This is a genomic window from Prochlorococcus sp. G5PB11, from assembly GCF_059772425.1.
On record NZ_CM186287.1, the window covers coordinates 343542 to 399236 of the forward strand.

69 protein-coding genes and 1 tRNA gene are annotated in these 55695 nt (G+C 31.4%); 37 read left to right on the forward strand and 33 right to left on the reverse strand.

What is annotated here, in order from left to right:
- Nucleotides 1–729: 729 nt before the first annotated feature.
- Nucleotides 730–900: a hypothetical protein gene (locus AC6EI0_RS01785; protein WP_498522802.1), complete on the reverse strand. Its 171-nt coding sequence runs from the start codon at nucleotides 898–900 to the stop codon at nucleotides 730–732.
- A 466-nt stretch (nucleotides 901–1366) separates the two neighbouring features.
- Entirely contained in the window at nucleotides 1367–1522 is a 156-nt protein-coding gene (locus AC6EI0_RS01790; protein ID WP_498522803.1) for a hypothetical protein, read from the reverse strand.
- Between the two features lie 136 nt (nucleotides 1523–1658).
- Between AC6EI0_RS01790 and AC6EI0_RS01795 the strand changes: the two genes are divergently transcribed.
- From AC6EI0_RS01795 to AC6EI0_RS01810, 4 genes are all read left to right on the forward strand, one after another.
- A complete protein-coding gene (locus AC6EI0_RS01795) occupies nucleotides 1659–1865 on the forward strand; it encodes a hypothetical protein (protein WP_498522804.1) in 207 nt (68 codons plus the stop codon).
- A gap of 15 nt (nucleotides 1866–1880) precedes the next feature.
- On the forward strand, nucleotides 1881–2021 hold the full coding sequence (locus AC6EI0_RS01800) for a hypothetical protein (RefSeq protein ID WP_498462725.1): 141 nt from the start codon (nucleotides 1881–1883) through the stop codon (nucleotides 2019–2021).
- A gap of 114 nt (nucleotides 2022–2135) precedes the next feature.
- Complete coding sequence (locus AC6EI0_RS01805; protein ID WP_498522805.1) at nucleotides 2136–2696, forward strand: pyridoxamine 5'-phosphate oxidase family protein; 561 nt, start codon at nucleotides 2136–2138, stop codon at nucleotides 2694–2696.
- Nucleotides 2697–3377: 681 nt separating this feature from the next.
- Nucleotides 3378–3451, forward strand: a tRNA-Met gene (locus AC6EI0_RS01810).
- A gap of 118 nt (nucleotides 3452–3569) precedes the next feature.
- On the opposite strand, the gene AC6EI0_RS01815 is transcribed toward AC6EI0_RS01810, so the two are convergent.
- Nucleotides 3570–3983 carry a hypothetical protein gene (locus AC6EI0_RS01815; RefSeq protein WP_498522806.1) on the reverse strand — a complete coding sequence of 138 codons (414 nt, stop codon included), beginning with the start codon at nucleotides 3981–3983 and terminating at the stop codon, nucleotides 3570–3572.
- Between the two features lie 124 nt (nucleotides 3984–4107).
- On the opposite strand from AC6EI0_RS01815, the gene AC6EI0_RS01820 reads away from it, so the two are divergent.
- Nucleotides 4108–4704 carry a peroxiredoxin gene (locus AC6EI0_RS01820; RefSeq protein WP_498522807.1) on the forward strand — a complete coding sequence of 199 codons (597 nt, stop codon included), beginning with the start codon at nucleotides 4108–4110 and terminating at the stop codon, nucleotides 4702–4704.
- Nucleotides 4705–4724: 20 nt separating this feature from the next.
- Here the strand turns inward: AC6EI0_RS01820 and ftsH are convergent, their stop codons facing one another.
- Complete coding sequence (gene ftsH, locus AC6EI0_RS01825; protein ID WP_498522808.1) at nucleotides 4725–6452, reverse strand: ATP-dependent zinc metalloprotease FtsH; 1728 nt, start codon at nucleotides 6450–6452, stop codon at nucleotides 4725–4727.
- 171 nt (nucleotides 6453–6623) lie between these two features.
- Between ftsH and rpmF the strand changes: the two genes are divergently transcribed.
- Nucleotides 6624–6803, forward strand: coding sequence for a 50S ribosomal protein L32 (rpmF, locus tag AC6EI0_RS01830; protein ID WP_498522809.1), 180 nt, complete (start codon nucleotides 6624–6626; stop codon nucleotides 6801–6803).
- Nucleotides 6804–6808: 5 nt separating this feature from the next.
- Here the strand turns inward: rpmF and AC6EI0_RS01835 are convergent, their stop codons facing one another.
- Together AC6EI0_RS01835 and AC6EI0_RS01840 are read right to left on the reverse strand one after the other, a co-directional pair.
- The gene (locus AC6EI0_RS01835; protein ID WP_498522810.1) at nucleotides 6809–7138 is read right to left on the reverse strand and encodes a DUF565 domain-containing protein; all 330 of its coding nucleotides are present in this window, start codon (nucleotides 7136–7138) and stop codon (nucleotides 6809–6811) included.
- Nucleotides 7125–7886 carry an HAD-IA family hydrolase gene (locus tag AC6EI0_RS01840; protein ID WP_498522811.1) on the reverse strand — a complete coding sequence of 254 codons (762 nt, stop codon included), beginning with the start codon at nucleotides 7884–7886 and terminating at the stop codon, nucleotides 7125–7127. Before AC6EI0_RS01840 ends, AC6EI0_RS01835 begins: the two co-directional genes overlap by 14 nt.
- 61 nt (nucleotides 7887–7947) lie before the next feature.
- Between AC6EI0_RS01840 and recJ the strand changes: the two genes are divergently transcribed.
- A complete protein-coding gene (recJ, locus tag AC6EI0_RS01845) occupies nucleotides 7948–9837 on the forward strand; it encodes a single-stranded-DNA-specific exonuclease RecJ (protein ID WP_498522812.1) in 1890 nt (629 codons plus the stop codon).
- 4 nt (nucleotides 9838–9841) lie between these two features.
- On the opposite strand, the gene psb30 is transcribed toward recJ, so the two are convergent.
- A complete protein-coding gene (psb30, locus tag AC6EI0_RS01850) occupies nucleotides 9842–9925 on the reverse strand; it encodes a photosystem II reaction center protein Ycf12/Psb30 (protein ID WP_071813363.1) in 84 nt (27 codons plus the stop codon).
- Between the two features lie 307 nt (nucleotides 9926–10232).
- Here psb30 and AC6EI0_RS01855 point away from each other — a divergent pair, with 307 nt between their 5' ends.
- From AC6EI0_RS01855 to fmt, 9 genes are all read left to right on the forward strand, one after another.
- Complete coding sequence (locus AC6EI0_RS01855; RefSeq protein WP_498522813.1) at nucleotides 10233–10574, forward strand: TMEM165/GDT1 family protein; 342 nt, start codon at nucleotides 10233–10235, stop codon at nucleotides 10572–10574.
- Nucleotides 10575–10591: 17 nt separating this feature from the next.
- A complete protein-coding gene (locus AC6EI0_RS01860) occupies nucleotides 10592–10885 on the forward strand; it encodes a TMEM165/GDT1 family protein (RefSeq protein ID WP_498522814.1) in 294 nt (97 codons plus the stop codon).
- 80 nt (nucleotides 10886–10965) lie between these two features.
- On the forward strand, nucleotides 10966–13263 hold the full coding sequence (locus AC6EI0_RS01865; RefSeq protein WP_498522815.1) for an RNB domain-containing ribonuclease: 2298 nt from the start codon (nucleotides 10966–10968) through the stop codon (nucleotides 13261–13263).
- Between the two features lie 5 nt (nucleotides 13264–13268).
- A complete protein-coding gene (locus tag AC6EI0_RS01870; protein WP_498522816.1) occupies nucleotides 13269–13877 on the forward strand; it encodes a flavin prenyltransferase UbiX in 609 nt (202 codons plus the stop codon).
- A complete protein-coding gene (locus AC6EI0_RS01875; protein ID WP_498522817.1) occupies nucleotides 13874–14416 on the forward strand; it encodes a hypothetical protein in 543 nt (180 codons plus the stop codon). The genes AC6EI0_RS01870 and AC6EI0_RS01875 overlap by 4 nt, the downstream gene beginning before the upstream one ends.
- Before the next feature lie 70 nt (nucleotides 14417–14486).
- Nucleotides 14487–14966 carry a DUF2996 domain-containing protein gene (locus tag AC6EI0_RS01880; protein ID WP_498522818.1) on the forward strand — a complete coding sequence of 160 codons (480 nt, stop codon included), beginning with the start codon at nucleotides 14487–14489 and terminating at the stop codon, nucleotides 14964–14966.
- A gap of 167 nt (nucleotides 14967–15133) precedes the next feature.
- Complete coding sequence (locus AC6EI0_RS01885; RefSeq protein WP_498523486.1) at nucleotides 15134–16543, forward strand: TldD/PmbA family protein; 1410 nt, start codon at nucleotides 15134–15136, stop codon at nucleotides 16541–16543.
- A 1-nt stretch (nucleotide 16544) separates the two neighbouring features.
- Nucleotides 16545–17933, forward strand: a complete 1389-nt coding sequence (locus AC6EI0_RS01890) for a TldD/PmbA family protein (protein ID WP_498522819.1) — start codon at nucleotides 16545–16547, stop codon at nucleotides 17931–17933.
- Nucleotides 17930–18940, forward strand: coding sequence for a methionyl-tRNA formyltransferase (gene fmt, locus AC6EI0_RS01895; protein ID WP_498522820.1), 1011 nt, complete (start codon nucleotides 17930–17932; stop codon nucleotides 18938–18940). Before AC6EI0_RS01890 ends, fmt begins: the two co-directional genes overlap by 4 nt.
- Here the strand turns inward: fmt and AC6EI0_RS01900 are convergent.
- On the reverse strand, nucleotides 18937–19659 hold the full coding sequence (locus AC6EI0_RS01900; RefSeq protein WP_498522821.1) for a TerC family protein: 723 nt from the start codon (nucleotides 19657–19659) through the stop codon (nucleotides 18937–18939). The genes fmt and AC6EI0_RS01900 overlap by 4 nt on opposite strands.
- An 86-nt stretch (nucleotides 19660–19745) precedes the next feature.
- Here AC6EI0_RS01900 and AC6EI0_RS01905 point away from each other — a divergent pair, with 86 nt between their 5' ends.
- The 3 genes from AC6EI0_RS01905 to AC6EI0_RS01915 all read left to right on the forward strand — a co-directional run bounded on the left by AC6EI0_RS01905 (nucleotide 19746) and on the right by AC6EI0_RS01915 (nucleotide 24261).
- Nucleotides 19746–20414, forward strand: a complete 669-nt coding sequence (locus tag AC6EI0_RS01905; RefSeq protein ID WP_498522822.1) for a hypothetical protein — start codon at nucleotides 19746–19748, stop codon at nucleotides 20412–20414.
- A 62-nt stretch (nucleotides 20415–20476) separates the two neighbouring features.
- Nucleotides 20477–23980 carry a transcription-repair coupling factor gene (mfd, locus tag AC6EI0_RS01910; RefSeq protein WP_498522823.1) on the forward strand — a complete coding sequence of 1168 codons (3504 nt, stop codon included), beginning with the start codon at nucleotides 20477–20479 and terminating at the stop codon, nucleotides 23978–23980.
- A 113-nt stretch (nucleotides 23981–24093) separates the two neighbouring features.
- Complete coding sequence (locus AC6EI0_RS01915) at nucleotides 24094–24261, forward strand: hypothetical protein (RefSeq protein WP_498522824.1); 168 nt, start codon at nucleotides 24094–24096, stop codon at nucleotides 24259–24261.
- A 7-nt stretch (nucleotides 24262–24268) separates the two neighbouring features.
- Here the strand turns inward: AC6EI0_RS01915 and AC6EI0_RS01920 are convergent, their stop codons facing one another.
- The 4 genes from AC6EI0_RS01920 to AC6EI0_RS01935 all read right to left on the reverse strand — a co-directional run bounded on the left by AC6EI0_RS01920 (nucleotide 24269) and on the right by AC6EI0_RS01935 (nucleotide 26682).
- Nucleotides 24269–24577 carry a TlpA family protein disulfide reductase gene (locus tag AC6EI0_RS01920; protein ID WP_498520940.1) on the reverse strand — a complete coding sequence of 103 codons (309 nt, stop codon included), beginning with the start codon at nucleotides 24575–24577 and terminating at the stop codon, nucleotides 24269–24271.
- A 52-nt stretch (nucleotides 24578–24629) separates the two neighbouring features.
- Entirely contained in the window at nucleotides 24630–25280 is a 651-nt protein-coding gene (locus AC6EI0_RS01925; RefSeq protein WP_498522825.1) for an SAM-dependent methyltransferase, read from the reverse strand.
- Nucleotides 25281–25476: 196 nt separating this feature from the next.
- Nucleotides 25477–26085 carry a DUF4335 domain-containing protein gene (locus tag AC6EI0_RS01930; protein ID WP_498522826.1) on the reverse strand — a complete coding sequence of 203 codons (609 nt, stop codon included), beginning with the start codon at nucleotides 26083–26085 and terminating at the stop codon, nucleotides 25477–25479.
- A gap of 9 nt (nucleotides 26086–26094) precedes the next feature.
- Nucleotides 26095–26682: a DUF3038 domain-containing protein gene (locus AC6EI0_RS01935; protein WP_498522827.1), complete on the reverse strand. Its 588-nt coding sequence runs from the start codon at nucleotides 26680–26682 to the stop codon at nucleotides 26095–26097.
- Between the two features lie 81 nt (nucleotides 26683–26763).
- On the opposite strand from AC6EI0_RS01935, the gene AC6EI0_RS01940 reads away from it, so the two are divergent.
- On the forward strand, nucleotides 26764–27282 hold the full coding sequence (locus AC6EI0_RS01940; protein ID WP_498522828.1) for an adenine phosphoribosyltransferase: 519 nt from the start codon (nucleotides 26764–26766) through the stop codon (nucleotides 27280–27282).
- On the opposite strand, the gene AC6EI0_RS01945 is transcribed toward AC6EI0_RS01940, so the two are convergent.
- The 4 genes from AC6EI0_RS01945 to dapB are packed head-to-tail and all read right to left on the reverse strand — an operon-like array spanning nucleotide 27279 to nucleotide 30157.
- The gene (locus tag AC6EI0_RS01945) at nucleotides 27279–27488 is read right to left on the reverse strand and encodes a DUF2949 domain-containing protein (protein ID WP_498522829.1); all 210 of its coding nucleotides are present in this window, start codon (nucleotides 27486–27488) and stop codon (nucleotides 27279–27281) included. The genes AC6EI0_RS01940 and AC6EI0_RS01945 overlap by 4 nt on opposite strands.
- A gap of 14 nt (nucleotides 27489–27502) precedes the next feature.
- Nucleotides 27503–28615 carry an FAD-dependent monooxygenase gene (locus AC6EI0_RS01950; protein ID WP_498522830.1) on the reverse strand — a complete coding sequence of 371 codons (1113 nt, stop codon included), beginning with the start codon at nucleotides 28613–28615 and terminating at the stop codon, nucleotides 27503–27505.
- 33 nt (nucleotides 28616–28648) lie between these two features.
- Entirely contained in the window at nucleotides 28649–29296 is a 648-nt protein-coding gene (locus AC6EI0_RS01955; RefSeq protein ID WP_498522831.1) for a DUF8619 family protein, read from the reverse strand.
- A 12-nt stretch (nucleotides 29297–29308) separates the two neighbouring features.
- On the reverse strand, nucleotides 29309–30157 hold the full coding sequence (gene dapB, locus AC6EI0_RS01960) for a 4-hydroxy-tetrahydrodipicolinate reductase (protein WP_498522832.1): 849 nt from the start codon (nucleotides 30155–30157) through the stop codon (nucleotides 29309–29311).
- Nucleotides 30158–30268: 111 nt separating this feature from the next.
- On the opposite strand from dapB, the gene AC6EI0_RS01965 reads away from it, so the two are divergent.
- Nucleotides 30269–34282: a magnesium chelatase subunit H gene (locus AC6EI0_RS01965; RefSeq protein ID WP_498522833.1), complete on the forward strand. Its 4014-nt coding sequence runs from the start codon at nucleotides 30269–30271 to the stop codon at nucleotides 34280–34282.
- 7 nt (nucleotides 34283–34289) lie between these two features.
- Here the strand turns inward: AC6EI0_RS01965 and folP are convergent, their stop codons facing one another.
- The 3 genes from folP to AC6EI0_RS01980 are packed head-to-tail and all read right to left on the reverse strand — an operon-like array spanning nucleotide 34290 to nucleotide 36081.
- Entirely contained in the window at nucleotides 34290–35069 is a 780-nt protein-coding gene (gene folP / locus AC6EI0_RS01970; protein WP_498522834.1) for a dihydropteroate synthase, read from the reverse strand.
- Nucleotides 35070–35109: 40 nt separating this feature from the next.
- Complete coding sequence (gene tpiA / locus AC6EI0_RS01975; protein ID WP_498522835.1) at nucleotides 35110–35850, reverse strand: triose-phosphate isomerase; 741 nt, start codon at nucleotides 35848–35850, stop codon at nucleotides 35110–35112.
- Between the two features lie 12 nt (nucleotides 35851–35862).
- Nucleotides 35863–36081, reverse strand: a complete 219-nt coding sequence (locus AC6EI0_RS01980) for an RNA-binding S4 domain-containing protein (RefSeq protein WP_498507303.1) — start codon at nucleotides 36079–36081, stop codon at nucleotides 35863–35865.
- 38 nt (nucleotides 36082–36119) lie between these two features.
- Between AC6EI0_RS01980 and AC6EI0_RS01985 the strand changes: the two genes are divergently transcribed.
- From AC6EI0_RS01985 to AC6EI0_RS02010, 6 genes are all read left to right on the forward strand, one after another.
- The gene (locus tag AC6EI0_RS01985; RefSeq protein ID WP_498522836.1) at nucleotides 36120–37856 is read left to right on the forward strand and encodes an ABC transporter ATP-binding protein; all 1737 of its coding nucleotides are present in this window, start codon (nucleotides 36120–36122) and stop codon (nucleotides 37854–37856) included.
- A gap of 43 nt (nucleotides 37857–37899) precedes the next feature.
- A complete protein-coding gene (locus AC6EI0_RS01990) occupies nucleotides 37900–38127 on the forward strand; it encodes a DUF6447 family protein (protein ID WP_498522837.1) in 228 nt (75 codons plus the stop codon).
- Between the two features lie 191 nt (nucleotides 38128–38318).
- Nucleotides 38319–38609, forward strand: coding sequence for a DUF1330 domain-containing protein (locus AC6EI0_RS01995; protein WP_498507306.1), 291 nt, complete (start codon nucleotides 38319–38321; stop codon nucleotides 38607–38609).
- Nucleotides 38610–38650: 41 nt separating this feature from the next.
- Nucleotides 38651–38878 carry a DUF2862 domain-containing protein gene (locus AC6EI0_RS02000; protein WP_498522838.1) on the forward strand — a complete coding sequence of 76 codons (228 nt, stop codon included), beginning with the start codon at nucleotides 38651–38653 and terminating at the stop codon, nucleotides 38876–38878.
- A 99-nt stretch (nucleotides 38879–38977) separates the two neighbouring features.
- On the forward strand, nucleotides 38978–39118 hold the full coding sequence (locus AC6EI0_RS02005) for a hypothetical protein (RefSeq protein ID WP_498522839.1): 141 nt from the start codon (nucleotides 38978–38980) through the stop codon (nucleotides 39116–39118).
- A 60-nt stretch (nucleotides 39119–39178) separates the two neighbouring features.
- Nucleotides 39179–39793, forward strand: coding sequence for a uridine kinase family protein (locus AC6EI0_RS02010; protein WP_498522840.1), 615 nt, complete (start codon nucleotides 39179–39181; stop codon nucleotides 39791–39793).
- 66 nt (nucleotides 39794–39859) lie between these two features.
- On the opposite strand, the gene AC6EI0_RS02015 is transcribed toward AC6EI0_RS02010, so the two are convergent.
- Both AC6EI0_RS02015 and AC6EI0_RS02020 read right to left on the reverse strand, forming a co-directional pair.
- Nucleotides 39860–40054, reverse strand: a complete 195-nt coding sequence (locus AC6EI0_RS02015; protein WP_498522841.1) for a hypothetical protein — start codon at nucleotides 40052–40054, stop codon at nucleotides 39860–39862.
- A gap of 247 nt (nucleotides 40055–40301) precedes the next feature.
- Nucleotides 40302–40523 carry a hypothetical protein gene (locus AC6EI0_RS02020; RefSeq protein WP_498520956.1) on the reverse strand — a complete coding sequence of 74 codons (222 nt, stop codon included), beginning with the start codon at nucleotides 40521–40523 and terminating at the stop codon, nucleotides 40302–40304.
- Between the two features lie 230 nt (nucleotides 40524–40753).
- On the opposite strand from AC6EI0_RS02020, the gene AC6EI0_RS02025 reads away from it, so the two are divergent.
- Nucleotides 40754–41155, forward strand: coding sequence for a hypothetical protein (locus AC6EI0_RS02025; RefSeq protein ID WP_498522842.1), 402 nt, complete (start codon nucleotides 40754–40756; stop codon nucleotides 41153–41155).
- Nucleotides 41156–41185: 30 nt separating this feature from the next.
- On the opposite strand, the gene AC6EI0_RS02030 is transcribed toward AC6EI0_RS02025, so the two are convergent.
- On the reverse strand, nucleotides 41186–41386 hold the full coding sequence (locus AC6EI0_RS02030) for a hypothetical protein (protein WP_498520958.1): 201 nt from the start codon (nucleotides 41384–41386) through the stop codon (nucleotides 41186–41188).
- A 225-nt stretch (nucleotides 41387–41611) separates the two neighbouring features.
- On the opposite strand from AC6EI0_RS02030, the gene AC6EI0_RS02035 reads away from it, so the two are divergent.
- Nucleotides 41612–42649 carry an NmrA/HSCARG family protein gene (locus AC6EI0_RS02035; protein ID WP_498522843.1) on the forward strand — a complete coding sequence of 346 codons (1038 nt, stop codon included), beginning with the start codon at nucleotides 41612–41614 and terminating at the stop codon, nucleotides 42647–42649.
- 29 nt (nucleotides 42650–42678) lie between these two features.
- Here AC6EI0_RS02035 and AC6EI0_RS02040 read toward each other — a convergent pair whose 3' ends face one another.
- The gene (locus tag AC6EI0_RS02040) at nucleotides 42679–42849 is read right to left on the reverse strand and encodes a hypothetical protein (RefSeq protein ID WP_498522844.1); all 171 of its coding nucleotides are present in this window, start codon (nucleotides 42847–42849) and stop codon (nucleotides 42679–42681) included.
- 812 nt (nucleotides 42850–43661) lie between these two features.
- Here AC6EI0_RS02040 and AC6EI0_RS02045 point away from each other — a divergent pair.
- Entirely contained in the window at nucleotides 43662–43820 is a 159-nt protein-coding gene (locus AC6EI0_RS02045; protein ID WP_498462769.1) for a hypothetical protein, read from the forward strand.
- 142 nt (nucleotides 43821–43962) lie between these two features.
- Nucleotides 43963–44214 carry a hypothetical protein gene (locus AC6EI0_RS02050; RefSeq protein ID WP_498522845.1) on the forward strand — a complete coding sequence of 84 codons (252 nt, stop codon included), beginning with the start codon at nucleotides 43963–43965 and terminating at the stop codon, nucleotides 44212–44214.
- 26 nt (nucleotides 44215–44240) lie between these two features.
- Here AC6EI0_RS02050 and AC6EI0_RS02055 read toward each other — a convergent pair whose 3' ends face one another.
- The 4 genes from AC6EI0_RS02055 to AC6EI0_RS02070 form a co-directional block, all read right to left on the reverse strand.
- Nucleotides 44241–44423, reverse strand: a complete 183-nt coding sequence (locus AC6EI0_RS02055) for a Nif11 family protein (RefSeq protein WP_498522846.1) — start codon at nucleotides 44421–44423, stop codon at nucleotides 44241–44243.
- A 102-nt stretch (nucleotides 44424–44525) separates the two neighbouring features.
- Nucleotides 44526–45716: a fatty acid desaturase gene (locus AC6EI0_RS02060; RefSeq protein WP_498522847.1), complete on the reverse strand. Its 1191-nt coding sequence runs from the start codon at nucleotides 45714–45716 to the stop codon at nucleotides 44526–44528.
- Nucleotides 45717–46227: 511 nt separating this feature from the next.
- Nucleotides 46228–46920: a Type 1 glutamine amidotransferase-like domain-containing protein gene (locus AC6EI0_RS02065; RefSeq protein WP_498522848.1), complete on the reverse strand. Its 693-nt coding sequence runs from the start codon at nucleotides 46918–46920 to the stop codon at nucleotides 46228–46230.
- 103 nt (nucleotides 46921–47023) lie between these two features.
- A complete protein-coding gene (locus tag AC6EI0_RS02070) occupies nucleotides 47024–47746 on the reverse strand; it encodes an SDR family NAD(P)-dependent oxidoreductase (RefSeq protein ID WP_498522849.1) in 723 nt (240 codons plus the stop codon).
- Nucleotides 47747–48049: 303 nt separating this feature from the next.
- Here AC6EI0_RS02070 and AC6EI0_RS02075 point away from each other — a divergent pair, with 303 nt between their 5' ends.
- Complete coding sequence (locus tag AC6EI0_RS02075) at nucleotides 48050–48793, forward strand: MBL fold metallo-hydrolase (RefSeq protein ID WP_498522850.1); 744 nt, start codon at nucleotides 48050–48052, stop codon at nucleotides 48791–48793.
- 256 nt (nucleotides 48794–49049) lie between these two features.
- Here AC6EI0_RS02075 and AC6EI0_RS02080 read toward each other — a convergent pair whose 3' ends face one another.
- The 3 genes from AC6EI0_RS02080 to AC6EI0_RS02090 form a co-directional block, all read right to left on the reverse strand.
- Nucleotides 49050–49382 (reverse strand): hypothetical protein, encoded by a 333-nt coding sequence (locus AC6EI0_RS02080; protein ID WP_498522851.1) that lies wholly within the window; start codon nucleotides 49380–49382, stop codon nucleotides 49050–49052.
- A 314-nt stretch (nucleotides 49383–49696) separates the two neighbouring features.
- Nucleotides 49697–49912, reverse strand: a complete 216-nt coding sequence (locus AC6EI0_RS02085; RefSeq protein ID WP_498462777.1) for a Nif11-like leader peptide family natural product precursor — start codon at nucleotides 49910–49912, stop codon at nucleotides 49697–49699.
- Nucleotides 49913–50158: 246 nt separating this feature from the next.
- Nucleotides 50159–50353: a hypothetical protein gene (locus AC6EI0_RS02090; RefSeq protein ID WP_498522852.1), complete on the reverse strand. Its 195-nt coding sequence runs from the start codon at nucleotides 50351–50353 to the stop codon at nucleotides 50159–50161.
- A gap of 95 nt (nucleotides 50354–50448) precedes the next feature.
- On the opposite strand from AC6EI0_RS02090, the gene AC6EI0_RS02095 reads away from it, so the two are divergent.
- Nucleotides 50449–50616 carry a translation initiation factor IF-2 N-terminal domain-containing protein gene (locus AC6EI0_RS02095; RefSeq protein WP_498522853.1) on the forward strand — a complete coding sequence of 56 codons (168 nt, stop codon included), beginning with the start codon at nucleotides 50449–50451 and terminating at the stop codon, nucleotides 50614–50616.
- Between the two features lie 131 nt (nucleotides 50617–50747).
- Here the strand turns inward: AC6EI0_RS02095 and AC6EI0_RS02100 are convergent, their stop codons facing one another.
- Nucleotides 50748–50969, reverse strand: coding sequence for a hypothetical protein (locus AC6EI0_RS02100; protein ID WP_498522854.1), 222 nt, complete (start codon nucleotides 50967–50969; stop codon nucleotides 50748–50750).
- 196 nt (nucleotides 50970–51165) lie between these two features.
- On the opposite strand from AC6EI0_RS02100, the gene AC6EI0_RS02105 reads away from it, so the two are divergent.
- The 4 genes from AC6EI0_RS02105 to AC6EI0_RS02120 all read left to right on the forward strand — a co-directional run bounded on the left by AC6EI0_RS02105 (nucleotide 51166) and on the right by AC6EI0_RS02120 (nucleotide 53652).
- Nucleotides 51166–52167 (forward strand): potassium channel family protein, encoded by a 1002-nt coding sequence (locus AC6EI0_RS02105; protein ID WP_498522855.1) that lies wholly within the window; start codon nucleotides 51166–51168, stop codon nucleotides 52165–52167.
- Between the two features lie 100 nt (nucleotides 52168–52267).
- Nucleotides 52268–52519 carry a hypothetical protein gene (locus AC6EI0_RS02110; protein ID WP_498522856.1) on the forward strand — a complete coding sequence of 84 codons (252 nt, stop codon included), beginning with the start codon at nucleotides 52268–52270 and terminating at the stop codon, nucleotides 52517–52519.
- A gap of 257 nt (nucleotides 52520–52776) precedes the next feature.
- Nucleotides 52777–53034 carry a DUF8620 family protein gene (locus tag AC6EI0_RS02115; RefSeq protein WP_498522857.1) on the forward strand — a complete coding sequence of 86 codons (258 nt, stop codon included), beginning with the start codon at nucleotides 52777–52779 and terminating at the stop codon, nucleotides 53032–53034.
- A gap of 258 nt (nucleotides 53035–53292) precedes the next feature.
- The gene (locus AC6EI0_RS02120) at nucleotides 53293–53652 is read left to right on the forward strand and encodes a DUF7326 family protein (RefSeq protein ID WP_498522858.1); all 360 of its coding nucleotides are present in this window, start codon (nucleotides 53293–53295) and stop codon (nucleotides 53650–53652) included.
- A gap of 54 nt (nucleotides 53653–53706) precedes the next feature.
- On the opposite strand, the gene AC6EI0_RS02125 is transcribed toward AC6EI0_RS02120, so the two are convergent.
- Together AC6EI0_RS02125 and AC6EI0_RS02130 are read right to left on the reverse strand one after the other, a co-directional pair.
- The gene (locus AC6EI0_RS02125) at nucleotides 53707–54249 is read right to left on the reverse strand and encodes a GIY-YIG nuclease family protein (protein ID WP_498522859.1); all 543 of its coding nucleotides are present in this window, start codon (nucleotides 54247–54249) and stop codon (nucleotides 53707–53709) included.
- A 39-nt stretch (nucleotides 54250–54288) separates the two neighbouring features.
- Entirely contained in the window at nucleotides 54289–55581 is a 1293-nt protein-coding gene (locus tag AC6EI0_RS02130) for a DUF2130 domain-containing protein (protein ID WP_498522860.1), read from the reverse strand.
- Between the last annotated feature and the right edge of the window lie 114 nt (nucleotides 55582–55695).

Genomic DNA, 55695 nt, shown 5'->3' on the forward strand with positions numbered 1-55695 from the left:
ATCGATCACCATTTAATAGACAACATTAATATTTATTAAGTTGAGCTTCTATGAATAATTAAATTTATATCTTATTACCCAACGTTTGTTATTAATTTAATATGAAACCTCAATAAAACTTTGCATAGATTTTAATAATGAATTATAGTATATATAAACAATTGATTAAAATATGAAGCTAATAGGGTTGATACTAAAAAATATTAAAAATCTCTTACCATATTTTTTATTAATTGTATTGTATTTCTTTTTTATAAATCTTGAAGAATTAGAAGAACAAAAAAATAAATCTATTAAGAAATCTGATATTCAGTTTAATGAGGAAAAAACAATGATAGACGATAAAAAACAAATAAGAATATCCATACCAGTATTTCCATATAAGGAATAAATATCTATTTAATATTTAATTTAGAACTCCTTTCTTTAAATAAAAATTCTTGCCTTTTTTCTGCTCTCATAATCTGTTTTCTAATTTCGACGCAGTGCTGACAGTTACAAATCATTATTGTAGAATTTTTTAAGGAAAAGTCTAGAATTTAGAAGAAAAGCTGTTTTATTCAAATATTTTTTAAAAAATATTTAAGTGTTTGTATTAATTTAACTAAATTTAGTTAAATTTCAAGGTGTTATTGATTTTCGGTTTAGTCTCGGTTTAGTTACTAATCGGTAAAATTTTATAATTTATTGATGTTTGATGTTTGATGTTTGATGTTTGATGTTTGATGATTAAAGTTTGATGTTTGAAGTTTGATTAGTCTTTTCTTTAACTTTTTGGCATTCAGCTAATGAGAGGTTCGCTTCTATTTGGGCTAAAACCTGTTGGAGTTCAGCTGTTTTATTCAATGACTTCTCAGCCATGGTTCTAAGTTTTTGAAGTTCTATAGATGCAGTTTTCATAGACAATGTGAGAATATGAATTTTTCCTAATAAGCATTAGATAAGCAACTAATGAACTAATAGGAAGAATACAAGAACAAATTTGCCAAACATTTTCTAGATGTCAATAGAAAGAATCATGATCTGTTGATTAATCATTAGTTTACTATAACTATTAATTGATATGTGTGAATTAATATATCCTTAGATTTCATACTCAAATAATATATAAGTTTTGATATTAATATTTATTGTTACATAAAAAAAAGAACATAGGGATATTTTCATTCCTATGTTCTTTCATTAACAAAATTAAGTAAACAGATTCAATAAAGTCTAACTGTCCTTTCCTTTCTTTTCAGAATCAACTGGTCTAACAGGCTTAGGCAATAGCATGATAAAAATCTAATGTCTATTTTATTTATAGGTGTTTTTCAAAATTCGTAAATAAGAATTATAAGTTTGAAACTTCTTGACACAAGGGGAACTATCTTTTTTGGGATTTTTCTGTGACCTTTTGATTTTCTTCTCTAGAGAGGTTCGCCTCTAGTTGAGCTAACGCTTGTTGGACTTGAGCAGTATTAGTAAATGCTACGTCATCATTTGAACGAAGCTTATTAATTTGACTTGATTTGTTTTTCATATGGCTCAAAAGCTAACAGTTGAGCTTGGGCCTTGGATGTAAATGTAGAAACCAAGACATTTACACGCTTTTATAAAGCTAAAATTTTATTGGTGATGAGATATTTTATTATCAATATTTGACGGGGAGTTGATCTATGACAGATGATTGGAAGCCAGAAGATTCTCAAATTCTTGTTGATGCATGGGAAGATATCAAAGACTGTGCTGAAGCTATCCAAAAAGATCTAGCTTGTCCAGATGTAACTATTTCAAAAATGTTGAGGTCTGTAGCTGAAACCTTTGATAATACTGTTGAAGATTTTCTCGATAAGGCAGAAGAAGATTGGGAAGAAGAGAAATAGTTGTATTATTGAGTTATGATTCCAGATTTCTTTCAATCTCCTGATCCAGTAAGTCATACTGTTTTATGGAAATCGATTATTGGCTTATTCATAGTTCTATTTGCAACTTTTGTTGGTGTGGAAGTTAGGGTTGGAAATGAAGATGAAGAATCCTAATAAATTATTTATAAAAAAATATGTAATTAAGACTTGTATTATTATTTAAGGCAACTAAATAGTATCAATTAAAAAATTAATCTGAACATATAATTTTAATATTATATATCTATAATGTCTACCTTATCTATTATGCCTCCATGGTTATCATTTGTTAGCTCTGCTCAGAGGAAAGAATCAAAATTTGATTCCTCAAATTGGATTCAATTAGCCACAATAGGAACAGATAATACACCAAGAGTTAGAACAGTAGTTTTTAGAGGATGGAGTAAATCCTTCGAAATGCTGATATATAGTGACAATAGAAGTCAGAAATTTGATGAATTAGCATTGAATAATAACGTTGAAATATGTTGGCTTTTTTTTAACTCAAAATGCCAATTTAGGTTTCGAGGAAAATCATCAATTGAATTGAGCACTGAAAATCGGCGTCATTGGGATCAACTAAGTGATAAATCGAAGGCTATGTGGAACTGGCCAAGTCCTGGGGATCAATTTGTCTTTGGCCAATTAAATGACATATCATTTAAAGCCAATAAAGAAATATCAAATAATTTTTCTATTTTGAAAATCGAAATAATTCAAGTTGATCAATTGGTTCTTCATAAACCAGTTCATATAAGGCGAAGATGGATAAGAAAAAATGAATGGATAGAGGAGCGTATAAACCCATAAATAGTTGAGGATGACGAAGCTTGCTGTTGGGGAAGCTTCTTTATATTCCGATCACCCTCAATATACATATTGCAATTTCCTTTAGTAATTGCAATATTTAGTAGATCACTAAAAACATAAAAAATGCATAGTAATAGTAAGAAATAATGTTTCGGTTTTTAACATTATATAAATTAATTGTTCTGGTTGATTATATAAAGTACTCTTAAGAAGTTCAGGTTTTTATTTTCTTTCTAATAATGTGTTTTGTTAGACTTACGCAGTAATCGAAGAATAAACTTTTTAATATCTATTGTCTCTTTCCTTTAAAAACTTAGGAGTAATAGGAACTATTTTTCCTAATTCATATTTTATGATATTGTTTATTCATATATAACTATTTTATATATAATTTTTTTGTAGTTTTAATTAGTGCTTTTTTCTCTTTTTAATCAACTCTCCTCGGAAAAGGTTAAGGGATTCATGATTTTCAATAAATTCAATAACGTCAGCTTCAAAAGTTTTTTTATTCCTAGAGATCAAAAAAAATTTTGATCTAAAGATTTCTTCCGTAGATGACCATCCTGAATTATTATACTGAATGATACCTTATCATTTCAGATTTGATTACTCTGGTTCAAGGAACTTTTTTCTTTCTAAAAGCTAGGGTAAATCTCATATTTGTTATGGGTGTATCCCCTAGTCAGTGTAGCTCAGCCGGTTAGAGCACAGCATTCATAACGCTGAGGTCGAGAGTTCAAGTCTCTCCACTGACATCTGATTATTGGATTAAAGCAATATCAAACAATGATTTTGCCTAATTTTTCACTAGCATTTTTATTTCTAGTTGTATTATTAAGATTGGTTTTACTATGAGTTATTAAAAATTAGTTACTATTTCATGTCTATCTGATTAAGACGTTCTTTGAAGGATATAGATGAAGAGCCGTCATTTGAATTTGATTTATCACTTGAGAAACTATCGCTTTGTCGAATCATTGTATTATCATTAGTTTGGTTATATATAGAAAAATTCTTTGAATTATTAAAACTAACATTAGAGTTGTTGGTATTGTTATCAATGTTTTTATTGGAGTAGTTTGCTATTGATGTATTTTGGTGGTGCTCATAATTTGTTTTATTTTTGAGATCTTGAATACTCGTCCTAGTTTGATCTGCTTTTAAATTCTTTTTATTATTTAAGGGATACTTTTTAACTTCACTTCTTAATTGATTTAACAACTTAAAATGATTTGATGAACTGTATTTTTTAACAAGGGATGGGTCCCAACTTATTTGTTCATTCATTTTTATAGAATATTCTCCTTTAGTTAGAGAGACAAAGTTTCTTTGGTCTTAACATGATAAATTATAAAAAGGAAAAGGGGAAGTTCTTTACCCTCCAAACCAATCAAAATACGCAACAAGTTCCATGACGACAAATGAGTGCCTAAGGGTAGGTATGCAAGCACCAGATTTTGCTGCTACTGCAGTCGTTGATCAAGAATTTAAGGACATTACCCTTTCTCAGTACAGAGGAAAGTATGTGGTTTTATTTTTCTACCCTTTAGATTTTACTTTCGTCTGTCCCACTGAAATTACAGCATTTAGCGACAGATATAGCGACTTCAGTAGTAAAAACACTGAAGTTTTAGGTGTATCTGTTGATAGTAAATTTTCACACCTAGCTTGGATCCAAACACCTCGAAATGAAGGAGGTATTGGCGATATTAACTATCCTCTCGTATCAGACTTAAAGCGTGAAATTTCCCAATCGTATAATGTATTAAACGAGGATGGAGAAGCTGACAGGGGTTTATTTATAATTAACCCAAAGGGAGTCATCATGCACTCAACCATTAACAAGGCACCTGTTGGTAGAAATATTGATGAAACTCTAAGAATTTTACAAGCTTACCAATATGTTGAATCTCATCCAGACGAGGTTTGTCCTGCAGGCTGGACGCCTGGTGACAAGACTATGAAAGAAGACCCTAAAGGAAGCAAAGAATACTTTTCTGCACTCTAAAATAAATATTTTCTAATTGGTTATTTTGCAGAAAGATAGGAGTTAAGTGAGTTAATAATATATTCAGATTCAAGTGTTTCATTTTCTATTAGTTCATCAACTAGTGTATCCATTAAAGTAACTTTATCTGATAACAGATTAATAGCATGATTTAGAGCTTTTTTGGATATTGATATTATTTGCCTGTCAATAGCTTTACTTGTATGTTGAGAATATTCTTTTATATTTTTCATAATATCTTTTCCTAGAAATATTGAATCTTTTTCAGCATCATAAGCAATTGGACCAAGGTCTGAGAAACCAAATCTTGTAACCATTTGATTAGCCCAATAGTAAACATTCTCTAGATCCCTTTGAGAACCTTGCGTAACTTCTTTGGATCCAAAAACAACAATTTCGGCAGCTCTCGATCCGAGTAAAATTACAATCTTGTTATAAATGTAACGTCGTGTTAGGAGTCCACTATCAATAGTCTCCTCATCGGGCGTGAAATAAGTCAGTCCATACATATCACCAAGAGACTTGAATAATGATATTTTTTCTAATTTATCCTGAGATGGAATTAATAAAGCTACTAATGTTTTACCAATAATTTGATATGCAATCTGTCTTTTCTTCGCACTATTTGAAAGTGGTTTTGCTAATAAGCCGAAACGAGCTTTTTCAAGAGCTTGATCTATATCAATAGAACTTATTTTTAATTTATTGTTTCTGGCGGCATATATTGCTGCCTCATTTAAAAGATTTTGTAGGTCAGCTCCTGAAAAACCTGGAGTCCTAGTTGCCCATTCCATGAGATTAACAGAATCACATAGAGGTTTTGTTCTTGCATGGACAGACAAGATTTTATGCCTTGCTTTCCTATCAGGTAGTGAAATGTCGATACGTCGGTCAAATCTTCCAGGCCTTGTTAGGGCTTGATCAAGAATATCAGGCCTATTTGTCGCTGCAATGACAATAACACCATTATTAGTTTTGAAACCATCCAACTCTGTTAGTAATTGGTTAAGTGTTTGTTCTCTTTCATCATTCCCCCCTCCTATCCCAGCTCCTCTCTGACGACCAATTGAGTCAATTTCATCAATGAAAATTATGCATGGTGATTTTGATTTTGCACTTTTAAAAAGATCTCTGACTCTTCCAGCTCCAACACCAACAAACATTTCAACAAATTCTGATGCAGAAATGGAGAAGAATGGAACATTTGCTTCTCCTGCTATTGCACGAGCTAATAAAGTTTTACCATTTCCGGGCGGACCAACTAACAAGACTCCTTTGGGAGCTTTTGCGCCAAGTTCAATGAGCTTATCTGGATTTTTTAAAAATGTTACTATTTCTTTTAACTCATCAGATTCTTCATTTAACCCAGCTACATCATCAAATGTGATATTTCTAATATCATCTTCTTTAACCTGAGAGGATCGGCGAGAAAAACTCTGCATGTTATTTAACAACTTGGATGATCTTTTAATTAGAAATGAAAGCGATAAAATAAATATAAATGTTAGACCAAGGCCAGTAATGAAACTAGCTAAACGCTGTTCTGACCTAATATCTTTTACCGTAAGTGGAACACTATACTCCTCAGATAGTCGGAGAATTTTCTGATCATTGTAAAATATTGGAATTACTCTCTTCTCTGAATTTCTAAATTCAACTATAACCTCTCTTCTATTTGGGATTAGAAGAATAGATACTATCTCACCACTTTCAATATCCTTTAATAATTTACTATAACTATTATTCATTTGATTATTAAATTTATAGATTCAAAAGTATTTATATATAACTATAGTCAAATTCTAAACTATCCAGAGCTTTTAAAGAAAAAAAGAGTAGTCGATGGTTTTTGTTTAAAGGTATTTTGTTAAATTGGTGCTTGACGTTATAAGATATTGAATTGTTAATGTTGAGTTGAAATGGCGGTACCTAAGAAAAAAACCTCTAAAGGAAAGAGAAACCAAAGACATGCAACCTGGAAAGGCAAAGCTGCTGTGGCTGCAGAAAAGGCTTTATCTATAGGAAAATCAGTTCTTACTGGTAGAGCACAAGGCTTTGTTTATCCTATGGATGAGTCATCAGAGGAGGAATCTGATTGATTTAATTACGAACCAAGTTTAAAAGCTTCAAGAAGAAGGGCATAGGTTGAGCCAATTCTGAAATTATTAATTGAGATTATAATTACTGATAATTTACTATATTTTGACAATAGTGATGATCTTATAAATAACTCCATAAGTATTAATATTAGAATAGCAAGCAATATTGTATTAACAGATTTATCTAATAAATAAGAAAGTATACTGTTAGTAAAATAATAACCAAAGAGTAAAGATAGAAGAAGAACACTTCTCTTACTCCAAGAATCAGATATTAGAGGATTAATAAATGTAAAAATAAAATTAATCAGTTTTCTAAATTTAGTTTTCTGCATTTTTATTAATAATAGCGGTCAAATATTCATAATCTACATTATTACTAATTAATGGTTCTCCGTAAATTAATTTAGAAGGATTTTTTATATTTCCAAGGCTATTAACACAAGCATTAGCTTTATTAGATATGTTCTGTATAGAGCTTGTCCAAGGTGGCAGTGTCAATAGACAACTAAGATTTGCTGCCTTGGCAGCCTGAACACCAATTTTAGAATCTTCAATTACTAGGCTATTTACCTTAGATTTCTTGCTTAATCGAACTGCTAAATTATATGCATCTGGAAAGGGTTTGTGTTTACTTACATCTTCATAAGTAATTATTCCGGAAAAAAATTTTAATTGCGAACTCAACGAAGACTCTAAAAAAGGTTCCAAAGATTGTCTACCGCTGGTCGTAACAATGAATTGCCCTACATTAAAGTTGGCCAATTCATTAATTAGTCTTATTACGCCTTCTCTTACTTTAATCTCTCCCGATCTAATTAATTTCTCGTAATGTATGCGCTTTCTTGATTGAATTTTTGAACATTGGCTATCAGTCAGGTTGCTGTGTATTTTGTTTCGATAGTGGATTATTCTGTTTAAACCTCCTGATATTCTTAGAAGTTTCAAATATTCTTTTTCGTTCCAGTTCCAATCCAACTCATAATCTTTAAAGGCTAAATTAAATGCAACTCTATGCCCACACAACTCAGTATCGGCTATTGTTCCATCTACATCCCAAAAGACAGCTTTTAATTCTTTCATGTTATTTTTGCATAATTCAAATATAATTCTTACTAACAAAGAATCAAACTAGGTTAAGCTTTTGAAAACTGACCATAATCAAGTTAAAACATGGATATTACCAAAACCAGTAAAAGAAACAGAAAAAGATAATTGCTCTTTAAACTACATTTTGCAGAAAGTATTAATTAGACGAGGTTTTGATTTAAATAAGGAACTGGATGACTACATAACACCTAAAGAACTTCCTAATCCAGAAGTTCACTTCAATGAATTAAAAAAAGCAACAGAGAGAATAATTGATGCATGTTCTAGAAACGATAAAATCGCTATATGTGGAGACTATGATGCTGATGGTATGACAAGTACTGTCCTGTTAGTTGAATTATTATCTCTACATGGCGCAAAGGTAATCCCATATATACCTTCAAGACAGGAAGAAGGTTATGGCTTAAATGTGAATATGATCTCTGATATTAATAGTAAACAAATAAAATTGATTATTACAGTTGACAACGGAATTTCAGCCTTTGATGCAATTAAAAAGTCAAAAGAATTTGGTATAGATTTAATTATTACAGATCATCATAGAATTCCTGATCAAAAGTTAGATATTCACTCATTAATTCACCCAGAAAATACTCCTAATGGCTCTCCCTATAAATATCTTGCTGGTGTTGGGATTGCATACCTATTAGGTAAAAACATATGTAATAAGCTAAATTCTGATATCAATAACACAACCGCAAATGTTCTTTTTAGTATTGGAACTGTTGCTGATATGGCTCCCCTCAAAGGAGCCAATAGAAAATGGCTTAAAGAGTTTTTGCCCAAAATATCTAGCACAAATAATAAAGCAGTCAAATCTATTATAAAAAAACTATCAATTAATAAAAACGAAATAACATCAGAAGATATAGGTTATAAGATTGCTCCATTAATTAATTCCGTTGGTAGAATAAGTGATCCAAAGATAATAATAGATCTTCTTACAAATAAATCTAAAGAATCAATAGATAGAATTGCTAATAAGTGTTTTGATATTAATAAAGAAAGAAAAAGACTTACTGACCTAATAGAAGAAGAGGCGCTTGAAATTGCAAAGACTCAATATTTCAATGGTACCAAGTTTCTTGTAATCACTAAAAGAGAATGGCACCCAGGTATTATTGGAATCGTTGCTGCTCGAATTGTTGATAAGTTTAATTTACCTACTGCAATACTCGCGTTAGCAAGTGATGGAAAATATAGAGGATCTATAAGATCTAATTCCCGATTAAAAGTTAATCTAGCTTTAAAAGAATGTAGTGATCTTCTAATAGCTCATGGTGGACATTCTGATGCCGCAGGATTTTCAATAAAAGAAGAAAATATAGTTAAATTGATGGCAAGGCTCGACAATATAGCTAAAAATGAATTTAAAAATATAGATTTAAATAAGACTATAAAGCCAGACGCTTACATACGTTTTGTTGATATAAACCATGATTTTTATAGACAATTATTACTGATGTCCCCCTTTGGAATTAGGAATCCTGCCCCAATTTTTTGGACAAGGAAATGTAAAATCACAAATATCTCCCTACTTAATGGTGGACATCTAAAGATGACTTTAAATGATGGTACTAGCTCAATTACTGCAATAAAATGGAATCAAACTACTAAACTAAAAAAAAATGATTTAATTGATATTGCTTTTTATATTGAGTTAAACAAATGGAAACAAACTAACAATCTACAATTAAATATTATTGATATAAAAACTTATACTAATGTTATAGATTTAAAAATACATAAAAGAATTTATAAATGTCAATTAGACGATAATAGCGAAGTCTTAGTAACTAATACCAAAGGCGAATGCATCAGTTCAGACTTTTCTATGAACTCTAAGAATATTAATAAAAATCAATTAGCGTTTGCTAAAAAGATTCTTGCTTTTGCTGAAATTGCACTTGGCAAAGCTTCCTAGTGCTTTATACACCTCTTCTGTAGAAGATCAATGCGATGATGGCTGGTCCTGCAAGAAATACTGCTACAAGAGGCAAGAGGTTTCCCATGATGATTTTAAAACTGAAAATATTTTACTAAACAATCAGACTTTACTTCACAATAATTAAAAAATATTGATCTTAACTCATATCAGGTTGTATTTTTCTGATATTGAGAATCTTCCCCGACTACAATAAGCACAGGCACTAAGAACATTGATAGTGATTTTTTCATAAATTTAGTAAAGTAATCTATGACCCTGAAAAAAAACATTAATCATAGTTAGATTATTAATAGCTTGATCATTTTCAGTATCTATCTAATATAGAATTAATGATACGCATTAAAAAAAATAACATCACTTAATTGGAAGTAATGGGTAATTCAAATTCTCAACTCGAAAAGGCAGACACAAATGATTCAACTTCCTTTTTAAGTATATTAATAACCACATTTAGTACAATATTTCTGGCTGAGTTAGCAGATAAAACACAACTTGCCACATTAATGTTATCTGCTCAGTCTGGCAGACCATTAATAATTTTCATAGGTGCAGCACTTGCACTTATCACAACAAGTCTTCTTGGAGTTCTTATCGGTAGATGGATCGCAAATAAGCTTCCCAGGCAAAGGTTTACGGTTCTTTCAGGGGTAATTATGTTAAGTTTGGGTATATACCTGGTAACACAAGGTTTTATTGACTTTATGCAAAAATAGTATTTGTTCAAAATTTTATGATTCTAACGCTTCTTTTTACAACTTTTGTTACTGTATTTTTAGCTGAGATGGGTGACAAAACACAATTAACAACAATAACTTTAAGTAGTACGACCAATAAGCCATTAGCAGTATTTATAGGATCCTCATTAGCCCTCATATTGGCTACTCTTTTAGGAGCCTTGGCAGGAGGCTCTATTGCAAACCTTGTTCCTGCATTCATACTCAAACTGCTATCTGGAATAGTATTCTTAATTATAGGTATTAAGCTTTTAGCAAAAAGCAAAAATGAGTTTACTTGTGATAGCTAGTAAACCAATTCTTTTCAATAAGCAAGTCTTTTACTTTAAAGACTTAAATAAAATTAAATTTATTAATTAGCCATCCTATTATGACATCAGTTTTACAAATATTAGAAAGTCTTGATAGAGAAGGTGGATTAGAAGTATCTAAGTTAGAAAAGTCATTAAAGCTTACCAAGAAACTTGATAGAGATAAATTACACATAGCAATCAAGGCTCTTTCAAAGTTAGGTATAGTCCAATTTATTAGTGATGATAAACTAACGGTTAATAGTGATATTGGCTTGATAAAAGGGAGAGTCCGCTGTAGCAGTAAGGGCTATTGTTTTGTTGTTAGAGAAGATCAAGGTGAAGATATCTACATCAGAGAAGCTAACTTGAATAATGCCTGGCATGGTGATTCTGTTATTGTATCAATTACAAAACCAGGTGTAAAAAGAAGAGCACCTGAAGGTTCTATTCAATGTATATTAAATAGATATAATGATACTTTGCTTGCAAAGATAGAATTAGATAAATCTACTGGGGACTTAAGGGCATTCCCTTTAGACGATAGGATTCCAGTTATTATTGAGTTAGAAAATGAAAAAGAAAAAAGGGAGCCAAGTAAAGATTATATTTATGAAATAAATATAATTAAATATCCAATTGCTCAATTTAATGCAAAAGGATCAATAATTAGAGAATTACCTATAAATGCCGGTGTAGAAGGTGACATAGAATTATTACTTTCAAAAAACAACATATCTAGAAAAATAAGTCCACCAAAAGTTGCTCCCAAGAAAATTCCCATAAAAGGAAGAGAAGACCTAACTACTCAACCTTCATTATTATTTGAAAGTTGGGAATCTGAGAACTCTCCATCATTACCAGCTATATTTGCGCAGCCAAATGAAGGGGGTAATAGAATTTGGATTCATTCTCCTACAGTTTCTGAAAGGATTAATTTAGGTGGAAAACTAGATCAATTTCTTAAAGAAAAAGGGGAAATTATTTGCTTAGGAAATAATTGGCTTGATTTTCTAAATGAGTCTTTAAGATCAGCCTCAAAATTCAAACTTAATGAGGTAAATGAAGCCATCTCGTTAATGGTTGATATTAATAGTGATGGGCATGTAATTGATTGGAAATTTAGCAAGAGTATTATTAAGCCAATAAAAATTATTACTACAACACACCTAAAAACTATTGTTAATAGAAAAGCGACATCAAAGTCAATTCCAATTGCACTTAAAAACATTAAAGACAATCTAGAGGTTATCTATACAATTTTACACACATCAAAACAAATTAATTCAAATAACAAATCATCCATCAAATTAGACGAAAATATTCCTAATTTAGAAAGACTAAATGAATTACATAAAGCATTTCCTGGAAGAGACTTTCACGGATGGTCTAGAACATATAATTGCACTGACCCTCAATCAATTATTGATATATATATTAGGCTCTCTAACAATATTTTGGCCAAGCATCTATTAGGATATAAATTACCATTTATTTATAAAGAGCATGAGGAAATTGATGCATCCGCTATTAATGAACTAACTAAATCTGCAATAGCTTTAGATAATAATATTAATGTTAATATTGATGGTTCAGTTACAACATCAGAATTAATTAAATCCTTCGAAACTAGTTCTGAGAAAAAGATCCTTCATAAACTTCTTAAACATATAATTCCAGGAATTCATTTAAAACTTTTCAAACCTAATTCTCATATAGAAACAAGTGATTTAGATTCTGAGATAACAACAATTAATATTGAATCACCCTGGTGCTGCCCGACCTTAAATTATTGGAATATATTTAATCAATTTATATTAACTACACTTTTAAATGATGGTAAAAATAAAGCATCAAGTAGAAGTAAGGATATCATTGAGTTAGGGAAAAAAGATAGTTGGAAAGATTTAAATTGGGATGTCTTTTCATCTAAAATTAATGAAAATATTAATAATTATTCTGATTTACGTTTAATTCATAATTTAAATGAAACCAGAAAAAAATCTAAAACATTTAGAAATAATCTTATTTCAATTGCCCAAGGTAGAGAAGCCCAAAGAATTATCGGTAATGATGTAGAAGCTATAATAACCGGAGTACAAAGTTATGGTTTTTTTGCTGAAATAGAAGATTTAACAGCAGAAGGTTTAGTTCACGTTAGTACTCTTGGTGATGATTGGTATGAATATAGATCTAGACAAAACCTTTTAATAGGAAGGAAGAGTAAAAAGACATATCAACTTGGCCAAAAAGTAAATATTAGGGTTTTAAAAGTAGATATACTAAAAAATCAAATTGACTTAGAGCTTGTTAAGGCCAAAGATATCGAGTCAATTAATAAAAATGAAATCAGTGTTGATTCTGACTCTCAAAATTAAAATTAATGAATAGTATTGTAATTGCAATCACAGGAGCTTCTGCTATGCAAATAGGGGAACGCTCAATTCAATTATTGTTAGAAAATAATCGCTCTGTAGATTTAATACTCAGTAAAGGCGCATATGAAGTTGCTAAAAGTGAACGTAATATTAATATCCCAGTTGAACCAAAAGCTCAATCTGATTATTGGAGGAATCTATTTAGAGTTAAATCAGGAAAGTTGAGATGTCATAGATGGAATGATCATTCAGCCTCAATTGCAAGCGGAAGCCACAAAACAAAGGGGATGGTAATCGTTCCATGTTCAATGGGCACATTGGGTAGAATTGCTTCTGGTTTTTCTTTAGATTTAATTGAGAGATGTGCCGATGTTCATTTAAAGGAAAACAGACCTTTAATTATTTCTCCAAGAGAATCTCCATTAAGTTTGATTCATATTGAAAACATAAAACGTTTAGCTACTGCAGGTGCATTAATTGTGCCACCAATTCCAGCATGGTATACAAATCCACAAACTATTGATGATTTAATAGATTTTATTGTGGTTAGATTGTTTGATTCCCTTGGTGAGGACTTAAATTATATAAAAAGATGGAATGGTCCAAATAAATGAAATTAAAATTATTAACTAAAACTATACCATTTATATCAACCTTAGTATTAATATTTTTTTTATATAATAGTAATCAGAAAGAAACCACTAAATTAAGAATATTTATTTGGAATACTCCGTCATACTCATTAGGAACATATCTTGCAGCCTCGACAGGAATTGGATTTATATTATCATATTTATTAACAACTAGTCTAGCGAATATAGATAAATCTTTTAAGAATAAATCATTAGGGTATAAGTATAAAAATTATACTGATGATAGAAGGCAATATAATGATTCATATTTCAAAGAATCTGATGAAAAAACCTTAATTGAAAGAGATATGAATGATCCGTCACCTACCGTTAATGCACAATTTAGAGTGATTGGTAAAATAGAAAGATATAATACTGCTGATAAAGATAATCGAGCTAAATATGATACTGGTAATGACTATGAAGAATCAAACTTTGATCGGGATGAGAAAAGTGAATCTTTTAATCAAGATACGAATAACTTGTCTGACTGGAATGATAATTCATTTTCAAGCTGGTAGCTAAAACACAAATATTTTTAAACAATAATAACTCAACAATCAACTTAAGATTTTTGCTAATATAATCTTTATGGAAAACAAGGAACAAGTCAAAAAAATTGAATCCATAAAACAAGTAACTAATGCGGCATCTGCATCAGCATCGAATGTAGAAGCTTCATCAATTCCGAAAAAACCAGTTAAACCTCCTAAGCTTGAGGATAAACCCTTTGATGAGTTTATAAATAATCATTTAATTCCTGGTTTAAAGTCATCTATTGAAAATAAAGGTGTTTCAGTAATTGATATAAAACTAATACAAGGTAGTCGACCAGTCGTTGGAGGTAATTGTTGGATGGTTTTTTGTGAAATATCGGAACAAAGAAGATTCTGGCTTTGTTTTAATAAAGAAATATTAACTTCAGATAAGACTATATTATTATCAGAATCAAATTCAGATCCAAGCGTTGTTGAATCCTTTCTGATTGATGAAAAGAAGACTACTTTACCATTATTAATTTCTAGAGTACTTCAAAGATTAAATGGTCAAAAATGGATTGGAGCGAACTGATACTTTGCTTGTTAATATCATTTACTCTTAATTTATTTTATAGCTTCGATCAATAAATAAAAAAAAATATTTCTAAGTAATCTTCAAATACACAGTTAAGCCAATCAAATGCCATAATAAGAAAAAAAAAATTGACTAACTCATTACTAACTAAGCAAGATGCAAATTTGTTATTTCATACATTTGACGCAACATTAAAACCACAAATAGAAGATTTATTATCTCTAGGAAAATCAGCCGGAGCTGACCTGGTAGAAGTATTTCTTGAAAAATCAGACAATCTTTCGCTCCTAGCCGAACAAGATGAGATTTCTAATGTAAGCCCATCATTCGGAATTGGAGCTGGTATTAGGGTCTTTCTAGGAAAAAAAGATGGTTTTGTGAGTACTAATGACTTATCCAAAGCTGGGCTTCTCTTTGCTTTAAATCAAGCTTTAGGGATGCTAGGCCTAGTCTCTGGATCAATTACTAAACGTAGTTTTGATGGTTTATCAGATTTTAAGGATTTTGGTGCAAAAAAGAATGATTGGTTAACTCATTCACCTGGGCTAAAGGAATCAACACACAAACTTTTGGATGCTACTAAATTACTTTCTTATAAAAATAAAAATCTACAGGTAAGAAGAGCTAGTTATTCAAGAAATTGGCAAGAAGTTCTCGTTGCTGCCTCTGATGGTGTTTTTGCAAGGGATATTCGCCTTCATCAAACCGTTGGTATGAACGTAATTGCACAACAAGATAAAAATAGATCGACTTCTGCAAGAAGGTATGGAAGCTCTGGTAACCCTAATGATCTAAGAAACTGGAATATCGATCAAAGTGCCTGTGAACTAAACGAGAGTGCTCAGAAAATGCTCTATGCTGGATATGTTGAAGCAGGTCAAATGCCTGTTGTTCTTGCAAATAAATTTGGCGGTGTCATATTCCATGAAGCCTGTGGTCATCTTCTTGAAACGACTCAGCTTGAGAGAGGTACATCACCTTTTCATGACTCAATAAACAAACCTATTGCTCACGAGGCAGTAAGTGCTGTAGACGAAGGACTTTCAAATCATGCGTTTGGTTCAATATCTATGGATGATGAAGGCATGGAACCTCAAAATACATTATTAATTGAAAATGGAATATTAAAACAATTCCTTTCTGATAGAGCTGGTTCTCTAAGGACTGGACATCCTAGAACTGGTAGTGGCCGGAGACAAAATTTTTCGTTTGCTGCTGCAAGTCGTATGAGAAATACTTACATTAAAGAAGGCAATTATTCTCCTGAAGAACTAATTAATAGTGTTGATAATGGACTTTACTGTAAGTCTATGGGTGGAGGTAGTGTTGGTCCAACTGGTCAATTCAACTTCTCAGTTGAGGAAGGTTATTTAATAAAGGATGGAAAGCTTGACCAACCTGTTAAGGGCGCCACTTTAATTGGTGAGGCAAAAGAGATACTTCCAAGAATTTCAATGTGTGCTAATGATCTTGATCTTGCAGCAGGTTTTTGTGGATCTGTAAGCGGAAGTGTCAACGTCACTGTGGGCCAACCTCATATAAAAGTTGATTCAATAACAGTGGGAGGGCGCTAAAATGGCTGAATCCTTTACTAATCAACAAAGATCTGAATTAGACCCACAACTACTAAATAATATTTTAAAAGAATATATTCAACACTCAGTAATAGAAAAATGGGATTTGGGAGCATCATTGAGTAAAGATATTTCTGTGCAAGTTCAGCAAGGTAATGCAAAACAACTAAAAGGCTCTCAACGAAACTCAATGACATTGAGAGTATGGAATAAAAATAATCAGGTTGGCATTACAAGCACTTCTGACTTGACGAGTGAAGGCATAAAAAAAGCCATGAAAGTTGCCATTGAAGCTAGCCTTTTCGGTAACGAAAAAGAATCTCCAGAATTCTCTCCATTAGCAAAAACAGAATTAAATGAAATTGAACAAAAAGTATTTAAGTCTCATTCAATTGACCACTTACTTAATATCCTTAAAAATGCAGAAAAACAATTAATCGATACTCATAAATCAATAAATTCAGTTCCATATAACGGATTAAATGAAACTTATATGGAAAGAATATATATTAATAGTGAGGGTGCTAGTAGGCATATGAAATTAACACAATCTTCTATATATTTATATGCAAAGGCCGAGGAGGAAAACAAAAAGCCAAGAAGTGCGGGTGGTATTAGAATTAATTCTAATTTAGAAGAACTTGATATAGATTCTTGTATTGCTGAGACATCAGAAAAGTTAATTAGTCATTTGAAATATAAACCTATAGTGACAAATAAGTATTTAATTTGTTTCACTCCTGATGCCTTTCTTCAATTAATCAGTGCTTTTAGTTCAATGTTTAATGCAAGATCAATTATTGATGGACTTAGTTTAATGGGTGAAGATTCAATAGGTAATAAAATTTCAGTTTCTAATTTAAATATAAGCGACGAGGGTCTTCATCCTGAAAATGTAGGAGCATTCAGCTTTGATGGCGAAGGAACTCCCACACAAAACATTAACTTAGTAACTGATGGTGTACTAACTAATTTACTTCATTCAGAAGCAACAGCAAGAAAATTTGGTGTTAAACCCACAGGTCATGCCGGATTAGGAGCTAAGGTATCGGTTTCTCCAGATTGGTTAGTTGTAAGCAAAACTCAATATTCACTTGATAAAGATGAAAGTCTAAGTGTTAAAAAGACACTCAAAGAATATGTATTAATTGATGAACTATCGGCGATACATTCTGGAGTAAAAGCTAGTCAGGGTTCATTCTCTTTACCTTTTGATGGTTGGATTGTTAATGATGGTAAGAAGACATCCATTGAAGCTGCGACCATAGCAGGTGATATCTTAAAAGTTCTAAAGAGCATTGTAAAAATTGAAAATGAACAGATTGTTACCCATCAAGGGATCAGCCCCCATGTTTGGGTTGAAAACATGTCAATAACCGGCGAAGCGTGAAGATAGTTTTTTGGGGAACACCTAAATATGCTGCCGAAAATTTAATAAATATAGTAAATGCTGGATACGAAGTAATTGCTGTAGTTACACAACCAGATAGAAAGCGTGGACGCGGAAAAAAATTAATACCTTCTCCAGTCAAGCAAACAGCTATAGATTTAGGTATACGTGTCCTGTCAACACCATCCATAAAAAAAGATCAAAATATAAGTGAGATACTCATAGGTTTGAAAGCAGATATTTATATTGTTGTAGCTTTTGGTCAGATTCTTCCAAAAGAAATTTTAGATATTCCTAAACTTGGTTGTTGGAATAGTCACGCCTCCTTATTACCTTTGTGGAGAGGCGCAGCTCCAATTCAGTGGAGTATTCTAAATGATGATAAAAAGACAGGTATATGTATTATGTTAATGGAAGAGGGGTTAGACACAGGTCCGATTGTTGAACAACAGGCCACGGTTATAAATGATTTAGATAATCTTGAAATACTTACTAATAAACTATCCGAAATTTCATCACAGTTATTAGTAAAATTTCTAAGAAGGCTAACTCTATTAAATTGTTTAAACAAATCATCAATTCTAAAAGAACTAAACGCTATTGATCAATCTAAATTAAATTTAAATCCTACTTATGCAAGACAAATTGAAAAAGAAGATTACTTAATTGATTGGAATCAAAAAGCTAGAACAATCATAAAGAAAATAAATGGATTATATCCTAACGCCTACACACTTCACAATGGTAAAAGAATTAAAATATTAAAAGCAAAGAATGTTTTTCATAATGATAAAGAATTCGATTCTAACAATACAGATAATGAACCAATAGAAAATAATATACCAGGAGAAATTATTATGATTAACAAGCAAAATGGACTAAAGATAATGTCTAATGATTATGCAATCCAAGTAACTTATGCTCAACTGGAGGGGAAGAGGGCTACTGATAGCTATACTTTAACAATTCAGGCTGATCTAAGAGTTAAAAATATATTAGGTAACTAAACATTATCGATTTTAATTTCTTTATTTGAAAAACCCCAAAGAAATAGACATAACATCACTAAAAAGAATAAATATTCAGGTATGACTAATTTGTATAAAATCAATTGAATAATTAACTTTAATCCAATAATGCCAACTGCAATATAACCAGCTTTTTCTAAATTAATATATATCTCTAGCCACTTTATGAACAATCCAGAAGTAAACCGTAGTGCTATAACTCCAATAATTGCTCCAGTGATAACCAAAAGAAATTGATCGCTTATTGCTACGGCGGCTGTAATACTGTCTATTGAAAATGCCAAATCTGTTGCAGCCAATAGAAGTATAACCCTAAATAATGAACTTATAGATTTGGGATTATTATCTATTTCATTACTAATTGAGTTTTTATTATTTATAGTAATAAATTTCGAAAATGATAGTGATATTAAATATATACCACCTATTAACTTAACTGGCCAAAAATTTAAAAAGAATTGTGCAGTTAGGATTACAATTATTCTTAATAATAAAGCAATAAAGATACCGATATTCAATGCTTTTTTTTGAAGTTCAATATTATTTAAATTCTTAGTTATGGAGGCTAGAGCTACTGCATTATCAGCAGAAAGGACAAGCTCTAATGAAATTATAATTGGCAAAAGGGGTGCTAATTCAACCCATCTATCAATACCATCAAGTAAGGGAGTTAATGATCTAAGAGATGCTGAATCCATTAAATTACAAAAAAAGAGCTATTAGCACTGTCTGTTTGGTATATGTTAACTCTAATGTTTCTAATTAGTGCTATTTCAATAAGGTCATGAGAATTGAATCGAAACTATGTCACGTAACTGAGAATAAAGCCATTGTTAAAGTTTCTGGTTGGGTAAGTGACCAAAATATAGGAAGTGCACTTGCTGAGGGCTTAACAGTAGAGGATGCAGAGGACAAAGCAATCTCTAGGTTATACAAGAGGTTAAATACAAAGACAACTAATGAGCAAGGATTAAAGAGTATTAATGAAGATATAATTAGCACTCCATTGAGAGTAGAATTACCTAATAGTAAAAAAATTGAAAAAACTAATATCTCTCAAGAACCAAGTGATTGGAGTGATGAACTAACAGCTATAGATGCAGAAATTGTACGCCTAAAATGGTCTAGAGATGATGAAATTAATTTTCTAGAGAAAACCTTTGGTTATAACAACCGGAGCAAAATAACTAATTATAATGATATTGTAAAGTATCTCAATCTGTTAAATAAGTTAGATAAACCCACTCATTCTCAATTTGTTTCAGAAAATATTAATACTTTAATAAAAGAATCTGACAATATACTTAGAGACTTGTCCTGGGATCATATACAGGGAAGAGAATATTTACTAAGGGAATTTAATGTTTCAACTAGAAAAGAACTAAATGAAGAACAATTATTATCATTTGTCGAAAAGCTAAAATCAATTAGAAATCAATCTCAAAATCATTAGCCCTTCTCAACCCGACAGATAAAATGTTAAAGTGATCTTGAAGAGATATGTAAAAAGAAATAGTGTCTTTAGAGTCAATTACTAGTTTTTTAGAAAATCATCAATTAACAAATGAGTTAATTGAACGAACAAATAGAAAAGATAGATTAATATTAACCTGTGCCTCGAGAACAGCAAAAGCATTAATAACTAGTTCTATTGCTAAAAAAGATGCACAAGTATTATTAGTAATTGTACCAACTTTAGAAGACGCAACTAGATGGTACCCATTAGTCAAAGATTGTGGATGGACTAAAACATGCTTATATCCCACAAGTGAAGCTTCCCCATATGATTCTATACAAGTAACATCAGAGATAATATGGGGTCAATTACAAGTTATTAGCGACATATTTGAATTAAAAGAACATGAGAATATCGCAATAATTGCTACAGAAAGATCGTTACAACCACATCTTCCTACATATGAATATCTTAAATCTATGTGCATTAAATTAAAAATAGGTGATGAAATAAATCTAAGTAATTTATCTACTAGGCTAAGTGAGTCTGGATATATTAAGACTAATAATATTGATCAAGAAGGAACTTGGGCAAGACGTGGAGATATAATTGATATATATCCAGTGAGTAGTGAATTACCAATTAGATTGGAGTTGTTTGGTGACCAATTAGATAAGATTAAAGAATTTGATCCAATATCACAAAGATCATTAGATAAAATTGATAATATTTGTATTACTCCAAGAGGTTTTGAACCACTAATTATTAATAAACTTATTTCAATAAATGATAATGACATATCAACACTTTTTCATGATGATGAGTACTATGAGTTAGTAAATTCAAAAAAATTACTTTCTGCAAGAAAATATCTAGGTGTAGCATTTGAGAATCCATCATCGTTACTAGATTACTTAGACGAAAATGCATTTATTATTGTTGAGGAAAGGCTTCAATGTTTATCTCATGGAAATGCCTGGATAAAAATAGTTGAAGATAGTTATAACGAAGAAGTTAATTCTTTAGGGGGTATAAAATCAATAAATAATATATTTAAACCTAACCTTCATAATGATCCTATTCAAATTTTTGAATCTCTGAATAATTATAAAGGAATTGATTTAACAGACTTAGAAGATATTAACACTAAAAATAATATATTTAATATTTCAAGTAAAACCCATCAATGGTTACCAAATCAATATGGAAAAATAAGTTTATCATTACATGATTTCATCAAAAATAAATATTCAATTTGGATAATTTCAGCACAGCCAAGCCGTGCAGTTTCTCTTCTAGAGGAACATGAATGTATCTCAAAATTTATATCTAATAATAATGATATCAATGGTATTAATGACATTTTAAAAGACAACATACCTGTAGCAATTAAAAATAATAATGAAGGCGAAATAGAGGGATTTTATCTCCCAGCTTGGAAAATCGCTTTATTAACCGACAAGGAATTTTTTGGTCAGAATAATTTTTCAAGTACAGGATATGTACGTAGAAGGACGCAATCTCAAAGTAAAAAAATCGATCCGAATAAGATGAAGCCTGGAGATTATGTCGTTCATAGAAACCATGGTATAGGCTTATTTCAAAAAATACAGAAGTTAAGCATTAATGGTGAGTCTAGAGATTACTTGGTAATTAAATATATGGATGGGAAATTAAGTGTAGCAGCAGATCAACTTGGAAGTTTAGGTAGATATAGAAATTCAAATTCAAAGACTCCTACTATCAGTAAACTAGGTGGTGCAAATTGGAATAAAATCAAGGAAAAAGCAAAGAGGTCAGTTAAAAAAGTTGCTCTTGATTTAATTAAGTTATATGCAGAAAGAAGTAAAGAAAAAGGGTTCAAGTTTCCTGTTGATGGTCCTTGGCAAAGTGAATTAGAGGATTCATTCCCATACGCGTTAACACCAGATCAGGCAAAAGCAACTGCACAAGTAAAAGCTGACATGGAAGCTGAAAAGCCAATGGATAGATTAGTCTGTGGAGATGTTGGATTTGGTAAGACAGAGGTAGCAATAAGAGCAATATTTAAAGCTATTACTTCAGGTAAACAAATAGCTTTACTGGCACCTACAACAGTATTATCTCAACAACATTGGAGAACTATATCTGATCGATTTGCACCTTATCCAATAAGAGTTTCACTATTAAATAGATTTAAAACTATTAGTGAAAGAAAGCAAATAATAAATGGATTAAAAACTGGACAAATTGATGCTGTTGTTGGGACACATCAGCTCTTAAATAAAAAATTAGTTTATAAGGACCTAGGTCTTCTAGTTATCGATGAAGAACAAAGATTCGGTGTTAATCATAAGGAAAAAATCAAAGAGTTAAAAAAAAGCGTTGATGTATTAACTCTATCGGCAACGCCAATACCTCGAACTCTTTATATGAGTCTTTCTGGCGTACGTGAAATGAGTTTAATTACAACACCACCACCATTACGGAGACCAATTAAAACTCATTTGGCACCACTCGATAATGAGATAATTAGAAGCGCAATTTCACAAGAGATTGATAGAGGTGGTCAGATATTTTATATAGTTCCTCGAATAAAAGGTATAGATGATGTAGCAGAAAAATTAAAAATAATGATTCCAAATGTGAAATTATTGATAGCTCACGGTCAAATGGAAGAAGGAGCATTAGAGAATTCAATGCTGGCTTTTAATGCCGGAGAGGCTGATATTTTGCTTTGTACAACAATTGTTGAAAGTGGATTGGATATTCCTAGAGTTAATACTATTTTGATTGAGGATTCACATAAATTTGGCTTATCACAACTTTATCAATTAAGAGGAAGAGTTGGCCGCAGTGGTATCCAAGCACACGCATGGTTGTTTTACCCAAGCAACGAAAAATTAAATGAAACGTCAAGACAACGCTTAAAGGCCATAAAAGAATTTAGTGATTTAGGAAGCGGTTATCAATTAGCAATGAGGGATATGGAAATAAGAGGCGTTGGAAATATTTTAGGTATTGAGCAAAGCGGGCAAATGGAAACAATAGGTTTCGATTTGTATATGGAATTATTGCAGGAAACAATCGCTGAAATTCAAGGACAAGATATACCTAAAGTTGACGATACACAAATTGATTTACCTGTTACGGCTTTTATCCCTGGTGATTGGATAACAGATCCAGACGAAAAAATAAACGCTTATAGGATAGCTACAAAATGTGAAAACAATGAAGCCTTACTTCAATTTGCTAGCAACTTGATTGATAGATATGGTGTATTACCAAAGGCTGTTGAATCATTAATTGAAGTTATGAAGTTAAAAATAATCGCTAAAAAATGTGGTTTTTCGAGAATTAAGTTGTCTAAACCAAATCTTGAGCTTGAAACAATGATGGATGAGCCAGCTTTTAAGGTGCTTAGGAATGGATTAGCTAGTCATCTTCACGGAAGATTTATCTATAAAAAAGGTGATAGGTGCTCTACTGTGACTATAAGAGGTCTTGGTATATTGGATAGCGACAAACTTCTAGACCAATTGATTGAATGGCTAAAATTAATGGACTCCCAAATAAATAGTTAATAAATTCTTTAATCAATTCTAAATTATTAGGCATGTCAATCTTTCAATTGGTTGATAAAAACGCTTTCAAATGAAAATATTGCTATAGTCACCCAGATTTGAGTATTTTTACCTTGGGTGAAGTAATAGATATTAGTACTAACCAGTACGGACTAAGTATTTTAAGTGGGATGATTAGTCTCATCGCTATTGGTGTATATACGCTTTTAACTGTAGACACAGGGAACGATGATGATGATTCCGACTCAGGAAGTGGTGGATTAATGCAACCAGTTAATTAGCGAAAATTCATTTAGATATCAGGTTTGAAAGTTTTTCTCTAAAGTCACCTTTAGGAATACCACCCTTTAGCTCACCAATTATTTCGAATTCCCCCTCAGGATCATTAACTAGCAAATAAGTTGGCCATCCCATACCTTCTTTTGTTGGATATTGTTTTAATAATATTGGCCTATATTTTCTATAAACCACTGTATCTTGAAGTTTTACGCTAATAAATTCAATTCCTAATTCATTTGCAACTTTAGAATCGAAGAAACTCATCCTGTGACAAGTGCCGCAATCTTCGGAACTAAATTTAATTAGAGAAAAGGACATAACAAAATTTATTGTGATCTAATACTAAATATACATATTAATAACAACTAGTTCAGTTATTAGTCTTATTGTTTCTTGCAATAATGGAAAAGAAAGGGTCACCTTCTGCTGAATAAAACCCAAACAGCTTTTCTTCATGGGTTTCTTCATTATATATTTTATCGATTCTCCAACCGTTATCAGTAAGAACACTCTTTATGTATTCAATTCTATTTTCCTCAGAAGAATATGTCCATATATTTGGAGCTTTTGACCAGAAAGCACGATTGGTGAATGATATTATCAATAATGAATCAGATTTAATTATCCTTGAGAGTTCTAATGAAACTTTTTCAGGATATTGAAGATATTGCCAACCCGCAACAATTAATCCAGCATCAATTGATGAATCTTCGATTGGCATGTTTTGTGATTTATTTAAATTTTGTACCCAGAACTTATCAAGTCGGTTATTTGAACGCAATTCATCTTCATTCATTCCATGACCAATAACTTTTTTATATCTCATTTTTAATGGTAAATGACTAACCCAACTACTCATTAAATCTAAAATAATGTGATGACTTAGAAGATATTCTGAGTAAATGGTTGTAAGTCTAGTTCTGAATGAGTTGCTAAGGTGATGAACATATCTAGGCTTTTGATAAAAGATCTGATCGTCACTATTATCAATTTTCTCTCTATCATTAAAGGAAAGCTTCATTAGTCTAAATATTTTTTTTATATTAGCTAACTTTTATTCTTTCGGTGAATATTAATACGCTAATGAATATCTATAAAATAAGAATTGATAAAAATATCTAGTTAATAATTCATAAATACAAGAAATTCAATATATTTAGTCTTTAAGTAACGTAAAAATAATATATAGGGATAATTAGAAATAAACTGTTAATGTCTTACTCATTTTGCTTGGATAAGGATTGACCGGTTTTAGTTGTTTCTATTATCTCATACTTATCATTTGTTGGGACAAATAGTAGTATGGAACAAGAAAATAAAAATATAATGATTGAGAATAGAATGCTGATATTTGTATTAGCATTAGATAAGTTATTAACAATATATTTTTTGCTAAAGGGCAATTCCTGATTAATATCCCATTGAATACTAAATCTAGAATCAAATCTTAAAAGATCTAAGCATCTTGTTAGGTCAGATAATTCAGCGTCATCTAAAACAATCTCTAAAGGATTCACTCCTTCTTTTGTACTTTTAAGTAGTAATTTATGACTCATACCGAATGGAGACATTGTGATAATTTTTTTGTTAGATACAAATGTTTTTCTAATACCAGAGATATAGGATCTTGAGTATAGAAATATTACTTGCATTAAGTTTTCAAGATGTTCCTTCTCTCCCTCAAGTAAAGGTGATCCAATGATTTTCAATGACCATGAAGATAAAATTCCTATTGTATTTTCCGAGTCACCATTTGATACATCGGGCATCCCCGATATTTTAAGGGATGACGAGTTTTGATCAAATCTATAAGATAAATTAATCATTTATAAATTCTAAGATTGTTGATACAAAGAGGCTTTCAAACGGTTAGCTCCTCCTCTTCCACAGGACAAGGAGAGTATGACTAATAACTCTCGGAAAAGGTCATTTTTATCTTCACTTAGCAATGATGAAATATAACTACGTTTTACATTCATCCTTTCACGAATGAGTGACTTAAGACGTGAATTAAATAAAGACCAACGCTCTTGATTAAGTGTCATTGGCTCTTTTGAAGAAAGTAATTGCCTAATAAGGGGGTAGAGATTTTCTGCCATAGAAGAAATAAGTTCAACAAGGGAATCAATTTGATCAGAAGATAGAGATGAAAATGTATATGTATTCCTTAGAGGATTGGTACATCTCATTTTCCAAAATTGAACTCTATTCGAGAAATCATCTGACAAGCCAATATTTTTGGCCTTTAGTAAAAGGGAATCAGTTGCATTGATTTGAAGTGTCTCAATAACCAAAATCAAAAAATCAATTTTTCTTGATGCATCGCTTGCGAGTACGCAATTAAAGAAAGGGTCACCGATAGTTTTAACTTTATGCTTTGAGCCATTATTGACGAGCGTAGAATTTAAATTGGATTTCTTCATACTTTAAATAATGACAGGAGATTGTTGATTGGCTAGCTTTGTTGTTAGTTTTAAAAAATCGCACACCAATAATTTCTAACAATGGACAAATTGAAAGAATATATAAATGAAATAAAAGATTTTCCAAAAGATGGAATAGTCTTCAAAGATATAAACCCCATATATAAAAATCCAAAGATATGGGATGAACTAATGCTGCCTTTACAAAAGCTCATATCTTCTATTAGACCTGATTTTATAGCCGGCATAGAATCTAGAGGATTTATTTCAGCATCTGCTTTAGCTTTTACAGAAAAGGTTGGATTTATTCCTATAAGAAAAGCTAATAAGCTACCAGGTAAGGTAGTGAGTTCTAATTATCAGCTTGAGTATGGTGAAGATAGATTAGAAATCCAGATGAATTCATTTGAAAAAGATAGTAGAATTATTGTAATTGATGATTTACTTGCGACAGGAGGAACTGCAAATGCAGCAGGTAAATTGATAAGGAAAGCAGGAGGTGATTTGATTGGATATGCCTTTCTTGTTGAACTTAGTGAACTTAGAGGTAGGTGTAATTTAGACTCTAATTTGCAAATTGAAAGTATAATTAGGTATTAATTATTGTTTAACCACAAAAGTATCATCTTAAGTTGAGATATTGTGATTAAACCATAACTCCACATAACAATAGGCAGTGGGGCATTATTTATAGAAGATCTTTTTAGTCCTAGTTCCAATGCACTCTTACTTATACCAAGTTTATCAATTATAAAGTTGCAAAGCTCCTCAGAAGCTGGATAAATCTCATTATTAATATTAATCATTTTATGTATTTAAATTATAATCCATTTGTCATTAAGTTAAGTACTTGCTTTCTGATTAAACTCGATTTTCTTAAAAGCAAGAAAATTAATTTCCTTGCGATAAAAAAGATATTAACATTACTTCTCGAATATCTTACTAAGCTATCTGTCAAAATAGAAATTACGAATACATCAAGAAACCTAGAAATTGAGTAAAAAAATGGAATAATAGCAAAATTAGTTTTAAAAAAAGGTATCGACACGATATCTGAGAGGCACTTAACATCTCTCCAACATAGATTTAATCCTTGGCCACCTACAGGATGAACTTTATGAGCAGATTCACCGACATAAATATATTTACCTGAGAAAAATGAGTAGTTAAAAACAAAATTTATGGGAAAATAGCTTGGCTCGTCAATTATTGTGTCTGGCTCAATACCATAAGGAAGAATTGTAGATAAATAATCTAAAAATAATGATTTAGATAAACTCTTATTAAGTGTACCTTTTGCTTTTGATTGACTACATATGATTTGAAATAAGTCCCCTCCAAGAGGTAAAACAGCAAATGGGCCTTCAGAGTTTAATATTTCGAATGCTTCATTAGACTTAGCCCCTCTTAATAAAACCCTAGCAGTAATACAAATTTGATCATAATTAAGATTAAAGGATGGGGTTTTTAACTTTTTTTTAATAGCTGAATTTGATCCATCTGCTGCAACAATTAAATCGTAATTATTAGTATTAGGTATTACCGATGTAGGAATTTTATTAATATTATCTATCTTTGATATAAATTCTAATATCGATAACATCAGATTTTTGTGTTCTGCAATCCAACCTACAGCTGAATATTTTTGATTATATGTATCTAAATCATTTACTAGAAATTGGACCTTTTTATTTAATTCATAATCAATAACATTTAGATATTGAAAAGGGACTAGATGAGATTGCAAATGACTCCATATTCCAAGACTTAATAGTATTTTTCTAGAGGAATGTGTTATTGCGTATGTTCTATCTCTATTTACAAGTTCATCATCAGACAATCTTTCATAAAGATCAACTCTACAGCCAGCATTTGCTAATGATATTGCTGCTAGTGATCCAGTTAATCCGGAACCTACAATTGCTATATTCATAATTTATATTATATCAGTAATTACAATCTAAAATTAGTTAAAAATTCTCATATTAACAAATTCCTCAAATGCAGGTCTTAGAAGAAATGGATAAGTACCAACCCATAAATTAATTTCTGGACACCAGGCATCGCTTATTGCTTGAATCCTATCGAAATCTTTTCTATTACTAAAAACTACGCAATTAATTCTCATTCCTTTAGTAAGTATATTGAACTTATTTTGAAATGGAAAACTTATATTTCCTATAAATCCATCTTCATCCTCTATATCCAAAACAACCCATTTTCTTTTTTTCTTTAACACCTCTAACCTACCATCTTTATTTGCTTGTTCTTGTTCAATTTCGACCCTATCTTCTACATAAACATCAGATATGTAACCATCAACTAATGCTGAGAATGAGAAACTTTTAAACTTAGAATTTTTTCTACTGGCTTCAAGTATTGGTCCCCACAATATGTACAAAAGAAAAACAACACCTAGTACCAACCATAAAGAGTAAAACTGACTAGTTACTTGACTTTGGCTAATGAGCAAAGTAATTACACCTCCAATGGCGGAAATCATAATCCTTTGAAAAATTTTCTGGGGATTACCCAAGGCTGAATTAAATTGCTTCCCTGTTGCTACAGAGGGGATCAATTTATTTATTTCATTTGGCTTAATTGGAAATAACATTTGTATCAATAACTAGAGTATTTTCTCTAGTCCATAAACTAATTTATTGAATGATCTGATTTTTTTGACTACTAATAGCACCCCAGGCATGTAAGCAGATCGGTCAATAGTATTGTGAGCCAACTCATAAGTCTCCCCATTGGAACCAAACATCACTTGTTGATGAGCAACAAGTCCAGGTAATCGAACCGAGTGAAGTCTCAAACCACTAGGACGTGATCCGCCTCGAGATCCTTCGAGAGATTCTTCTTCATTTACCAAAGATTTGTTAAATGTTGATCGTTGCTCCTCTATTAATTCAGCTGTTTTTATACAGGTTCCGCTTGGAGCATCAGCTTTTTTGTTGTGATGCATTTCGGTAAGTTCAGCGAACTCATAAAAACGAGCAGCCGCTGCTGCTGCTTGCTGAAGTAAAACCATACCAACTGAGAAGTTTGGAATAATTGCTGAACCAAGTGATGCTTTTTCTGCAAATTTAGAAAGATCATCTAATTGATCTGGTGTTATTCCTGTTGTACCAATTACAGGATGGACTCCATAAGCAATGGATGTACGGGTGTGCTTATAAGCAACTTTTGGATGAGTGAAATCGACTAATACGGCGGCTTTATTTGAATTATCGTTTGGGAAGTTTTGACTAGCAGCACACAATGAGCCTTCAAAATCGCTTGAAAGGAAAACATCTAATGGCCGCAAACCTATTAATGAACCAATGTCTTGCCCCTCTTTATCCTTCTGAGTATCAATTGCTCCAACAAGTTGATAATCATTGGATGAATTAATTGCTTTTATAACTTCAGATCCCATTCGACCTAAAGCTCCTGCGACTAAAACTGGTATTGATTGATTAGCAGAACTCATTGGATTTTTTTTTACAATCATATTTCATATCGCTTGTAACACGCATTAACTAAATAACACACTAAAGGGCCACTGAACACTAGGCTTGGTCGAATTCCGATAGCAGAAAAGATGTTTACACAGGTTCGCTCAGCCAATCGCAGAGTTTCACCTGTCGAGAATCACAGCCATAAAGCAGTGATGAAGGCTGTTTATGTGGTTCTTGAGCCTCAATATCAAAATGCCCTTACACAGGCTGCAAACTCATTAAACGAGCAAAATGGTCCTATTGGCATTGAACTTAATGGGTATTTAATAGAAGAACTTAGAAATACAGACAATTATGAAAGCTTTAAAAAAGATATAGAAAAAGCAGATTTATTCGTAGCTTCATTGATTTTTATTGAAGATTTGGCTCAAAAAGTTGTTGAAGCAGTTGAACCTCATAAGGAAAATCTAAAAGCAGCGGTTGTATTTCCATCAATGCCTGAGGTTATGCGATTGAACAAATTGGGCACTTTTTCAATGGCTCAGTTAGGTCAAAGCAAAAGCATCATTGGTGATTTTATGAAGAAAAGGAAAGAAGCAGGCGGGGCTGGTTTTCAAGATTCGATGTTAAAGCTTCTAAATACTCTTCCATCAATTCTCAAGTATCTACCGGTTGACAAGGCTCAAGATGCTCGAAGTTTTATGCTTAGTTTTCAATATTGGTTAGGAGGTACTCCAGATAATCTAAGGAACTTCCTCTTAATGCTTGGAAATAAATATGTATTTCCAGAACTAACTCTAGAAGAAGATCAAATTGAAGTTGCGGAGCCAGAGGTTTTTCCAGATTTGGGAATTTGGCATCCATTAGCTCCAAGCATGTTTGAAGATAAAAAAGAATATTTAAATTGGATAGCTTCTAGAGATGACTTATCAAATAAGGCGAAAGAAGGTCCAGTAATTGGTCTTGTACTCCAAAGAAGTCATATTGTTACTGGAGATGACGCCCACTATGTTGCAGTAATACAAGAACTGGAGTATCGCGGAGCAACAGTCATACCTATTTTTTGTGGTGGATTAGATTTTTCAAAGCCAGTAAACGAATTTTATTACGACCCAATAAAACCAGATCAACCAATTGTAGATGGTGTTGTTTCTCTTACCGGTTTTGCACTTGTAGGGGGGCCTGCAAGACAGGATCATCCAAAAGCAGTGGAGGCATTAAAGAAACTCAATCGACCTTATATGGTTGCACTTCCACTCGTTTTCCAAACGACACAGGAGTGGGAAGGTAGTGATTTAGGTCTTCATCCAGTACAAGTTGCACTTCAGATTGCTATTCCTGAATTGGATGGTGCTATCGAGCCAATAGTTTTATCTGGTAGAGATGATGCAACTGGCAAAGCCCATACACTTCAGGACAGAGTTGACGCAATAGCTGAGAGGGCTATTAGATGGTCATCATTAAGAATTAAAAAACGTGAGCAGAAGAAATTAGCTATTACTGTTTTTAGTTTTCCACCTGATAAAGGAAATGTTGGAACCGCTGCTTATTTAGACGTCTTTGGCTCTATTCATAGAGTTTTAGAAGAAATGAAGGAAAAAGGCTATGACATAAAAGATTTACCTAAGAATCCAAAAGAACTGATGGAGTCATTGATAAATGATCCTGAGGCATTACAAGGATCCCCTGAGCTATCAATAGCTCATCGAATGAGCGTAAAGGAATATGAAAAATTAACTCCATATTCTGACCGCCTTGAAGAGAACTGGGGAAAACCTCCAGGAAATTTAAATAGTGACGGACAAAATCTTCTTATTTACGGAAAAGAATTTGGGAATGTTTTTGTTGGAGTACAGCCTACTTTTGGATATGAAGGTGATCCTATGAGATTGCTCTATTCAAGAAGTGCTAGTCCTCACCATGGTTTTGCAGCCTATTACACTTATCTAGAAAAAGTTTGGAAAGCTGATGCTGTCCTTCATTTTGGAACTCATGGTTCTCTTGAATTCATGCCAGGTAAACAAATGGGGATGAGTGAGACTTGTTATCCAGATTCATTAATTGGAGGTCTGCCTAATCTTTACTACTACGCAGCAAATAATCCTTCGGAAGCAACAATCGCAAAAAGAAGAGGATATGCTTCAACAATTAGTTATTTAACTCCCCCAGCTGAAAATGCTGGACTGTACAAAGGTCTAAAAGAACTTGGAGAGTTAGTTGGTTCTTATCAGCAATTACGAGAAAGTGGACGAGGAATTCAAATAGTTAATGCAATTGTTGAAACATCAAAAAAATGTAATCTTGATGAAGATGTAAAACTACCTGAGAAAGATGCTTCTGAATTAGAAATTGATGAAAGAGATTTAGTAGTTGGAAATGTTTATAAGCAATTAATGGAAATAGAAAGTCGATTATTACCTTGCGGCTTACACACTATTGGAAAACCTGCCACTGCTGAAGAAGCGATTGCAACCTTAGTAAGTATTGCTTCCATAGAAAGAGAAGATGATGGAATTAGATCCTTACCAGGTTTGTTAGCTGAATCAAAAGGAAAAACAATTGAAGAGGTCTATGAGGGCAATAACAAGGGCAAATTAGAAGATGTTGAACTTAACAAATTAATTACGGAAACATCAAGAGAGGCAGTTGGTTCAATGGTTAAGTCTCTTACAGGAAGAGATGGGAGAGTAAACATGAAGAAGAGTATTTGGACACTAATTGTTGAGTTCTTAAGAAGTATTGGTTTCTCAATCCCATCACCATGGCAAGCTTCAGCTAAGAAAGCAGGTTTTGAGAATGTAAATGCAAGTTCACTTGATAAATTATTTGACTATTTAAGATTTTGTTTAGAACAAATATGTGCTGATAAAGAAATGGAGAGCCTTTTAAAAGCTCTCGACGGAGATTATGTAATTCCTGGCCCAGGTGGAGATCCTATTAGAAACCCTGGAGTATTACCAAGTGGTAAAAATATTCATGCTTTAGATCCCCAGTCGATTCCAACTGTTGCCGCAGTTGCATCAGCTAAAGGTGTCGTTGACAAGCTTATCGAAAGGCAAAAAGAGGAGCAAGGCGCATGGCCTGAAACTATTGCCTGCGTTCTTTGGGGTACTGATAACATAAAAACTTATGGAGAATCACTAGCACAGATCCTTTGGTTTGTAGGTGTAAAACCAAAGCCAGACTCAGTGGGCAGGGTGAACAAATTAGAACTACTATCTCTCGAGGAATTAGGAAGACCAAGAATAGATGTCGTTGTTAATTGTTCCGGTGTATTTAGGGATTTGTTCATTAATCAAATGGCTTTAATTGATCAAGCAGTAAAAATGGCTGCAGAGGCCGATGAACCACTTGATCAAAATTTTGTAAGGAAACATACACTCGAGCAAGCAGAAAAGGAAGGGAAAAGCATTAGGGAATCTGCAAGTAGAGTTTTTTCAAATGCGAGTGGAAGTTACAGTTCAAATGTCAATTTGGCAGTAGAGAATTCGACCTGGGAAGAAGAAAATGAGTTACAAGAAATGTATCTATCAAGGAAGACCTATGCTTTCAATGCTGATAATCCAGGTGAAATGAATCAGAACAGAGATGTTTTTGAATCTGTTATGAAAACTGCAGATGTCACATTCCAAAATCTTGATTCGTCAGAAATATCACTAACAGATGTAAGTCATTACTTTGATTCTGATCCAACAAATTTAATCAAAAACCTTAGAGATGACGGTAAAGCACCAAGTAGTTATATAGCTGATACAACTACTGCAAATGCTCAGGTTAGATCATTAAGTGAAACTATTAGGTTAGATTCTAGAACAAAATTACTTAACCCCAAATGGTACGAAGGTATGCTCAAGTCTGGATATGAAGGGGTGAGAGAGGTATCTAATAGACTTAATTACACATTAGGCTGGAGTGCAACTAGTGGCCAAGTCGATAATTTCGTATATGAAGAGTCAAACGAAACTTTTATAAATGATCCAGAGATGAGGAAAAGATTAATGGAATTGAATCCTCATAGTTTCAGAAGAATAGTTGGTACATTACTAGAAGTTAATGGTCGAGGATATTGGGAAACATCCGATGAAAATATTGAACAATTAAAAGAACTTTATCAAGAAGTAGAAGATCGTATAGAAGGTGTTAATACAGAGGATTAATTACTTATTAAATAATTGATTTGGTCATTTTTACAACTTGAGAAATTTCTTTAATATCATGGACTCTTAAAATATCAACTCCAGCAATCACACATCTAGAAGCAACTGCAGAGGTTCCAAATATTCTTTTGGTAGCATCAGGTTCATTAATAACTGAACCGATAAATCTTTTTCTGGAGGCTCCTATTAATATTGGATATTTCATAGAAACAAATTCATCTATATTTCTAAGTAAAGTTAAGTTATGATCTACATTCTTCGCAAAACCTAATCCGGGATCCACAATAATCTGATCATTTTTTATACCTTTAGATACTGCTAAATCGATTTGATTTAATAATTCATTTTTCACATCGTCAACAACGTTTGAATATATAGCTAATGAATCCATTGTCTTGCTATTACCACGACTATGAGTCAATACATATGGGCAACCTTTATCAGCAATAACGTTAAATATTTCAGGATCATGACGTCCACCACTGACATCATTAATCCAATCGGCTCCTGCATTTAATACTTTCTTAGCAACTGAATGGTGAAATGTATCGACAGAAATAGGAACCTCCGGATGTAATAATTTTAATTCTTTTATTAATGGAACCAATCTTTTAATCTCAATTTCGGCTCCAACCTCAGAGGCACCAGGTCGTGTGCTCTGTGCCCCAATATCTAGGATGTGTGCTCCTTGTTTTACACATAATGAAGAATGATTTATTGCAGATGGTAAATCAACATAAAGACCTCCATCACTAAATGAATCTTCAGTGATATTTACTATTGCCATTAAGTGGGTTTCTCTTTCCCAATGCTTAGGCAAGTATTTATTAAATTGATTCGTAGTTAGCAATTCTTGCAAAATTTGTAGGATCTAAAGAAGCACCACCAACTAATACGCCATCAATGTCTGACATAGACATTATCTCATCAATGTTATTTGATTTAACTGATCCACCATATTGAATAATGACGTCTTCGAAACCAATCCATTTACGAATGAGTGAGCATATTCTATTAGCTTCATGGGATTCACAAGTTTTACCTGTTCCAATGGCCCATATTGGCTCATAAGCAACTATTAACCTTTTTACATCTATCCCTTCAAGGCCTTGATCAATTTGCCTTTTAATGACCCTTTCAGCTTCACCAAGCTCTCTTTGTTGATAGGTTTCTCCAACACAAACAATTGGAATTAATTGATGATCTTGTGCTGATTGAGCTCTCTTATTTATCTGTTCATCACTTTCACTAAAATATTTTCTTGGCTCACTATGTCCAACAATTGCACATTTAACAGAAAGTTCATTAAGCATTAGAGGGGAGACCTCAGCTGTGTAGGCTCCACTGTCCTCCCAGTGAACATTTTGACTAGATAATGAAACGAATTCGCTTTTGTCTTTAATAAGCTCAGACAAAGGGTAGAGGGCTGTAAAGGGAGGTGCGATAACAACTTCCCTATCTTTCTTTGGTATATCTTTCAATAATGGAAGAAACACACGCATGTACTCAATAGCCTCAGTGCATGTCATGTTCATCTTCCAATTCCCTGCAATGACCGGTTTACGCACGCTGCTAGCTCCTCATTTTTCGCTTCTTGCCAACTTACGGCCTAGAGGATCAGAATTTGGAACTATGTATGTTTCATTAGCAAAAATAATTTGATCACCATCAATTAATTTTCGTCCTCTTCTATTCTCCACTATGCCATTAACGCTTATTCGCCCTGATCTGATAACCATTTTCGCTTCTCCTCCAGTCTGAACTATCCCAATAAATTTTAGGTATTGATCTAGTTTCATTTACGAGCTTTTAAATTAAATATTGATATTTTGATGTAATGAACCAAAAAATCAAATTAGATCTTAACTACCTCTTAAGGAGACTTAAAGGACATACGCAGGTATTAATACTCGGAGGTATTAGCATGCTTGTATATGTTCTATGTTGGCCCATTCTTGCATGGCTATCAGGTAAGTTAATACCGGCTATAGGTCAAGGGAATACAAAGCAAGTTTTAATTGTAATTTTACAAGCATTAATTATTTTTATCATTCAAAAAACAGCTCAATATCTCCAAGATAGTCTTCTAGCTAAACCAGCATTAGCACTAAGTCAAGATCTAAGAACGACACTTTTTAAAAAACTTCAGAGAACAAATATTCTTTTTATAGAAAAACTCTCATCTGGAGATATCGCCTACAGACTTACTGAGGATGTTGATCGTGTTGGTGAGGTTATTTATAAAACAATTCAAGATACGACACCATCTGCATTTCAATTATTAGCAGTATTTGGTTATATGATATTTATTGATTGGAATTTATCACTTTCAACTATTATTTTAGCTCCCTTGATTGCATTATTAGTAAGCGATTTTGGAGGAAGAGTATTAAAAGCTTCTGAGCAAAGTCAAAAGAAAATAAGTTCTTTAGCTGCTTTGCTATCAGAGGCAATACAAGGTTTGCCAATGGTTAAAGCTTTTGCAGTTGAAGAATGGTTGCAAAAAGATTTTGATATACAAGTTAAATTACACAAAGAGGCTAAATATAAAATGCTAACTCTTGTGGCACTTCAGCACCCAATAGTTGGTTTAATAGAAATAATTGGTATTTTGAGCATACTCACTATAGGAACTTATAGAATACAAAGTGGAGGAATTTCAAATGAAGAATTTGGAAGCTATTTTACAGCATTAATAATGCTAATAGATCCAATAAGTCACATAACAGTCAACTACAACGAGTTAAAGCAAGGTCAAGCATCACTAAGAAGACTAAATGAAATAACTAATAACCCACTAGAAGTATCTACATCCAATAAGGGTATTAAACCTAATAATATAAGTGGTAAATTAACATTTAAAAATGTATTCTACTCATATATAGATAAACATAATGTATTAAACGATATAAATTTAGAGGTAGATTGCGGACAAATAATGGCTTTGGTTGGGCCTTCAGGTGCAGGTAAAAGCACAATTTTTTCATTGATATTAAAATTCATCGAGCCAAGCAATGGATCTATATTTATTGATGACCATAAATTAGATAAAATCAATACTGACTACTTGAGAAAATTGATTGCGATTGTTCCGCAAAAAACATTTATTTTTTCAGGTACAATAGCCGAAGCAATAAGATTTGGAAGAACAGCTACCAGAAAAGATATTGTTAATGCTGCAAAAATTGCCAATGCACATAACTTTATCGAAAGACTTCCTAATGGTTACGAAACATACATAGAGGAAAGAGGTAGCAATCTTTCAGGAGGTCAATTACAGAGAATATCAATAGCAAGAGCTTTGCTAGGTGATCCCACAATTTTATTGCTTGACGAAGCAACAAGTGCATTAGATGCAGAAGCTGAAGAATCAGTTCAAAAAGGACTTCAACAAGCAATGAGTAATAGAACTGTTCTTGTGATTGCTCATAGATTATCGACGATACAAAAAGCAAATAAAATAGCAGTAATTGAAAAAGGGATAGTTTGTGAAGTTGGTAACCATTATGAATTAATCAAGAAACAAGGTAGATATAAAGAATTTTGCGATAAACAGTTTATAGAGACTTATTAATAATATATTTAATGTTATATTATTAATAAGCTAGACTAAAGTAATGACAAGTTTACCTTCAAATGAAAAAGAGGCAATACTTACTTTTGAGGATAAAAGATATGATATAAAAAGCCTACCTAAAGATGTAAAAGAGCTTATAAAAGGAATGCAGGTGGCTGACGCACAACTCAGAATGCACGAAGATACACTTAAAGTGTTAGCAGTTGGACGCCAACATTTAGCAATGCAATTAAAGTCAAAACTAGAATCAATTGAACCGATAAAGTAATAAATAAGTGATTTATTAATGTGTAATTAAGTTATACACATAAATCTAATTTGACAAAACCTGTCATTTATAATTAAAAACACTCATTTTAGCAAATATTTCTTCTAACTAAAAACAATAAATAATTTTCAACTGCCTTCAAAAACGGAGAAAATTGTGAGAGAATCTTAAGAAAATATGAAGGGGGAGAGATGGGAGCTAAAGGCTACTGGTTAAAACAGGCCAAAATTGAAAGCACTGCACAATTTATCGAATACGTTAAAACCGTAGTACCATGGCTCAGATCAGTTGGTGGAACAATAATTGCTAAAGATGTAAACCAAAATTCAGATCTAAACGAATGGGATGGTGGACAATTAGGAGTTATTGTTGAATTTGAATCTAAAGCCGCAGCACAAAAAGCCTTTAATTCATCTGAATTTCAAGAGTACATAAAATATAGTGGAATAGATAAACAGTTATCGCTGTCAATAATCGGATAATTGCATTATTCTAATGATTAAATAGGTAGAAATGATTAATTATGATAAAGGATTCCTCAAATCTTCAAAAAGGGCAGATACTTAGAATTGAAATAAACGAAGTTAAGGATCGTTTACCGCAAAATATTTTAGAATTAATTAAAAAGGAGCCTACAGTAGAATTAGTTGGATATAAAATGGTAGATGGAAATCAATTTGGCCTAGTAGTTAAACTTAAAAATGGTCAAATAAATTGGTTTTTCGAAAAGGAGTTATCAGTATTAATGTAATTAATACCTAGTTAAATCAATATTTATATGACTAAAAGATACATATTAGGATGACAAATGATTGATAAAGTATATTAATGTAAGTTGTATAAGATGATTATGCCGTATAACCAAGCCACAGTTGTAATTGGTGGACTAATGCATATTCCTTTGATAATACTAGTTATAAGATTTATTGAAAATAGATTTAGCAATAGAAGCTGGACTAAAGAAGAACTTAATTACAATAAAACACAATAATACATTAAATAAAATTTAAATCTATTGTTAGACTTTATAAAATGACGAATTGAATTAATAGTGAAAACCATTGTAATTACGGGACCTTCAGGCTCTGGTAAGTCTTTTTTAAGCAATAAGTTATCTAAACTATTTGATAATTCAATAATAATAAAAACCGATTCATATTATAGAGATAATATATTAATCCGTTTTTTATCTAAATTTCTATTTGATATTTATGATAGACCTTTGAGTATCAAGAAAAATGAATTAAAAAAAACTATAGAAGCTATTAATATGAGAAGTAGTGAAATTAAATGCTGCCAATATGATTTTATTAAAAAAAAATCAAGTACTTCAATAAAAAAAATTAGTAATAAAGGTAAAAATAAAATTTTAATATTGGAAGGAATATTTGCTCATAGACTTGATTTAAATTATAGAAATACTGTAAATATTCTTTGTAAGGAAGACAAACAAATCTGTTTAGAAAGAAGATTGAGAAGAGATAAATCTAATAGAGGTAGATCTCAAGATGAAATTATAAAAAGATTTAGTAGCTCATGGAACTTATTTGATATAAATTTTAAAAGCTATATAAATTATAACCAATTTATACAAATAAATACATCAGAGAAAATTAATTATAATAATTTAATTTATAAAATAAATAAACAATTTTCTAATAATTAACTAAGAAAAATAAAAAATACTATTTTTCTTAGTTAATATTAATTTTTAAAAAATAAATTTAAGTATTTATTTTTTTACCTCAGGAGCATTCATTCCATCATAGTCAGGTCCAACCATTAAACCAACAATCGCAAATAATGCAATTGATGCAACTCCAACTAAAACTGCTGTTGGTGCCGGTGTACTAGTAAGACCAGCGATTAATAAATTACCCATGAAAGATAAATAAAGCAAGGTATAAATAGCAGAAAATGCAATCAATAAATTAATTATTTACTCGTTTTGAATTAAATAATATAAAATAGTCAATTTTATACATAGATAAGATACGATTGTTTGAAGCTTGTAAGATATTCTATACAAAAAAATTTATGAATCGTTAACACAAGAATAAAAAAAGAATTATTGAAAACTAGTTTCAATAATTCTTTTAATATTGATGAACACAAAAAAAGTGGGTAAAAATGCACAACACATTAACCCACTTGATTCTGACTAGATAATCTAGTTATTTAGATGTGTTGGGATCGTTGAAACCATCGTAATTAGGGCCAACTACGACAGCCATAATTCCAAACAGGGCCATAAATGCGATACCTACGATTGGTGCAGTAGGAGCTGGTGTACTTAGTAGGCCAGCGAAGGTTAAAGGAAGCATGTTCTTTAGTAAGACCCAATATAAATACCAGTCATCAGGAGATATGACCATTGATATTTTACTTTGTAACATTTAGGTCTAACAAAAGTAAGCTATGACTGGCTTTAGAAAGAGAATCATGAAGTAGATCAAAAATTGAATTTTCAATGTAAGGAAACCATCGCAACAGGAATAACTGGAATAATTGCGGATAAACGGGTATAACAATAACAAAAATATCAATAATGAACTATAAGTTATTGGATATAATATTAACAACAAAAACATACATATATAATATAAAATAATTTCAAAATGTCTAAGTGATTAAACATTTACGTCCAATAACGCCTGTGGAAGAATTTGAAGAAGCTTGTAGAAAAGCTAAATTAGATGATAAAGAACAAAGAATCATTGATCATATAAGGTATGTTGGAGTATTTACACAACCGTCGCTAACTAAAGAACTTAAATTAAATTCCAAGCCTCCTATATTGTCAGTACTGTGTGAAATATGTAGAAAGATTGGTAAATTTATGCCTGAACACTTTAGTGAGGTGAGAGTTTGGTCTAAAGCAATTAATGAGCATAAAGTAAAATGGGATGGAGACCTTATCTGCTCACTAGCCTGGGACAAAGACGGAGAACGATTATCACCAGAAAACGGGACTTGTCTTTACCATACTTTTGCTGTCCATAAAGAATTATTCCAGGGTCTAGATTAAAAGTCTTTTATTGATAACTATATTAAACAGTTACCCCTGACTTAAGTACTCAAACAAAACATTATTAAAACCTAACTCCTCCGCTGAATATTCCAGCATTAAATTATCAGATTCAATTTGAGAATAGAAGCATCTGATTTCATCGGATTCATCTCCAGATAGTGGGATGCCGTCGACAACATCAAAGATGATTTTTTGTCGATCAATTTCCTGAAGAACCTCATTTGCCATAATGATCAAACTAAGTACTAATAAATTCATAGCCAACACTTTGAAACTAACAAAGCAATTAAAACATTCCTTTACGAAAAGCTCACATAGTTAAATTAAAGAAACTTCTAATCGAAGCAAAAAGGATTTATCGACTAAGGACAGAAGACTATTAATCATAGAAGAATCTACAACTTTACATAAATTCACCTATGCTTTACATTCCTTAGTAATAACTGTTGGACCGTGCTTGAACAAGAGGCAAATGTTGGCGCAAGTGCAAGAAGATTACCTGTCATAGCAGTAACTATGGCAACAAGTAGGCAAGGTATTGGAGTTGTTAAAGAATTAAGCAAAACAAACAAATATCAAATACGTGCCATAACAAGAAACATAAAAAGTCAGAAAGCTTTTGAGCTAGGGAATCTTGTAAACGTAGAACTAGTAAAAGGTGATTTAATGGATCCTGAAAGCTTGAGCAGAGCTTTCAATGGCGTTGACGCAATTTTTGGTAATACAACTCCTACAAAAGGATGGAAAGTATTCAGAGGAAGTATTGTAAGGTCTTATGAAATGGAACAAGGCTTTAACTTGATTAATCAAGTTAAAGCTGCTTATAAAAAAGGACGACTAAATCATTTTATATTCAGCTCAATTAGCAAGGCAAAAGATCCATTAAAAAATGATCCTGCACCAGGACATTTTACGAGTAAATGGGATATCGAGGAATATATACATAAATGTGATCTTAAAGAAATTACTACTGTCTTAAGACCAGTTAGTTATTTTGAAAATTTTGAAAACAAATTGCCTGGATACACTATCTCTAAAAAGATATTCCCTGGAATCGTTAATAAGGATTTTAAGTGGCAGACAATTGCTGTTGAAGATGTAGGTAAATGGGTAAGAGGTGTATTATCAAAGCCTGAGAAATATAAGAATCAATCTATAAATATTGCAGGAGAGGAGCTAACAGGAATAGAAATGGCGGTGATTCTCCAAAGGCTTGTTGCTTCAGAAGGACTTCAAACAAATTATGTAATGATTCCTAGAGTAGCTATGAAGTTACTTGAATACGACATAGGTGTGATGGCTGATTGGATCGAAAGAACAGGTTATGGAGCCGATATGAATAAACTTAAGATGATTCAGGCTGATTTAAATATTGTGCCAACGTCTCTCAAGGACTGGCTTAAAAGAAAACTTGAAGAACAGAATAAAACACAAAATACATGGACAAGACAATGGAAATCTTCTCAGTGGAAGTTGCAATGGGATAAATAATTTTGTAGTAATTTTTGGTTAAATAAAAACTATAAACCGTTAATCTCAATCGAGTTTGCTATCGATCTAAGTAATTCCACTATCTCATTATCATCACAACGTGTATCATCCTTTAGCTCTATGCATAAATCTCTAATAGAAACATTAGTAGACCACCATATACCTGAAGTTTCAGTATCATCAAAGTTTAAATAGGACATTAGGTTTATCTCATTAGAAATTACGATATTTTTGAGCATCATTAGATGAGTTTTCTAATGCTTTTAATTCTTCAGGCAATTCCATATCTAAACCTTCTAACAATTTCTTTAAAAGGAGCTTATTGTTTGTTTCGCTTTTACCAGGTCTATAATTGAAAATAAAATAAAATGTAAAGCAACATACTAATAATATTAAAAATGAATATAAATACGTAAAGTTGATCATCAAAAAAATCTATTGCATATATATATTCATACTAAATCGCAGAAAAATCAATAAAAGTTATAAAAAAAATAATATAATAGTTATCAAAAAAATTAGGAAATAGTTCAAGACAGTATAATGAGTATTTATTACTAGGCGAAATTGTCTTTCGGTAAGGGATCTCATCCTTTCGAGTAGGAACAGTAATAAAAAAATAAATTTGAAATATCTAAAATAAATTAGAATTTATTAAAAATATAAGAGTTGTTTGTAATTTAGATTAAAATTCGAAGAAACTAGCAAATAAAGTCATAATATAGATAAAATATTTATTGATTTATGCTTACTAATATAAGTTATATATTTTTAATCTCAGCACTATTAATTCTGGGTGGGTGGACTTTTAAAGCATTGATATCATTAGCTCAAGGAAAACCTATAGAAATAAATCTCAAAAACCCACTTAATCTAAAGGCAAGGTGGCCTAAAGATACTAAAAAGGAGTAAACAATTATCTAAAAACTCAAACATTAGTTTTGCTCAGAGATATTAAGCCTTTTGATAGATTATCATTAACATATAATTCCAAAAGTTTAAAACAAGATAGATGCTCGAATCCTTAGATCCTTTTCAACAACTATTACTAGGTGTATCTAGCGTCGGCTTACTAATGATAGTTTTAGTGATTTTTCTTACAGCAAGTCCTAACTTTGAAAACACAGACAGATTAAAAAAGATTTTAGATTTTATTGATAAAAAGAATTAATTTACTTAATATGTAAATATAGATGACTAAGCTTTTATAGTAAACGATATACTAGTAACTTTCTAATATTCTCAAAGGTTAACTTATTCTGATAAATCTCTAAATCATAACTAATGTTGATAGTAATTAATCACTTCTAGAAATGCTAAAAGAATTATTCAAAAATAACAAATACTTGATTTTTGCAGGTCTAAGCACCTTATCTCTGGTATTCACGTCAATCTCAATTATTTCTCTATCAAAATCAGTTAATGAAATTTCAATAGATTTAGAACCACTTTCAACATGGGCTGAGTCACAAAATGACTGCATAACAAAGACATTTCGTATCGACGGAAAGAATACACAAGGAATCCCTTCAAAGGTATGGAGCTGTAATGGAGGTGGCCAATAGCACCATTTGACGGCTCCGAATTGCGCCTAGTATTCCCCCCATCTTTTTCCAATCTCATATCCCCATTGATTGGCAAGTTCTACGACATCTTCATGCGTTTGACATCTAATAATTAATTCATATTTGTCTGGAGACTTTTTAATTAGTTCAACTAACTGATTTAGTTGATCAATTTTGTATAGGAAACATTCATAATCTTTTTTTGACATCTTTACTTTATATCTGACTATTAAATAGCTGATTTATCACAATATATATAAATTAAATAAAGGGAAGGTAATTTAATTAAAAATAAACTATAAAATTCATAATTAGGATTGTGAGTGATTTGGCTGTTTCCAAACATATCTATCGATTTCTTTTTCCTTCTTTACGGCAACACAGTTTGTAGCTATGTGCCAAAGAGACTTATGGATGGGGGTAGGATTGTAGAGATATACTTTTGGAAATTTCTCTTTCAAAATTCTCGTTGCAAGTCTTGCATGATAGTGAGGTATTGTTGGTTCAATGTGATGAATAGCGTGAGTAGAACCTATTGAGTGATGCAGAAAATCTAAAATTCTTCCATAAGGTCTATCTATAGATAAGAATGCTCCTCTCATGTAGGAAAATTGACTTGAACCTAGATGTGGAACATCCGTGTCTGTGTGGTGGAGCCATGTATAAATAACAAGCCAAATATTGACAACGATTAGAGGTCCTAGGTAAAGACTAATCATTGAATTTATTCCAAAATACAAAGTCCAAGAAGTCAATAACAGCAACATAAAAACAATTCCCCAATCTGAGATCCATACCTTTTTGGCCCATATGGATGGCCATAGTTTTTTCGAGAACGGGGCAGCTGGCCAGAAATGGTTGCTTGTCCCATACTTAGGTCCACCTGTTTTGCCCAAAAGTAAGTACGCTGGCCATCCCAGAATCAAGTGAAGGAATAATTGATTAAAGCCATACAGAATTTTCCCAAGGAATAATGATGACTCCATTTCATTTTCACCACCTTTTTTTTCAGATTTACCATCCCCGGAAATCACAACAGGAACATGCGTCTCACCATCTGTTATGTGATTAGTAAATGCATGGTGAACTGCGTGTGATCTTTGCCATGAAAAGTAAGGTACAAGTAAAAAAGAATGAAGGGCATATCCGACAAATGTTTCTAATCTACGATTATCTGAAAAAGCACCATGTCCACATTCATGAGCTAAGACCCAAAGTCCCATTGATGTTGTTCCAGAGATGATTGCATATAAAATCCAAAGTGGAATCATTTCTTTAGTAAGAGGAATAGATAGTCCAATCAAAACTACAAATATCTGAATTCCTATCGTCCTTGACAGATAAAAAAGAGATCTATTCGTCTGGCGAGTAAAGCAATGTTTAGGGATAGCCTCTCTAACATCTTTTCTCGATGGAATATCATCAAGTGAAATTTCTAATGCTTTCCCCTTTAGTCCAGAGGGAAGGAAAGAACTTTTATAAATTTTTTTTTTGTTGATCACGCATTTAGTAAGCAATCTTTTTTCCAATTTCCTTAATCACATGATTAGCTGTTATACGACGTTACTCTTCTATAGTCCTATGAGGCTATAGCAATATCTAATATTCACAACAATAGTTCCTGAAAGAACAATAAATTGTTATTAAAGAGCCTTTATTAATCTAATCCTTAACAAAAAAAAACTAGAAGATTGATAAAAAATACTGATATATTCTAAAATTTATTATTACTACTTTCTGGATACTCAACTGATCCATCCTCCTTCCTTATTGGTTTTGAATATAGAACTCTTAATAAACCTTTGGTATCCATATTAGGACTTGTTATAAAAAAGCTAATAATAAAGAAGCCACCAAATATTATTAATACAATTAAGAGTGGTAAAGTAAGGCCCATTTCCGAGAATGATAATAAGAATAAAAACATTTTAGATAATAATAAATAGAACGATATTTTTAATCATAGACGTTCCTTTAAAGTGACAAATCAATTGTAAATGATTACAAAATTTTTTACAATTGAATTTTCTCGAAAGGAGACTCAACTATATCTTTGTTTTTAAGAAATACGTTATATGTATTTTTATCTTTTTTAAAACTTATATTTTTAAAAGGCTTACCATCAATAAAATGGATAGCGGAACCACCTTCTATAGCAATACAATTACTTATTTTTTTATCAAGTAATAGTTTTTTTACATACGGAATTCGTTCAGGTTCTTCATCGTAATGAGGACAACATGTGCCTTTAATAAAATCTAAACAAGGTAAAGTCTTTAATTCATTATCCCATGAATCTGTAATTCCATTAGTAAACCAACAAATAGCCCCAGCACTTACTCCGCTCATTATTACCCCTTCATTATATGCATGATTAAGTAATGAACTCATACCCCAATCATTCCAAACAGCAAGCATGCTTTTTGTATTACCACCACCAACAAAGACGACATCCTGATTCAAGATATGATTACGGATATCAATAGTTCTTTTGAAAAATTCAATATGAGATGGTATACAATTTAAGCGTGTAAAAACCGAATAGAAACGAACAATATATGAATCATCGTCTCCAGTTGCAGTTGGTATGAAACAGACTTTTGGGCAATTTTTTTCTGAAAGATTAAGAATATATTTTTCGATTAAGTAAGGTGAATTACTTCTCCCAAAACCTCCACCACCAATTGCGATTATATTTTTTTCCAAAGAGCTATAGTATAACTTTTAACATAATACGACTATAAAAAATATTTATGAAAAAAATAATGAAATGTTTTTTAATTAGAATATGAATTATAAAAACTCTTTCCTACCAGGAAATAATACTCCCGTCCCATGCAAGAAACTTACCAGAATCTGATGGTTTTTGATCAGCAATAATATTGATCAAATACTCACAGGATTGAGAGGGAGTAAAAAGCTTTCCCTTAGGTACTGCAGTCTGAAATGGTTTTGATAATTTAGTGTCACAAGTACCTGGATGCAATATTGAAACAATTGCAAGTGGATATTTTCGACGCCATTCAATACTAAGGGTTTTCAGTAATTGATTTTGAGCAGCCTTAGAGGCTCTGTATGAATACCAACCACCTAGCCTATTATCTCCAATACTACCAACTCTGGCGCTTAAACTTGCAAAAGAGAAGGGACAGTCTGTTCTTATAAATTTTTCAATACTTTTTGCAATTAAGATAGGAGCAATTGCATTAATCGAAAAATTCTTAATAATATTAGAGCGATTTATATGTGATAGTCTTTTTTCAGGTTTTACAAGGCTTGAATGAAGAAAACCACTTGTATTTACAACAAGTCGAAGCGGCTTATTTATAAGCTCAATTTGGTTTTCAAAAGAGTTAAATGAATTATCATTCTCCAAATCTAAATAGATAGCATTTTGATTATTATTTAGATTTCGGCCACATATAAAAACATCAAGCTTTGGAGCTACAGTCGACAAATAATCAAAAATACACCTACCAATGTCTCCAGCGCCAATTATTAGTGCAACACCTTCCCAATCTCGAATCGTCATCTTAAAAAAAATTTTAGGTCAATGATAAAGAAGTATTATGTCAATCGGGATAAAAAATTTTCAATATATCTAGATTAAATCATTACTTGATGGATAAAGTATACAATAAAATAAATGTAGTGACAAAATGGAAAATGATTGGTTGTATGAATTTCAGCAATACATTAAAAAGTTTGCAGCTTTAATCATTTTAGTTTTTCTAATAATAATAATTTTAATTGTATTATTTTAAGATTATAAAATAGATAAATACATTAGAAACCACTTTATTCACAAAAAATTGATATATTAAAGGAAAAACACATGGCGATAACAGCAACTTATTACGGTGCGAATGGTTGGCTTATTGAATTGGATCAAACAAGAATTTTGATAGATCCTTGGTTGAATGGAAATTTGACATTCCCCCCTGGAGACTGGCTAATAAAAGGTGAATTATCAAAACAAATTGATATCCCGAAAGAAATTGATTATATTTTATTAACACAAGGCCAACCTGATCACGCCCATCCTCCAACACTTCATAAATTAGATAAAGGTATAACAGTAATTGCATCAGAAGCTGCAAGCAAAATTGTTCGGCAAATTGGTTTTACTAAAATAAATTCTCTAAAACCGGGAGAAACCTTTAAAGATGGAAGAATAAATATACAAGCTACTTCAGGGGCATCAGTACCAAATATTGAGAATGGCTATATTATTGATTCAGGCGATGATTCAATTTATATTGAGCCGCATGGCTTTCTTGATAAGAAAATAAAACCAAGAAATATAGATTTAGTCATAACACCAGTATTAGATTTTTCATTGCCAATTGCAGGCAAATTTATTAAAGGTAAAACTGTATTACCTGAATTATTAAAGCTATTTAACCCAAAATTAATTTTAGCAAGCACAACAGGGGGAGATATTACTTTTACCGGAATAATAAATAATCTTATTAAAGTCGATGGATCAGTTGAAGATATAAGTTTATTCAAAGATACTAGTACTAACTTTATTAATCCTGAACCATTAAAAAAATATGAAATCATAGAATATGCATAAAGATATTAGTACTATATTAGTCAATTTAATCTTCTTGCATAATATAAAATTGTGAAACTTCGTTTAACATTTCTATAACAACATCGTTTCTACACTTTGTTCTTTCTTGAAGTCTCATACAGGCTTCTTTGATGTTTACAAAAGCGTCTTCTCTCATTTCAGATAACTGTTCTTCAGTATACTCAGCTTTACTCATCGTGACTATTAAAAACTTTTTTTATACTAGTATACTCAAACCTAATTAAAAAAAAACAGCCTAAGTATTAATTAAATCTGACAATGATTTAAATTGCTTACGATATATAATAAGGTTTTTTAAATCTGGAAAACCTTCTTTTGTTAGTTTAGATATGAAAGACTTCTCAAAGCCTAATATTTGCTGAGTAGAACCATTTTCATCATCAGGGCTAAATAATGATTTTGTCTTGTCATACAACCTCTGATAGAGATCTAAATCTACTTGAGTATCAAAAACAGAACCATCTTCGGCCGTAAAAGATTTTTTATTAATACTTTTAAACAAATAAAGCGTAAGAAATGCTATTGCAAGAATTATAAAAATAGCTATTGCTATAAATGTAATATCCATAAATTTAGTTAGTACTACATTACATAATAGATGAGAATGATTAAAAATGGAACATATTATTGTTAAAATGAGTATCGTCACTTAATTCAAATGAAAAGTTATTTGAAAGCAATACACAATATATAAGATTCTATATAATATATGAGTACTAAAATTATGTAAAATGTATTTTATCATATTAATCTTAATTATAGTCCTATTAACTATTGTTTTTTTTAATTATTTAATTAAAAGAAAAAGGAGAGATTATTATATTAGAGCTGGTAAAAAATGGGATGGAATAGTTAAAGAGCTAAGAAGAAGAAAATAGATATTTAATTATATTCGCCTGGCACATCATTCTTTTGAACTGTAATTCTTCCAACTTTTTTCCCTGAAAATCTTAGCAATTCATCTCCTGAAAATTCATAACCCTTCTTTAATGCAATAAGGGCAACATCATCTGCCGTAGAGGAAGAGAGAACTTCTTCTTTTAAAGAGTCATCATTCTGCATTTCCTTCAAGAATTTTCTTATTTGATCTAATGACATTTAAGAAAATGGAATACATTAATTTTCTTTATATTAACATAGAACTATAGTATTAAATATGAATAATAAACTACAAAAAATAAATATTTAATTCCAAGTTCCTACATTATGAAGACTAAATGTATGGTTGAACAAATAATATAAAAATATGAAAGCTTTCTTAGTATTATCAATTAAAATTTTTTCTTAAATTAATCCAGATAAAAATAAAAGATATAAATATACGCCTATTACTTATGAATACTATTAAAAATTCTCGTCAGAGTGCCCCCAATCACAAGGCAAAGCCAAAACCCAATCATCAATGGAAGTTCCTAGCCATTCCCTGTATTCTTGAAATATACATCTTCTGATATTTCTATCAGTTTCAGACTCCATTCGCCTCACAGCATATGAAACAACATCATTGAGGGTTGACTTCAAATCATTATCATCATTCATTTAATCAATTGCAAATCTAATGACCTAGACATAGCAATAAAAACTAGAAATAAAAACATTAATCGTTATAGGATCATAAAAACGTAAATTTTAATGTGGCTAAATTGAGAGTAAAAGAACTCGCAGAGGCCCTAAGCATTGATTCCTCTGGGATAATTGCATCATGTGTTCTTCTAGAAATACCTGCATCATCACCTCTATCGTCACTTTCAATAGAGCAATGCAAAAAAATAATTGATCATATTCAAAAAGACAATGAGTGAATTATTGATAAGTGATCATTAAGTATGAATATATCCAAAAGATAAAAACAAATTCCTGTAGTGAAAAAAGATAGAAGTATGAATAAATTGCATATAGACATTTAATTCATAAAGAATATTTAAGTAGTTATCTACAAATCATTAGCTTCCCTGAACAATGCGTCTTGATAATCCGAATCTTTTTTTAAATTTTCCATCCTGATCGGATCAAAATGATCTATTAATGACTTACCAAATTCAAAAATTTCCATATCAGATAAACCTTGATCTCGCATATTGGCTAAAATTGCTGATATATCCTGGAAAGCCTCCTTACATAATTCTTTTTTGTCTTCCGATAAATGATCTTCCATATTTGATAATTACAAATTACTCTAATTTAATCATACTATGAATAAAGATAGAAACAGATGATTATTATTAAGGTAAACTTATACGTATAGAAATAAAAAGGAATAAATATTTTATTCATTCATCACTATAGAATTATATTAAGACAAATGGATTAATTTGAATCTTATTAAATCAAATAAATTTAAAAACTATTTAATGTTATGGGCGGGTCCAATATCATTACTCACTTTCTTATTTTTATTTGGGGCATTGGGTTATCGAATTACAGAAGGATGGGATTGGGGAGATTGTTTATGGATGGTACTGATAACTGTTACAACAATAGGTTTTGGTGAGGTCGAAGTTTTAAGTTCAGCTGGCAGGATAATAACTTTTTTAATAATCGGAGGAGGTTTATTTGTAATTCAATTAACACTGCAAAGATTTATACAATTGTTTGAACTAGGCTATTTTATAAAATTAAAGGAGCTTAGACTAAAGAGGTTTATTAGAAGGATGCAAAATCATGTAATCATTTGCGGGTATGGTCGTACAGGAAAAGAAATCGCTTATCAATTAGACTCTGAGAAAATATCTACTTTAATAATAGAAGTTGACCCTACAAGAAAGAGTGAAGCGGAAGATAAAGGTTTCAACGTATTATTAGCTGACGCCACTATGGACGAATCACTTTTACTTGCTGGAATAAAAAATTGTCGAAGTCTAGTTGTTACTCTACCAAGTGATGCAGCTAATTTATATGTAGTACTAAGTGCAAAAGCACTTAATGAAAATTGCAGATTAATCGCAAGGGCTGCGAACGAAGAAGCAGCGAATAAATTAAAACTAGCAGGCGCTAATGCAGTAGTTAGTCCATATGTAGCGGCAGGAAGGACTATGGCCGCCTCTGCATTAAGACCTATAGCTGTTGATTTTATAGATTTACTAGCAGGCTCAGATTGCGAAATAGAAGAATTCAAAGTAACAGAAAATACAGATATAGTTAACAATTTTAAAAGTAAAACAAATATAGTTTTTAATTTCTCAAAACAAGGTGAGGCCTTACTTCTGGCAACTAAAGTATCTGGAAAATTATCCGGTAACCCGATAGACAATTTTTCAATTTCAGCAGGTATGATTATGATATTTCTTGGAAGTAAGGAGCAATTAGACAGAGTTAGAGTTCGCTTTGAGGACGTTTTAGTAAAAACATCTTAAATGCAACCAATGTCTATGTAGAGACGAGGGTAAACACTACAAGGAGTTCATGACAGCTTCGTACTTTTTACATTAGAACGTTATTAATCGATTTTAATAGATGAAATTACAAACAAAGGAAGGCAATGTTGACTATAGAAGACAGAAAATTGTTCAATCAAATATTAGTGGGAGCATATTTACTAAAGACTACGTAGATTTCTTAAACGAAGCTGGTTGGAGATTAGAAAAAAAATTTCCTTCAAACAATAATAATTATTCGGATCTGCTAGAAGACACAGACTGGAAATCAAATAATATAGACTTTTCTTGTTCAAAACACTACAGGAGAGACCTTGACGCTTTGAGTTAAACAACTTTATTCATCAAAAGATAAAATTTATGAATAGATCCCAAAAGTTAATACACAAAAACATAAATTGAAAACTATGGATACTCACCAGCAACCATGGAACGTTTGGATATTTGTTTTGTGTCTCAATATCGTTGCCATTGTGGGTGCTATTTATCTTAAGTCCAATGGAATTGATTTATACTCCTTCAGAGGTGGTTCTTGATTTTACAAGAAGAACTCTGACTTAACACATAATAAAGAGTTACAAAAATAAAATGGAAAAAGAAAAAGAAAATGAAAGTAAATGGAAGAAAGCTTTAGACAACATATTAATCTACAACCTATATATACTAATAATAGGATCTATATTTCTGGCTATAAGTTTTTTGCTAAGTGTTAATGGTAACTCATATTTATATAGTTTATTTCAAAAATTATGGTACCCAGTATTTATTCCCTCATTAAGTCTCTTCTTTACAGCAATATTGATTGAAGCGATATTTAATAATCTAAAAGATAGACACAATAAGTAAAATATATAAAAGTTAAGCTTTCATGACTTAAGAATTATAAATTGTTTTTAAAATAAATTCGAATAAAATAGAAAAAGATCTATATAAAGAAAATGACATTAAAAGTTTGCATGATTAAATCACTATGCAATTTCCACGACGAGACAGTTATTTCCAATACTCAGAGTGAAGCAAAAAGGAGTGTTCAGTTATTTTATCCAAGTTCTAAGTTTTAGAAGCTAAATGGATATATAAAATAATCTACTAATAACAAAACAAATGGAAGAATTAACTTATAAGGATCTAACTAAAACGGAATTAGACAATCTTAAAGATATTTATATATCAAGTAAGGTTGATTCAATGACTGAAAGCGATTTAAGGCAATTTGTCAAGGAAATCATCATCGATCAGGTAAAAGGAACTGTAGGTAATGCAGAAGAAAAAGAAGTTTGGGAAGAAATTAAAGATCATTTTTCAGAGAATTTAACTAAGAAGATTCTGGAAGTAAAACATAAATGCAGTAAAAATCCACACTTAGAATTACAAAGTCAAGAAGAGATCGAATTTAATAGACGACTTGGTCTGTTAAAACAACAGCAAGAGGAGAAACCGAGTAATGACATGTGGGAAGATTAAACATCAAGATATATTTTATTAAGTATATTGTTAACATTAGAATTGAGTAGTATTTCAAGTTAAATATAGATAAGTAATTCGAAAAAAAATTGCAAAAATAAAATATATAAAAGATCTTACAGATCTGTATTTTAATTCATTGAAAAATATAAAATTTTGACCTGAAGTAGCGAATAATGTAAGAAATGAAAAGAAAAATGAAATTTTTTCACTCAATAAAAATGAGTTTATGATAATTATTTTTGGATCATTAATATTTAAAGAAAGAAAAAAGAAATTAACAAAAAAGATGATTAATAATATTAACAATGATTTTATTAAAATCATTAAGTTAACAATCATACTGTAATCCAGTTTTGTAATTCTTTTTTTTATTTCCCTAAGATGAGAATTATCCAATCGAAAATATTCAGTTTGAGGAATCCTATACTCTTTATAGCGATAGTGTAACTCTCTTTCTAATTTTATATAATCTCTTGTGTACATTTTAGCAATTACTTTATCTGGCTTGAGTTGCCTCATCCTATTTTTAAAATGTTTAGTTATTCCAATCTTGTAGATATCTTTATTTCTAATAATATATAGCCATCCACTCATCAACTTTTAATATTATAATTTTTAATGAATTAATACAAGTTATGCTGCTTCAGACTTTCTTATTGAGTTAAATTTTTCTCGCATTGTAGGATTATTTCTAGTCAATCTTTTAACAGAAACTTCTTGTGCTTTATCGTTAGCCAACCTCAGATTTCTATCAGCACCAAGCAATGCATCTTTGGTTTTTTGCAAATGATTAATAGATTTATCAATCTCCATGATTGCAGATTCAAACCGTTTTGAAGCAAGTGCATAGTTTTTGCCAAAAGCATCCTTGAAGAGCTCAAGGCTATTTTCAAAATTTGTAATATCAATATTTTGTTCTTTAATAGCTGCTAATTCCGACTTATACTCAAGTACCTTAAGGGAAGCATTTCTTAATAAAGAAATAATAGATAAAAAGCATTGTGGTCTGACAACATACATCTTGGGAAATCGATATGAAAAATCAACAATTCCTGAATTAAACAAGTCATTATCAGACTCTAATAATGAAACTAATACAGCATATTCACAATTTTTTTCATTGCGATCTTTATTTAGCTCCTTAAGGAAGTCCTCATTTTTTTTCTTGTAAGTGGTGTTATCAGATTCATTTTTCATTTCAAACATAATAGAGACTATCTCGTTTCCTTCATTATCAAAATCGCGAAAAATATAATCGCCTTTACTACCGAAACTTGTATCATTATCTTTTTCAAAATAAGCATTAGGGTAGGCTGCTGACCGTAGTCGATTAAACTCATTTTCGCAATGTTGTTCCAATGACTCACCAACCATTTTCGTAGACAATTTGATTTTCAAATCTCGAAGTCTCTGAATAACATCATCACGTTCTTTTAGCTGAATCTCATATTTCATTTTTATAGATTTTTCTGATAATTCATTTTGTAGTTCAACTTTGTCTAAATTATTTTTTATTTGCTCATAAGCATCTTTTAATTTTGTAATTGCATTAGAAACTGCAAGTTTTTTATCATATTCATTCTTTTCTTTCGTTTTTTCCAATAAATAGGAAAGTGTGTCTCTCTCTTTTTCGAAGGAATGCTTAAGCTTGCTGACAGCTATATGTTTGTCAGTTTCAGCAGCAGCCAACTGTGACTCAAGAGCTTGCATTTTTTTTTCATTTACAAATGCTGCTTCTTGCATTTTGAAACGGATATTTTGAATGGCTAACTCAACTGAATTCTGTTTATCCTTTTCAAGTAGTTCAAGTCTATTTCTCAGTTCTTCTTCAAACTGCTGATCTCTTACCTGCTTAGTGATATTTGAGTAATTATCTTCATCGATGCTAATCTTACTACCGCATTCAGGGCATTTGATTTCATTCATATCTGAATAAGAGAGAAAAACAATCTATTCTCCCTTTTTATCTGTTTTATCGTCGACAAGCAATAATTATGTTAATCCCAAAAGGGTATGTCTATAAATATTCAAATGTGTGGG

Excerpts from the sequence above, each read along its gene's own strand:
- AC6EI0_RS01985 (WP_498522836.1), top strand. The coding sequence starts at position 36,120 with ATGAACCAAAAAATCAAATTAGATCTTAACTACCTCTTAAGGAGACTT.
- AC6EI0_RS01865 (WP_498522815.1), top strand. The coding sequence starts at position 10,966 with ATGACATCAGTTTTACAAATATTAGAAAGTCTTGATAGAGAAGGTGGA.
- AC6EI0_RS01880 (WP_498522818.1), top strand. The coding sequence starts at position 14,487 with ATGGAAAACAAGGAACAAGTCAAAAAAATTGAATCCATAAAACAAGTA.
- AC6EI0_RS02105 (WP_498522855.1), top strand. The coding sequence starts at position 51,166 with ATGTTATGGGCGGGTCCAATATCATTACTCACTTTCTTATTTTTATTT.
- AC6EI0_RS01835 (WP_498522810.1), bottom strand. The coding sequence starts at position 7,138 with ATGCAGAAAACTAAATTTAGAAAACTGATTAATTTTATTTTTACATTT.
- AC6EI0_RS02075 (WP_498522850.1), top strand. The coding sequence starts at position 48,050 with ATGGCGATAACAGCAACTTATTACGGTGCGAATGGTTGGCTTATTGAA.
- AC6EI0_RS01855 (WP_498522813.1), top strand. The coding sequence starts at position 10,233 with ATGGGTAATTCAAATTCTCAACTCGAAAAGGCAGACACAAATGATTCA.
- ftsH (WP_498522808.1), bottom strand. The coding sequence starts at position 6,452 with ATGAATAATAGTTATAGTAAATTATTAAAGGATATTGAAAGTGGTGAG.
- dapB (WP_498522832.1), bottom strand. The coding sequence starts at position 30,157 with ATGAGTTCTGCTAATCAATCAATACCAGTTTTAGTCGCAGGAGCTTTA.
- AC6EI0_RS01900 (WP_498522821.1), bottom strand. The coding sequence starts at position 19,659 with ATGGATTCAGCATCTCTTAGATCATTAACTCCCTTACTTGATGGTATT.
- AC6EI0_RS02125 (WP_498522859.1), bottom strand. The coding sequence starts at position 54,249 with ATGAGTGGATGGCTATATATTATTAGAAATAAAGATATCTACAAGATT.
- AC6EI0_RS02030 (WP_498520958.1), bottom strand. The coding sequence starts at position 41,386 with ATGGCAAATGAGGTTCTTCAGGAAATTGATCGACAAAAAATCATCTTT.
- AC6EI0_RS02080 (WP_498522851.1), bottom strand. The coding sequence starts at position 49,382 with ATGGATATTACATTTATAGCAATAGCTATTTTTATAATTCTTGCAATA.
- AC6EI0_RS01935 (WP_498522827.1), bottom strand. The coding sequence starts at position 26,682 with ATGAAGAAATCCAATTTAAATTCTACGCTCGTCAATAATGGCTCAAAG.
- AC6EI0_RS01955 (WP_498522831.1), bottom strand. The coding sequence starts at position 29,296 with ATGTTATTTCCAATTAAGCCAAATGAAATAAATAAATTGATCCCCTCT.
- AC6EI0_RS02040 (WP_498522844.1), bottom strand. The coding sequence starts at position 42,849 with ATGTCCTATTTAAACTTTGATGATACTGAAACTTCAGGTATATGGTGG.
- AC6EI0_RS02055 (WP_498522846.1), bottom strand. The coding sequence starts at position 44,423 with ATGTCAAAAAAAGATTATGAATGTTTCCTATACAAAATTGATCAACTA.
- AC6EI0_RS01800 (WP_498462725.1), top strand. The coding sequence starts at position 1,881 with ATGATTCCAGATTTCTTTCAATCTCCTGATCCAGTAAGTCATACTGTT.
- AC6EI0_RS01940 (WP_498522828.1), top strand. The coding sequence starts at position 26,764 with ATGGACAAATTGAAAGAATATATAAATGAAATAAAAGATTTTCCAAAA.
- folP (WP_498522834.1), bottom strand. The coding sequence starts at position 35,069 with ATGGCAATAGTAAATATCACTGAAGATTCATTTAGTGATGGAGGTCTT.
- AC6EI0_RS01920 (WP_498520940.1), bottom strand. The coding sequence starts at position 24,577 with ATGTCCTTTTCTCTAATTAAATTTAGTTCCGAAGATTGCGGCACTTGT.
- AC6EI0_RS02070 (WP_498522849.1), bottom strand. The coding sequence starts at position 47,746 with ATGACGATTCGAGATTGGGAAGGTGTTGCACTAATAATTGGCGCTGGA.
- AC6EI0_RS02110 (WP_498522856.1), top strand. The coding sequence starts at position 52,268 with ATGAAATTACAAACAAAGGAAGGCAATGTTGACTATAGAAGACAGAAA.
- AC6EI0_RS02085 (WP_498462777.1), bottom strand. The coding sequence starts at position 49,912 with ATGTCATTAGATCAAATAAGAAAATTCTTGAAGGAAATGCAGAATGAT.
- AC6EI0_RS01990 (WP_498522837.1), top strand. The coding sequence starts at position 37,900 with ATGACAAGTTTACCTTCAAATGAAAAAGAGGCAATACTTACTTTTGAG.
- AC6EI0_RS02120 (WP_498522858.1), top strand. The coding sequence starts at position 53,293 with ATGGAAGAATTAACTTATAAGGATCTAACTAAAACGGAATTAGACAAT.
- AC6EI0_RS01860 (WP_498522814.1), top strand. The coding sequence starts at position 10,592 with ATGATTCTAACGCTTCTTTTTACAACTTTTGTTACTGTATTTTTAGCT.
- AC6EI0_RS02020 (WP_498520956.1), bottom strand. The coding sequence starts at position 40,523 with ATGTTACAAAGTAAAATATCAATGGTCATATCTCCTGATGACTGGTAT.
- AC6EI0_RS02050 (WP_498522845.1), top strand. The coding sequence starts at position 43,963 with ATGCTAAAAGAATTATTCAAAAATAACAAATACTTGATTTTTGCAGGT.
- AC6EI0_RS01905 (WP_498522822.1), top strand. The coding sequence starts at position 19,746 with ATGAGAATTGAATCGAAACTATGTCACGTAACTGAGAATAAAGCCATT.
- AC6EI0_RS01965 (WP_498522833.1), top strand. The coding sequence starts at position 30,269 with ATGTTTACACAGGTTCGCTCAGCCAATCGCAGAGTTTCACCTGTCGAG.
- AC6EI0_RS02130 (WP_498522860.1), bottom strand. The coding sequence starts at position 55,581 with ATGAATGAAATCAAATGCCCTGAATGCGGTAGTAAGATTAGCATCGAT.
- AC6EI0_RS02000 (WP_498522838.1), top strand. The coding sequence starts at position 38,651 with ATGATAAAGGATTCCTCAAATCTTCAAAAAGGGCAGATACTTAGAATT.
- AC6EI0_RS01785 (WP_498522802.1), bottom strand. The coding sequence starts at position 900 with ATGAAAACTGCATCTATAGAACTTCAAAAACTTAGAACCATGGCTGAG.
- AC6EI0_RS01945 (WP_498522829.1), bottom strand. The coding sequence starts at position 27,488 with ATGATTAATATTAATAATGAGATTTATCCAGCTTCTGAGGAGCTTTGC.
- AC6EI0_RS01875 (WP_498522817.1), top strand. The coding sequence starts at position 13,874 with ATGAAATTAAAATTATTAACTAAAACTATACCATTTATATCAACCTTA.
- AC6EI0_RS01840 (WP_498522811.1), bottom strand. The coding sequence starts at position 7,886 with ATGAAAGAATTAAAAGCTGTCTTTTGGGATGTAGATGGAACAATAGCC.
- AC6EI0_RS01925 (WP_498522825.1), bottom strand. The coding sequence starts at position 25,280 with ATGAAGCTTTCCTTTAATGATAGAGAGAAAATTGATAATAGTGACGAT.
- psb30 (WP_071813363.1), bottom strand. The coding sequence starts at position 9,925 with ATGGGAAACCTCTTGCCTCTTGTAGCAGTATTTCTTGCAGGACCAGCC.
- AC6EI0_RS02045 (WP_498462769.1), top strand. The coding sequence starts at position 43,662 with ATGCTCGAATCCTTAGATCCTTTTCAACAACTATTACTAGGTGTATCT.
- AC6EI0_RS01950 (WP_498522830.1), bottom strand. The coding sequence starts at position 28,615 with ATGAATATAGCAATTGTAGGTTCCGGATTAACTGGATCACTAGCAGCA.
- AC6EI0_RS02090 (WP_498522852.1), bottom strand. The coding sequence starts at position 50,353 with ATGAATGATGATAATGATTTGAAGTCAACCCTCAATGATGTTGTTTCA.
- AC6EI0_RS01790 (WP_498522803.1), bottom strand. The coding sequence starts at position 1,522 with ATGAAAAACAAATCAAGTCAAATTAATAAGCTTCGTTCAAATGATGAC.
- AC6EI0_RS02100 (WP_498522854.1), bottom strand. The coding sequence starts at position 50,969 with ATGGAAGATCATTTATCGGAAGACAAAAAAGAATTATGTAAGGAGGCT.
- AC6EI0_RS01980 (WP_498507303.1), bottom strand. The coding sequence starts at position 36,081 with ATGAAACTAGATCAATACCTAAAATTTATTGGGATAGTTCAGACTGGA.
- AC6EI0_RS01815 (WP_498522806.1), bottom strand. The coding sequence starts at position 3,983 with ATGAATGAACAAATAAGTTGGGACCCATCCCTTGTTAAAAAATACAGT.
- AC6EI0_RS01795 (WP_498522804.1), top strand. The coding sequence starts at position 1,659 with ATGACAGATGATTGGAAGCCAGAAGATTCTCAAATTCTTGTTGATGCA.
- AC6EI0_RS01805 (WP_498522805.1), top strand. The coding sequence starts at position 2,136 with ATGTCTACCTTATCTATTATGCCTCCATGGTTATCATTTGTTAGCTCT.
- AC6EI0_RS01820 (WP_498522807.1), top strand. The coding sequence starts at position 4,108 with ATGACGACAAATGAGTGCCTAAGGGTAGGTATGCAAGCACCAGATTTT.
- AC6EI0_RS01870 (WP_498522816.1), top strand. The coding sequence starts at position 13,269 with ATGAATAGTATTGTAATTGCAATCACAGGAGCTTCTGCTATGCAAATA.
- AC6EI0_RS01995 (WP_498507306.1), top strand. The coding sequence starts at position 38,319 with ATGGGAGCTAAAGGCTACTGGTTAAAACAGGCCAAAATTGAAAGCACT.
- AC6EI0_RS01890 (WP_498522819.1), top strand. The coding sequence starts at position 16,545 with ATGGCTGAATCCTTTACTAATCAACAAAGATCTGAATTAGACCCACAA.
- rpmF (WP_498522809.1), top strand. The coding sequence starts at position 6,624 with ATGGCGGTACCTAAGAAAAAAACCTCTAAAGGAAAGAGAAACCAAAGA.
- AC6EI0_RS02115 (WP_498522857.1), top strand. The coding sequence starts at position 52,777 with ATGGAAAAAGAAAAAGAAAATGAAAGTAAATGGAAGAAAGCTTTAGAC.
- AC6EI0_RS01930 (WP_498522826.1), bottom strand. The coding sequence starts at position 26,085 with ATGATTAATTTATCTTATAGATTTGATCAAAACTCGTCATCCCTTAAA.
- AC6EI0_RS02005 (WP_498522839.1), top strand. The coding sequence starts at position 38,978 with ATGCCGTATAACCAAGCCACAGTTGTAATTGGTGGACTAATGCATATT.